The 55,331-nt window shown below is 70.2% G+C and carries 51 protein-coding genes and 1 pseudogene (1 of these 52 cut by a window edge); 22 read left to right on the top strand and 30 right to left on the bottom strand.

Translation table 11 applies throughout. From position 1 onward, the window contains the following. The 6 genes and pseudogenes from ACZ7L9_RS13450 to ACZ7L9_RS13425 form a co-directional block, all read left to right on the top strand. A protein-coding gene (locus ACZ7L9_RS13450; RefSeq protein WP_471415053.1) for a hypothetical protein crosses the window boundary here: on the top strand, nt 1-423 show its 3' portion. 120 nt of this gene lie to the left of the window's left edge; 423 of the gene's 543 nt are visible here — the last part of the coding sequence; the start codon falls outside the window, past its left edge; the stop codon is at nt 421-423. Between the two features lie 200 nt (nt 424-623). Beyond that, nucleotides 624-821, top strand: coding sequence for a hypothetical protein (locus tag ACZ7L9_RS13445; RefSeq protein ID WP_471415214.1), 198 nt, complete (start codon nt 624-626; stop codon nt 819-821). Further along, a pseudogene (locus ACZ7L9_RS13440) lies at nt 769-955 on the top strand (SDR family oxidoreductase); the annotation flags it as partial. The gene ACZ7L9_RS13445 and the pseudogene ACZ7L9_RS13440, both read left to right, overlap by 53 nt. A 328-nt stretch (nt 956-1,283) precedes the next feature. Beyond that, complete coding sequence (locus ACZ7L9_RS13435; protein WP_471415213.1) at nt 1,284-1,772, top strand: hypothetical protein; 489 nt, start codon at nt 1,284-1,286, stop codon at nt 1,770-1,772. After that, entirely contained in the window at nt 1,769-2,068 is a 300-nt protein-coding gene (locus ACZ7L9_RS13430; RefSeq protein WP_471415204.1) for an MrpF/PhaF family protein, read from the top strand. The genes ACZ7L9_RS13435 and ACZ7L9_RS13430 overlap by 4 nt, the downstream gene beginning before the upstream one ends. Then, the gene (locus ACZ7L9_RS13425; protein ID WP_471415051.1) at nt 2,068-2,376 is read left to right on the top strand and encodes a monovalent cation/H(+) antiporter subunit G; all 309 of its coding nucleotides are present in this window, start codon (nt 2,068-2,070) and stop codon (nt 2,374-2,376) included. The genes ACZ7L9_RS13430 and ACZ7L9_RS13425 overlap by 1 nt, the downstream gene beginning before the upstream one ends. Nucleotides 2,377-2,679: 303 nt before the next feature. Here the strand turns inward: ACZ7L9_RS13425 and ACZ7L9_RS13420 are convergent, their stop codons facing one another. Together ACZ7L9_RS13420 and ACZ7L9_RS13415 are read right to left on the bottom strand one after the other, a co-directional pair. Then, nucleotides 2,680-4,647 (bottom strand): ATP-binding cassette domain-containing protein, encoded by a 1,968-nt coding sequence (locus ACZ7L9_RS13420; RefSeq protein WP_471415049.1) that lies wholly within the window; start codon nt 4,645-4,647, stop codon nt 2,680-2,682. Between the two features lie 324 nt (nt 4,648-4,971). Then, complete coding sequence (locus ACZ7L9_RS13415) at nt 4,972-5,304, bottom strand: hypothetical protein (protein ID WP_471415048.1); 333 nt, start codon at nt 5,302-5,304, stop codon at nt 4,972-4,974. 192 nt (nt 5,305-5,496) lie between these two features. Between ACZ7L9_RS13415 and ACZ7L9_RS13410 the strand changes: the two genes are divergently transcribed. Continuing rightward, a complete protein-coding gene (locus ACZ7L9_RS13410; protein ID WP_471415047.1) occupies nt 5,497-6,105 on the top strand; it encodes a GOLPH3/VPS74 family protein in 609 nt (202 codons plus the stop codon). Nucleotides 6,106-6,241: 136 nt separating this feature from the next. On the opposite strand, the gene ACZ7L9_RS13405 is transcribed toward ACZ7L9_RS13410, so the two are convergent. The 10 genes from ACZ7L9_RS13405 to ACZ7L9_RS13360 form a co-directional block, all read right to left on the bottom strand. Beyond that, on the bottom strand, nt 6,242-7,135 hold the full coding sequence (locus ACZ7L9_RS13405; protein WP_471415046.1) for a sulfurtransferase: 894 nt from the start codon (nt 7,133-7,135) through the stop codon (nt 6,242-6,244). Nucleotides 7,136-7,308: 173 nt separating this feature from the next. Continuing rightward, nucleotides 7,309-8,898, bottom strand: coding sequence for a N,N-dimethylformamidase beta subunit family domain-containing protein (locus ACZ7L9_RS13400; RefSeq protein WP_471415044.1), 1,590 nt, complete (start codon nt 8,896-8,898; stop codon nt 7,309-7,311). Nucleotides 8,899-9,708: 810 nt separating this feature from the next. Continuing rightward, a complete protein-coding gene (locus tag ACZ7L9_RS13395; RefSeq protein WP_471415042.1) occupies nt 9,709-10,881 on the bottom strand; it encodes a 4-hydroxybenzoate 3-monooxygenase in 1,173 nt (390 codons plus the stop codon). 2 nt (nt 10,882-10,883) lie between these two features. Next, entirely contained in the window at nt 10,884-12,068 is a 1,185-nt protein-coding gene (pcaDC, locus tag ACZ7L9_RS13390) for a bifunctional 3-oxoadipate enol-lactonase/4-carboxymuconolactone decarboxylase PcaDC (protein ID WP_471415041.1), read from the bottom strand. 55 nt (nt 12,069-12,123) lie between these two features. Then, on the bottom strand, nt 12,124-13,575 hold the full coding sequence (gene pcaB, locus ACZ7L9_RS13385; protein ID WP_471415040.1) for a 3-carboxy-cis,cis-muconate cycloisomerase: 1,452 nt from the start codon (nt 13,573-13,575) through the stop codon (nt 12,124-12,126). Next, entirely contained in the window at nt 13,562-14,164 is a 603-nt protein-coding gene (pcaG, locus tag ACZ7L9_RS13380; RefSeq protein WP_471415038.1) for a protocatechuate 3,4-dioxygenase subunit alpha, read from the bottom strand. The genes pcaB and pcaG overlap by 14 nt, the downstream gene beginning before the upstream one ends. Further along, nucleotides 14,164-14,934 (bottom strand): protocatechuate 3,4-dioxygenase subunit beta, encoded by a 771-nt coding sequence (pcaH, locus tag ACZ7L9_RS13375; protein WP_471415036.1) that lies wholly within the window; start codon nt 14,932-14,934, stop codon nt 14,164-14,166. Before pcaH ends, pcaG begins: the two co-directional genes overlap by 1 nt. 8 nt (nt 14,935-14,942) lie before the next feature. After that, nucleotides 14,943-16,157: a thiolase family protein gene (locus ACZ7L9_RS13370; RefSeq protein WP_471415034.1), complete on the bottom strand. Its 1,215-nt coding sequence runs from the start codon at nt 16,155-16,157 to the stop codon at nt 14,943-14,945. Next, nucleotides 16,154-16,801 carry a CoA transferase subunit B gene (locus ACZ7L9_RS13365; RefSeq protein WP_471415032.1) on the bottom strand — a complete coding sequence of 216 codons (648 nt, stop codon included), beginning with the start codon at nt 16,799-16,801 and terminating at the stop codon, nt 16,154-16,156. Before ACZ7L9_RS13365 ends, ACZ7L9_RS13370 begins: the two co-directional genes overlap by 4 nt. Continuing rightward, entirely contained in the window at nt 16,801-17,571 is a 771-nt protein-coding gene (locus tag ACZ7L9_RS13360; RefSeq protein WP_471415030.1) for a CoA transferase subunit A, read from the bottom strand. The genes ACZ7L9_RS13365 and ACZ7L9_RS13360 overlap by 1 nt, the downstream gene beginning before the upstream one ends. A 265-nt stretch (nt 17,572-17,836) precedes the next feature. Here ACZ7L9_RS13360 and ACZ7L9_RS13355 point away from each other — a divergent pair, with 265 nt between their 5' ends. The 3 genes from ACZ7L9_RS13355 to ACZ7L9_RS13345 all read left to right on the top strand — a co-directional run bounded on the left by ACZ7L9_RS13355 (nt 17,837) and on the right by ACZ7L9_RS13345 (nt 21,485). Then, entirely contained in the window at nt 17,837-19,501 is a 1,665-nt protein-coding gene (locus ACZ7L9_RS13355) for an IclR family transcriptional regulator domain-containing protein (protein WP_471415028.1), read from the top strand. 558 nt (nt 19,502-20,059) lie between these two features. Continuing rightward, entirely contained in the window at nt 20,060-21,265 is a 1,206-nt protein-coding gene (locus tag ACZ7L9_RS13350) for a cytochrome P450 (RefSeq protein WP_471415026.1), read from the top strand. A 31-nt stretch (nt 21,266-21,296) separates the two neighbouring features. Continuing rightward, nucleotides 21,297-21,485, top strand: coding sequence for a ferredoxin (locus ACZ7L9_RS13345; RefSeq protein WP_471415025.1), 189 nt, complete (start codon nt 21,297-21,299; stop codon nt 21,483-21,485). 141 nt (nt 21,486-21,626) lie between these two features. On the opposite strand, the gene ACZ7L9_RS13340 is transcribed toward ACZ7L9_RS13345, so the two are convergent. From ACZ7L9_RS13340 to ACZ7L9_RS13320, 5 genes are all read right to left on the bottom strand, one after another. After that, nucleotides 21,627-22,247, bottom strand: a complete 621-nt coding sequence (locus tag ACZ7L9_RS13340; protein ID WP_471415023.1) for an L-threonylcarbamoyladenylate synthase — start codon at nt 22,245-22,247, stop codon at nt 21,627-21,629. A gap of 61 nt (nt 22,248-22,308) precedes the next feature. Beyond that, entirely contained in the window at nt 22,309-23,232 is a 924-nt protein-coding gene (locus ACZ7L9_RS13335; RefSeq protein WP_471415021.1) for a carbohydrate ABC transporter permease, read from the bottom strand. Continuing rightward, entirely contained in the window at nt 23,229-24,377 is a 1,149-nt protein-coding gene (locus ACZ7L9_RS13330) for a carbohydrate ABC transporter permease (protein ID WP_471415020.1), read from the bottom strand. The genes ACZ7L9_RS13335 and ACZ7L9_RS13330 overlap by 4 nt, the downstream gene beginning before the upstream one ends. A 5-nt stretch (nt 24,378-24,382) precedes the next feature. Continuing rightward, complete coding sequence (locus tag ACZ7L9_RS13325; protein WP_471415018.1) at nt 24,383-25,627, bottom strand: sugar ABC transporter substrate-binding protein; 1,245 nt, start codon at nt 25,625-25,627, stop codon at nt 24,383-24,385. 102 nt (nt 25,628-25,729) lie between these two features. Then, the gene (locus ACZ7L9_RS13320; RefSeq protein WP_471415016.1) at nt 25,730-26,779 is read right to left on the bottom strand and encodes a LacI family DNA-binding transcriptional regulator; all 1,050 of its coding nucleotides are present in this window, start codon (nt 26,777-26,779) and stop codon (nt 25,730-25,732) included. A gap of 125 nt (nt 26,780-26,904) precedes the next feature. Here ACZ7L9_RS13320 and ACZ7L9_RS13315 point away from each other — a divergent pair, with 125 nt between their 5' ends. Then, a complete protein-coding gene (locus ACZ7L9_RS13315) occupies nt 26,905-29,028 on the top strand; it encodes an amylo-alpha-1,6-glucosidase (RefSeq protein ID WP_471415014.1) in 2,124 nt (707 codons plus the stop codon). 148 nt (nt 29,029-29,176) lie between these two features. On the opposite strand, the gene ACZ7L9_RS13310 is transcribed toward ACZ7L9_RS13315, so the two are convergent. The 7 genes from ACZ7L9_RS13310 to ACZ7L9_RS13280 form a co-directional block, all read right to left on the bottom strand. Further along, nucleotides 29,177-30,292, bottom strand: coding sequence for an AI-2E family transporter (locus tag ACZ7L9_RS13310; RefSeq protein ID WP_471415203.1), 1,116 nt, complete (start codon nt 30,290-30,292; stop codon nt 29,177-29,179). A gap of 301 nt (nt 30,293-30,593) precedes the next feature. After that, on the bottom strand, nt 30,594-31,970 hold the full coding sequence (locus ACZ7L9_RS13305) for an ATP-binding protein (RefSeq protein ID WP_471415013.1): 1,377 nt from the start codon (nt 31,968-31,970) through the stop codon (nt 30,594-30,596). Between the two features lie 12 nt (nt 31,971-31,982). Continuing rightward, complete coding sequence (locus tag ACZ7L9_RS13300; protein ID WP_471415011.1) at nt 31,983-32,651, bottom strand: response regulator transcription factor; 669 nt, start codon at nt 32,649-32,651, stop codon at nt 31,983-31,985. Between the two features lie 359 nt (nt 32,652-33,010). Then, on the bottom strand, nt 33,011-33,718 hold the full coding sequence (locus ACZ7L9_RS13295; protein ID WP_471415010.1) for a BPL-N domain-containing protein: 708 nt from the start codon (nt 33,716-33,718) through the stop codon (nt 33,011-33,013). Continuing rightward, a complete protein-coding gene (locus tag ACZ7L9_RS13290) occupies nt 33,715-37,848 on the bottom strand; it encodes a Pls/PosA family non-ribosomal peptide synthetase (protein ID WP_471415009.1) in 4,134 nt (1,377 codons plus the stop codon). The genes ACZ7L9_RS13295 and ACZ7L9_RS13290 overlap by 4 nt, the downstream gene beginning before the upstream one ends. 388 nt (nt 37,849-38,236) lie before the next feature. Continuing rightward, a complete protein-coding gene (locus tag ACZ7L9_RS13285; protein ID WP_471415008.1) occupies nt 38,237-39,289 on the bottom strand; it encodes a polyprenyl synthetase family protein in 1,053 nt (350 codons plus the stop codon). Then, nucleotides 39,286-40,350, bottom strand: a complete 1,065-nt coding sequence (locus tag ACZ7L9_RS13280) for a tetratricopeptide repeat protein (RefSeq protein WP_471415007.1) — start codon at nt 40,348-40,350, stop codon at nt 39,286-39,288. The genes ACZ7L9_RS13285 and ACZ7L9_RS13280 overlap by 4 nt, the downstream gene beginning before the upstream one ends. Before the next feature lie 557 nt (nt 40,351-40,907). On the opposite strand from ACZ7L9_RS13280, the gene ACZ7L9_RS13275 reads away from it, so the two are divergent. The 3 genes from ACZ7L9_RS13275 to ACZ7L9_RS13265 all read left to right on the top strand — a co-directional run bounded on the left by ACZ7L9_RS13275 (nt 40,908) and on the right by ACZ7L9_RS13265 (nt 42,710). Beyond that, nucleotides 40,908-41,366, top strand: coding sequence for a hypothetical protein (locus tag ACZ7L9_RS13275; protein WP_471415005.1), 459 nt, complete (start codon nt 40,908-40,910; stop codon nt 41,364-41,366). Between the two features lie 319 nt (nt 41,367-41,685). Continuing rightward, nucleotides 41,686-41,877, top strand: a complete 192-nt coding sequence (locus tag ACZ7L9_RS13270; RefSeq protein ID WP_471415004.1) for a DUF6381 family protein — start codon at nt 41,686-41,688, stop codon at nt 41,875-41,877. Nucleotides 41,878-42,200: 323 nt separating this feature from the next. Next, the gene (locus tag ACZ7L9_RS13265) at nt 42,201-42,710 is read left to right on the top strand and encodes a mycothiol transferase (RefSeq protein ID WP_471415003.1); all 510 of its coding nucleotides are present in this window, start codon (nt 42,201-42,203) and stop codon (nt 42,708-42,710) included. A 132-nt stretch (nt 42,711-42,842) separates the two neighbouring features. Here the strand turns inward: ACZ7L9_RS13265 and ACZ7L9_RS13260 are convergent, their stop codons facing one another. Next, nucleotides 42,843-43,649: an SAM-dependent methyltransferase gene (locus ACZ7L9_RS13260; protein WP_471415001.1), complete on the bottom strand. Its 807-nt coding sequence runs from the start codon at nt 43,647-43,649 to the stop codon at nt 42,843-42,845. A 375-nt stretch (nt 43,650-44,024) separates the two neighbouring features. Between ACZ7L9_RS13260 and ACZ7L9_RS13255 the strand changes: the two genes are divergently transcribed. Further along, the gene (locus ACZ7L9_RS13255) at nt 44,025-44,402 is read left to right on the top strand and encodes a helix-turn-helix domain-containing protein (protein WP_471414999.1); all 378 of its coding nucleotides are present in this window, start codon (nt 44,025-44,027) and stop codon (nt 44,400-44,402) included. A 146-nt stretch (nt 44,403-44,548) separates the two neighbouring features. Then, nucleotides 44,549-44,995 carry a nitroreductase family deazaflavin-dependent oxidoreductase gene (locus ACZ7L9_RS13250; protein WP_471414997.1) on the top strand — a complete coding sequence of 149 codons (447 nt, stop codon included), beginning with the start codon at nt 44,549-44,551 and terminating at the stop codon, nt 44,993-44,995. A 75-nt stretch (nt 44,996-45,070) separates the two neighbouring features. Here the strand turns inward: ACZ7L9_RS13250 and ACZ7L9_RS13245 are convergent, their stop codons facing one another. Beyond that, nucleotides 45,071-45,802: a flavodoxin family protein gene (locus tag ACZ7L9_RS13245; protein ID WP_471414996.1), complete on the bottom strand. Its 732-nt coding sequence runs from the start codon at nt 45,800-45,802 to the stop codon at nt 45,071-45,073. Nucleotides 45,803-45,923: 121 nt separating this feature from the next. Beyond that, on the bottom strand, nt 45,924-47,162 hold the full coding sequence (locus tag ACZ7L9_RS13240) for an MFS transporter (RefSeq protein ID WP_471415201.1): 1,239 nt from the start codon (nt 47,160-47,162) through the stop codon (nt 45,924-45,926). A 118-nt stretch (nt 47,163-47,280) separates the two neighbouring features. Here ACZ7L9_RS13240 and ACZ7L9_RS13235 point away from each other — a divergent pair, with 118 nt between their 5' ends. The 4 genes from ACZ7L9_RS13235 to ACZ7L9_RS13220 all read left to right on the top strand — a co-directional run bounded on the left by ACZ7L9_RS13235 (nt 47,281) and on the right by ACZ7L9_RS13220 (nt 50,198). Then, the gene (locus ACZ7L9_RS13235) at nt 47,281-47,757 is read left to right on the top strand and encodes a winged helix-turn-helix transcriptional regulator (protein ID WP_471414994.1); all 477 of its coding nucleotides are present in this window, start codon (nt 47,281-47,283) and stop codon (nt 47,755-47,757) included. A 139-nt stretch (nt 47,758-47,896) separates the two neighbouring features. Beyond that, nucleotides 47,897-48,574: an ABC transporter permease gene (locus tag ACZ7L9_RS13230; protein ID WP_471414993.1), complete on the top strand. Its 678-nt coding sequence runs from the start codon at nt 47,897-47,899 to the stop codon at nt 48,572-48,574. Next, nucleotides 48,571-49,248, top strand: coding sequence for an ABC transporter permease (locus ACZ7L9_RS13225; RefSeq protein WP_471414991.1), 678 nt, complete (start codon nt 48,571-48,573; stop codon nt 49,246-49,248). The genes ACZ7L9_RS13230 and ACZ7L9_RS13225 overlap by 4 nt, the downstream gene beginning before the upstream one ends. Continuing rightward, nucleotides 49,245-50,198 (top strand): ABC transporter substrate-binding protein, encoded by a 954-nt coding sequence (locus ACZ7L9_RS13220; RefSeq protein WP_471414990.1) that lies wholly within the window; start codon nt 49,245-49,247, stop codon nt 50,196-50,198. The genes ACZ7L9_RS13225 and ACZ7L9_RS13220 overlap by 4 nt, the downstream gene beginning before the upstream one ends. Before the next feature lie 15 nt (nt 50,199-50,213). Here the strand turns inward: ACZ7L9_RS13220 and ACZ7L9_RS13215 are convergent, their stop codons facing one another. Together ACZ7L9_RS13215 and ACZ7L9_RS13210 are read right to left on the bottom strand one after the other, a co-directional pair. After that, nucleotides 50,214-51,188, bottom strand: coding sequence for an acetylxylan esterase (locus ACZ7L9_RS13215; RefSeq protein WP_471414988.1), 975 nt, complete (start codon nt 51,186-51,188; stop codon nt 50,214-50,216). A gap of 166 nt (nt 51,189-51,354) precedes the next feature. After that, on the bottom strand, nt 51,355-52,518 hold the full coding sequence (locus ACZ7L9_RS13210; RefSeq protein WP_471414986.1) for an ABC transporter ATP-binding protein: 1,164 nt from the start codon (nt 52,516-52,518) through the stop codon (nt 51,355-51,357). A gap of 106 nt (nt 52,519-52,624) precedes the next feature. On the opposite strand from ACZ7L9_RS13210, the gene ACZ7L9_RS13205 reads away from it, so the two are divergent. After that, entirely contained in the window at nt 52,625-53,920 is a 1,296-nt protein-coding gene (locus tag ACZ7L9_RS13205) for an alpha/beta fold hydrolase (RefSeq protein WP_471414984.1), read from the top strand. Between the two features lie 68 nt (nt 53,921-53,988). On the opposite strand, the gene ACZ7L9_RS13200 is transcribed toward ACZ7L9_RS13205, so the two are convergent. Next, nucleotides 53,989-54,561 (bottom strand): rhodanese-like domain-containing protein, encoded by a 573-nt coding sequence (locus ACZ7L9_RS13200; protein ID WP_471414983.1) that lies wholly within the window; start codon nt 54,559-54,561, stop codon nt 53,989-53,991. Nucleotides 54,562-54,661: 100 nt separating this feature from the next. Between ACZ7L9_RS13200 and ACZ7L9_RS13195 the strand changes: the two genes are divergently transcribed. After that, nucleotides 54,662-54,940 carry a metal-sensitive transcriptional regulator gene (locus tag ACZ7L9_RS13195; protein ID WP_093896672.1) on the top strand — a complete coding sequence of 93 codons (279 nt, stop codon included), beginning with the start codon at nt 54,662-54,664 and terminating at the stop codon, nt 54,938-54,940. Nucleotides 54,941-55,331: the final 391 nt, after the last annotated feature.

The following is a 55,331-nucleotide window of genomic DNA, read 5'->3' as shown; positions in this document are numbered from 1 at the left end:
TACGAGCGGGCCGTGGAGGACAAAGAGAGCCGCCGGGCGGGCGAACGGGAGCTGCGTGAGCGCGAACAACGCCACGATGCACTGGAGATCAAGCCACTGTCGGCGATGGAGCGGGACAAGTACGCCGAGGGATGGAGCCGAACGCAAGGGCGGTTTGTCGACCAGCCGGACGACGCGGTCCACGAAGCCGACCGGCTCGTGACCGCGCTCATGAGCGACCGCGGCTACCCGACCCAGGGATTCGAACAACAGGTCAGCGACTTGTCGGTTGAACACGGCCGCACTCTGGAGCACTACCGTGTCGCCCACGACGTCAATGTCCGCAGCAGTCGGCATCAGGCCTCCACGGAAGAACTGCGGGGCGCGATGGTCCACTACCGCGCCTTGTTCGACGAGCTCCTGCACGATGGTCAGCAGCGGTGAGAGCAGGGACGCGGAAACGCTTCTCGCTGTGGTCGCGTCTCTGGCCTCTGGTTTGAGGATCTGTCAGCCGGGACCGGGTCGCCCTGCTCGTTTGCCCGACACGATGAGGATGGTGGACCGAGGGCCGCCCAAACGGTGGGCAGCCAGTTGACTGGCACCGAAAGGCGTCAGCGCAATCGGCAACGTTCTTGCTGGACCGTATGGTGCGTAACGTGCGGCACGGCCGGTTCGAACGCTCGTTGTCCCTGCTGACCGCGGCCGGGTCGTTGGTCACCGCGGCAGAGATCTACCTCGAGCACGACAAGGCGGCATTCGGTAACAAGATGATGTGGTGGCCGGTCGTCCGTGAACGGCTTCACTTCGTCGGTGCGCGCCGAACTGATGCACAGTGGCAGTAACCGTGCGCATCACCGTGGCGCAGATGCCCGCGGTGAATACCCCGCAGTTCTCCTGGGTACTGTCCCGGCTGCCGCGCCGCCCGCAGCCGGTCCCGCCGATCTACCAACCGGAAGTGGCAGCCCGGAGCGTGCTGGCAGGCTCCGCCGTCCGGGAACGCGGCGAGGTCCTCGGCCGACTCACCGGTCTTGGTGAACGCCGACCCGGAAAGCGGCACATGCCTGCGGCGCACGGTGCACGCCGGATCCAAGACCACCGCGGACCACGGCGGCTGCCGGGGTGCTCGTACCCAAGCTGCGGGGAAGGCATGGCTGTCCAGGCGCCCTGGTGTCTGAAGGCAGCCGTACCACCAACAGGCGCCGTGCATTGGAGCGCCGCGCCGTGGCGTGTCCCGCCCGGAACGACCCGGCGGCAGGGCACCACAGGTATACCGGGGGATCGGCGAGCGCATCAGGAGGCTGCATATGGCACGCGGCACGACCGGCCACACCCTGCTGATCTGGTGGGTGCTGCTGTTTCTGCTCTACATCGTCCTGATCTCGCCGGTATCGCCCGTGGAACTCGAAGTGGGCGCGGGCGCGGCCCTGTTCGGGGCGGCCGGAGCAGAAGCCGTTCGCCGTGCCGAAAACCCGCACTGCGGAGGTTCCGTCCGGCTGGCCTCGGCGCTGGCGGCGTTTCCTCTGACCCTGTTGCGGGAGACGTGGCAGCTCGCTGCGGCGACCGCGGCCGTGCTGCGCGGGCAGCGGTGCAGCGGCCGGGTCATCACCGTGCGGCTACGACCGGATGTGGATCCTGGACGGGCTGCAGCCCTGCTGTCGGCCACCTCGGGATCCTGCGTCCTCGACGTCACCGCACCCGGCGACCCCGGCGAGGGACACCTGCTGACGGTCCATGTGCTGACCGATGTGGCCTCCGGCCTGGAACAGGCCCTCGGTGGAACGAGGGTTTCGTGAACGTCTGGTTACTTGCCGCGTGCGTGGTGCTGTCCGGCGGCCTGTCGCCCTGTGTGTGGGCCTCCTGGCGGGGTACCGCTTCCCAGCGGCTCGTCGCGATCAGCCTGGCCGGAACGATCGCCTGCGCGGTGTTCCTTCTGACCGCTCAGGGCTTCCGGCGCACCAGCTACAACGACTTGGCTTTCGTCCTGGCGGTGCTGGCCCCGGCGGGCACCCTCGTGCTTGCCCGGTTCATGGTCGGCGGGGAACAGTTGCCGGGACCCGACGGCGAGGAGTCCGGGAGCCGGGAGGGTTGATGGACATGTGGCATCTGTGCGCCCTGGTCCTGCTCGGCTGTGGGGTGGCCGTGCTGCTGATGTCTGCGCTGGCCCTCGTGGTGCTGCCGGGCCCGTACGCGCGGCTGCACGTACTCGCTCCGGCCACCTCCCTGGGTCTTCCGTTGATCGCGTTGGCACTGGCTCTCGAAACGGGAGCGGGCCGCACCGCGGTCAAGCTCCTGTTCATCGCCTTGCTCTCGGCGGTTGCCGGACCCGTCACATCCATGGCCGTCGGCCGTAGCGCCGCCCAGGAAGAAGGGCTCGTGGAGAAGGGACCCCCGACGTGAACATCGGCAACTGGCCTGGGCAAAGCGGTGGCCGAGCACGCCGCTGGGGAGAAGGCAGTGTGGCTGCCGGCCGTCTACGTCCTGGTTTCCGCTCTGACCGGAGGTGCTGTGCTCCGCGCGGGCCTGCGGATCGTCGCCGGTGCCGGGCCGGTACCCCGCCGCAGCCGGCGACCGTGGAAGTCGCGGTGCTCCTGGTGGCGGTGGCCGCCCAGGGCTGACGGCTCGGGTAGGACGAGGACGTCAATGCCTGGGGTGATGGGGCGGTGTTCATGGGTGGCACGGTGATCCTCGCGCCACGCAGGGTCATGAGCGTTCCGGGACGGGCGGCGTACTGGGGCGCGGTACGGAGCCATGGGGCTCCGCTGCGTACTGGGCGGCCTGTGTGGCGAACATTGCGGCGTAGCGGCCCTGGGCGGCCATGAGTTCGTCGTGGCTGCCGTGTTCGGTGAGGCGGCCTCGGTTGAGGACGTAGATGGCGTCGGCGTGGCGGACGCCGGACATACGGTGGGTGACCAGTACGACGGCCCGGTGCGGGCCGGCGAGTTGGCGAACGGCATCGAAGGCGGCGATCTCGGCTTCGGGGTCGAGGGCCGAGGTGGGCTCGTCGACGATCAGCACGCTGTCCGCCGGGGAGGTTTCCGTGCGCCAGTGGGCGCGGGCCAGGCCGATCTTCTGCCACTCGCCGCCGGAGAGCTCAGAGGCTCCGCGGAACATGCGGGCCAGCAGGCTGCGCAGGCCGTGGGGGAGTTTCGCGATGACTGCGGCGGCGCCGGCGTAGTCGACGGAGGGTTGGAGTTCCTCGTGCTCGGCGTGCTGGTCGGGGCGGCCGATGCGGATGTTCAGGGCGGCGGTCACCGGCCAGCGCTGAAAGTCCTGGGTCAGCAGCGCCACGCGGTCGAACACCTGTGAGCGGTCGAGGCCGGACAGCTCGTCGTCACCCCAGTGCACCGTGCCGGCCTGTGGCAGCAGCAGCCCGGCGAGGACCTTCATCAGGGTGCTCTTGCCCGAGCCGTTTTCACCCACGACAGCGGTCACCGAACCCATGGGAAACGCTACCGAGACCCCGTCCAGCGCGGGAGCGTCACGGTCCGGATAGCAGTAGGTGACCTTGTCGAGGACGACTTCGCCCACCCGCTCCGGCAGGTGCTGCCCGCCGTCGGGGATGCGTCGTCGCGCGGCCTCTGCCAAGAACCGGTCGTGGTCCTGCACGTAGAGGCTCTCCTCGTGCAGTTGGTTGACGTTCATGACCAGCGCACCCAGACTTGCCGAGCCCGACCGCACGGCGATCACCGCAGTACCGGCCACGGCCAGACTCATGTGGCCGGCCACGATCAACCAGAGCATCACCCCATAGGTACCGGCCATCGCCAGACCGGACAGCGCGGCGGCCACCAACTCGGTCAGCGCCTTGCCGTTCGCGAGCCGCTTCTGCTCGGCCTCGGCGCTCTCGGCCATGCCGCGGTACTTATCCAAGAGAAACGCACCGACCGCGTGGATCCGCACCTCCTGGGCCGCACTGCGTTCGGTCAGCAGGTTTCCGATCAGACGGCTGGCGCGCACGTGCTCGACCCAGGTCATCACCGACACATACCGTTCCTGTGCCACCCGCATCGCCCCCCAGCCACGAGGAGCGGCGATCAACAGCAACATCGGGAGCAGTGCCGGGTCCAGGACGGTCAGGATGCCCGCCGTGGCGATCAGGGAGATCGTTCCGTTGAGTGCGGCCACGCACGCGCTGATCATGCGCCGGGCGGAGGCGGCCCCGAACTGAGCCACATCGATCAAGCGGCGAAACTCCGGATCTTCGATCGCCTCCAACTCGACGACCGTGGCCGCAGCCAGGTACTCCGTCGTCGCGATCCGCTCGACCAGCGGCTCCAGACGGCCTGCCCGGGACGTGGACAGCCCGGCGAGGCCGGCATTTACCACCGCGACCACCGCGCCGGCCACGAGCGCGGGCAGAGCAGCGTGCAACCGGTCGACGGCATCCCCGTCCCCGAGCAGTGCATGCATCACGGAGTTGACCGCCAGAAGACCCACGGCTGCCGCGATGCCCTGCCCGACCTCGCTCAGACCGACGACCAGCAGCGCCGGCCGGTCCGCCGCCCACGCCCGGCGCAGCGTACTGCCTACCAGCCGGGGCATGGCCCGGATCGCCGAGAGCATCGTCAGGTCCAGCCGGGCATGTTCGTGCTCCGCAAAGCCCATGTCGTAGCGCAACGGCCCGCCGAACAACTCCTGCTCGGCCGCGGAGACAGCCGGCTCGACCATCCGAACACGGCGTAAGAACTTCCTCACTTGCTGCCTCCTCGAGCGGGTCCGTCCAGTTCAGCGCCAGGTACGAAGGGCCTTCGATGAGTATGCGGAAGATCGCCGAGGTGTAGGGGGACAGTCCCTCCGGGGCTGCTCCGTCGGAACCCTGCCTCGTGCCGGGCGGCCTGGTCGAGAGACTCACCCTCCTCCAGATGTCCACCGACCACGGTCAGTTCACCGGCGCCGTGCACAGCACCGGCCCCATTCGTACGCACAGTGCCTACCCATCCGGGCGGAGCAGCACTTGCACCGCATCGGCGATCGAACGGTATCGCTCCTCCGTCACGCGTACGTCCCCTTCATCAGCCGCTCCACGGTGTGCCGGACCCGCTGGATCACCAGGCGACCCCCGTACCTCGGCCCGTGGGCCGGACAGCCGGCGGCATCCGCTGCCGCGAAGCAGACCAGGGCATGCCGCTCGACCTCGGACCGCTGTCGCCCGTACCCACGCACTCCATGGCTTGGCAGCACTCCCGGCGGGACCGAACGGGCGCGCGCGTCCAGGGGCAGGAAGGTCCGATCGGCGGCGCCGCCCGGTGACCGGGGCTTGGCGAACAGGGGGCCGCCCACGCCCTGCGGCGGGCCGGGTCGATCGGCGCGGGATGCAGCTGCCATCCGTGCTCCATATGCTGGTATGAGGGGTCGGTCGGCCGACCTTCACTCCCGTCGGCTGCACACAGCCGGTCACGGCACCGGTGGGGGCCGCCGATACGGACAGCCGGCCATGCCACTCGGTGTCACACCGGGCGCCGGGCCAACCGCTCAGTGACGCATCGCCGCTGATGCCCTTGACGCGTGGAGTCATTCATGACCACACCGAGGGACCTGTTGATCGCCGCCATGGACATGTCGACCAGTCGTCCTGTGGGCCGAGGCGATCTGTCGCTCGCGCTCGCCGGCGGTGAACTGATCGACCTCCTGGGCGCGGAGGCCATCAGGCTGGAGGGCGATCAGATCGTGCCGAGCCACCCGCCGGCCATGGCGGATCGCTTGTTGGACGAGGCCGTGTCGTCGCTTGTCCGGGAAGCGCCGTACGAGTCGCTCGACGAGTGGCTGTGGCGCAGGGGTCGCGGTCTGGCCACGGCCTATCTGGATGCCCTGGAGGCGGAAGGGCAACTCACTCGGCCACGGCACACGCACTGGACGCCTTCCCGGTCCAGCCAGATGGTGTTGGTCGACTCGCCCGCTCGCCGCGAGGCGGCCGAGCGCTGGATGTCCGATGAGCCCGTTCTCGCCGCGCTTGCCGCGGCCGTCGGAATCCGCGACCAGCCGACCGGTGACCACCCGGGCGTGGCCGACGACGCGGTGGCGACGGTGCTTGCCGCCGTCGATGACGCGTTGCGGGACCTGGAGTTCCAACGGCAACGGCGAGCCATCCACGATGCGGCCTTCGACAACATTTGGCGAGGCGGGTGATGTGGACGCGGCTCGTCGGCCGTGCGGAGGGTGCCGTCGGGACGCCGCGCACGACGTCGAGCAGGGCGTACGGGGCCTGGCCGCGGCGAGAGGGTTGTCGGGAGCGGCGCCGCGGACCGCTGCGCTGCCGGCAGCGTCAGCGCAGCGGCCCGCCGCTCTCCGCCCCGGTCACGACGGGCAGCTCCGAGGGCAGCCCCCATTCGCTCCAGGACCCGTCGTACACGGCCAGTTCGCGGTACCCCGCCAGTTCGGCCCCCAGCGTCAGAACGCAGGCGGTGACGCCCGATCCGCAGCTGAAGAACAGCCGCTCCTGTTCCCCTGCGAGGGCGCCGAACGCGGCGCGCAGCTCGTCCGCCGGGAGCATCCGGCCGTCGCGCTGGAGTTCACCGAAGGGCAGATTGACCGCCCCCGGCATATGGCCGGCGCGCAGCCCCGGACGCGTCTCGGCGACCGCGCCGGAGAACCGCTCCGCGGAGCGGGCGTCGAAGACGGCCGCTGCCGGGTCGGCCAGGGCCGCGACCACCTCGCCGCTGCCGACGATCAGCCCGGGGCGCGGCCGAGCGATGAAGTCGCCACGTGCCACGGCGGGCGCGGGCAGGTCGTTCTCCAGCGGGCGCCCGGCCCCGGCCCAGGCAGGCAGGCCACCGTCGAGCACCGCTGCCCGGTCGAAGCCCATCGCGCGCAGCATCCACCAGGCACGCGCGCTGGAGTAGATGCCCACGCAGTCGTAGACGACGACGGTGTCGGAGTCGTGGACGCCGAGGGCGCGCAGCTCGTCGGCGAACCGGTCGGCGTCGGGCATCGTGTGGGGCAACGGCCCCGTGTGGTCGGAGAGCGCCCCGTCGATGTCGAAGGGCCGCGCTCCCGGAATCCGCTGCCCGGAGCCGCGGTGCGTGCCCACGGAGGCGTCGAGGACCACCAGCCCAGGCGAGCCGAGCCGCGCCGCCAGCCAGCCGACCCCGACCAGAGGGCCCGGAAGCGGGCCGGGAAGGTCTTCCCGGATTGCGTATGCCGGTTCGTCGTCGCCCACGTCTGCTCCAGGTCCAGGTCCGGAAATGAGGGCCACCCGGCCCGGAACCGCGCGGCGATCACAAGATCGCAGCGGCTTTCGACCCGTGTCAACAGCGGTTCGACGCTTCCGGGACGCCCGCCCGATGTGCCTGTGGCAAACCGCGTTCACCGACAGGTGCGATATCCATGGCGTCAGCGTGGTGCGGACGCGTACACCTCTCTCGCATTGTCCTTGGGCTTCGGCCTGCTCCGGCCGCATGGGCCCGCCGCGAACGCGTGGAGCAGATTCTCCGTGGTGCGGGTGACGAAAGCCCCCGTCCGGGCGTCCATGCCGTGATTGCGTCCGTTCTCGCGGGTGCCCGCCATCAGGGCCTCGACCCACCGCATCGTCCCGGAGGCGAAGACGCCCGCTCCGCTCGGCACGGTGTAGTAGGCGGAGTCGGCATGACTGTATTTGCCCGCGCAGACGAGAGGCGAGTGGGCGATGATTTCGAGCGGGGCCGGGGTGGGCATGCCCGGAGTGACCCGGTCGTACTCCACCCCGACCAGGTGGTCGAAGGAGTCGCCTCGCTTCGCGCCCGTCCCCTCGAAGAGCCAGTGGTCGCTCCGGTCGACGACATACGGGGCGTCCACGGGATAGCCCTCGTAGAGGACACCGGTCAGGGAGGACTCGGGGGAGGCGCTCGGCGGCTGGCGGAAGTCGTTGGTCGGCATGTCCGGGTGTTCGGCGAGGTACGGGTCGCTCCGGTAATCCGTCTTGTAACAGACGACAGTGCGGTCGGCGCCGGTGGCGTCCGGCTCCAGCCTGATCCTGCGGAAGCAGGCGTTGGCGCCGAGGAAGGCCACGTTGGTGCCCGCGTCGCGCGCCCGGGTGACGTACGCCCGTTGCTGCGGGGTCCAGTACTCGTCGTGTCCCAGGGAGAGAACTCCGGCGGCGTTGTGGAGAATGCCGGGGTCGCGATGGATGTCCGTGCCCGTGGTGTAGGCGAGCGGGATGCCAAGCTTCTCCGCCAGGACCACCGCCGCCCGTTCGTAGACCATGAACTTCTCGGCGCCGTTGTGGTCATAAGGACGGTCGAAGCTGACGGCGAGCGACCGCGTGCTGTATGCGCCGTTCTCGCCCTGGTAAAGGCTGTAGCCGCCCCATTCGTTGTACGCCTGCCAAGTCGCTACGGCGTGCATCAGCACGATCCTGCCCGCCGCGTCTGCCGAGCGGACGATCAGTGGGACGTAACGCTGGTGGCCGCTTTCCGAGTCCAGCCGCAGCAGATACGCCCCCTCCGGCCACCCGCTCGTGCGGACGTGGAGTGTGCGTCGCCAGTCCGCCCGTACGGTACGCGTGACCTGGATCAGCCGGGGGCGTGCCTGGACCGACCCGGCAACACGGTGCGAACGCCAGACCAGTCGCGCCTGCGCCCCGCCGTACCAGCCGACGCGGTAGGCCGAGACTCGGAATGCCGGGGCAGTGGTGGAGACGTACAAGCCGAACTCCTCACCCGGCAACACGCTCACCTTGTCGGTGTAGCCCTCGATGGCCTCGGGCGGTCCCACCGAACGGATCCGCCAGTCGGCGTCTCCCGCCCGAGTGCTGTCCCCCTGGCCGGTGGGGCGGCCGGTGTCGGGCGGGGTGGACCCGGTGCCGGTTGTCCCCCCGGTCGCGGACGACTGGCAGCCGGTCAACACCGCGCCGCCGGCCAGTGCCCCGCCCGCTGCCGCAGCGAGGAAGAGCCTGCGGTCCAGCCGGCCGGGAATCCCGGCGTTCTGCCCCTCACCATGCTTCATGTCGCCCGCCGTACCCGTCCCTCAGTTCTGTCACCGGCCATCGTCACCCGCCACCCGCTCGGGTACGACCCGGGGAGAGCCGAATCGGGGACGGGCCGCCTGGTGCGCGGCCGTCCCGGGGTCGGTCTCCTCGCGCCCGCCACCCTGCCGTCGCCCCCCCCACCGGGTTCCTCCAGCGTCCGCGACGTCAGGCCGGCGACACACCGATGTGCCCGAGCCCCATCAGGCCCACGTGTACCGGTAGGCACCCGGAACCGGGGATCATCGGACTATTGACCGCGGATTCAGACCCCCGTTAGCGTCCGCTGCAAGCGCTTTCTGGCCCGGCTGACCAACCGCACAACCAGCCCCTGCGGCGGTGTCCGATCGGTGCGCCGACAGCGCACCGGACACACCGCCGGACGCCGACCACAAGGCGCGATGCCCCATGACCCCGAGCGCTGACACCCCCGCGACGTACCCGTCCGTCCCTGCCGCGGCTACGGCTCCTGCGGTGAGCCGGACACGATGGTCCCGGCCCCGGTCCACCACCTCACTCACGGATCGCCTACTGCGGCCGGCGGATCGCGAGGGCCTCTGGACCGGGGTCTTCGACCTGCTGAACGAGCGGGGCGCCCGGCTCGACGCGCTTTTGGAGTTGGCTTGCCGCGGTCGACGCCATCACCCGGAACCCGCCCAGGTGATCGCGGCGCCGGCCCGACTGCCGGCGGCTTCGGCGGGCACCTCCGTGGCCGCGCCCGCCCTCTCGTCGCAGACACATTGGGCCGCGCGCTCGGCGGGGCGTCGGCCGGATCGGCAAGGGGGAGGTCGTTACGGCAGCGGCAACCCCGCGTAGTTCATGGCGAGTTCCGCAGCCGCGTGCGGCGACGCCGCGATGCGGTCCAGTTGGGAGATCTGCAGACGGGTGTCGAACTCGCTCTGGTCCGGATCGGTGTGCAGCGTCGTCGTCATGAAGTACGAGAAGTGCTCGGCGCGCCAGACACGGCGCAGGCACGTGTCGGAGTAGGCGTCGAGCAGGTCCGACGAGCCCGTCGCTTGGCGCCGGATCAGCGCCCGGGCCAGGACGACGACGTCGGCGGCGGCCAGGTTCAGCCCCTTGGCCCCGGTGGGCGGCACGATGTGCGCGGCGTCCCCGGCGAGGAACACCCGGCCGTACCGCATCGGCTCGGTGACCGAACTCCGCATCGGCAGAACACTCTTGGAGGTGATCGCGCCCCGCTCCAGCTTCCAGCCGTCCAGGGCGAACCGGGTGTCCAGCTCGTCCCAGATCCGCTCGTCGGACCAGTCGGCCGGGTCCGTGCCGTTGGGCACCTGGAGGTACAGCCGGCTCACCTCGGGCGAGCGCATGCTGTGCAGGGCGAAGCCGCGCGGTGAGTGCGCGTAGATCAACTCGTCGCAGGACGGGGCGACATCGGCCAGGATGCCGAACCAGGAGTAGGGATAGACCCGTTCGTACGTGCGCCGCACGCCCTCGGGGACGGCGTTCCGGGTCACCCCGTGGAAGCCGTCGCAGCCGACGACGTAGTCGCACGTGAGCGTCTTCTCCTGGCCCTCGTGGGTGTAGTGGACCGTCGGGCGGTCGGTGTCGGCGCCCTCGACCGACCGGACCTGCGCACCGAAGTGCAGCGCGGCCCCGGCGGCCGTTTGCAGGGCGATGAGATCCTTGACGACCTCGGTCTGCGCGTACACCCACACCCGGCGGCCACCGGTGAGCGACGGGAAGTCGATGCGGTGCGCCCGGCCCTCCCAGCGGAGCTCCACGCCGTCGTGGACCAGCCCCTCGGCGTCCAGCCGTTCGGCGGCGGCCGCCTCGCGCAGCGCGTCCACGGTCGACTGCTCCAGGATGCCGGCGCGCTGGCGCTGTTCGACGTACGCGCGGTCGCGGCTCTCCAGGACGACGCAGTCGACGCCCGCCCGGTGGAGGAGCCGGGACAGCAGCAGCCCGGCCGGGCCGCCCCCGATGATTCCGACAGTGGTGTGCATGGTTACTTCTCCTTCGGGGCGGCGGTCTCGGCGATGATCCGGTCTGCGAGCGCGAAAGCGGAGTTGGCGGCCGGCACCCCGCAGTACACGGCGGACTGCAGCAGCACCTCCTGGACCTCCTCGGGCGTCAGGTCGCCGCTGCCGAGCGCGGCGCGCAGATGCATTTCCAGTTCGCCGTGATGCCCCAGCGCGATCAGCGCGGTGAGAGTGAGACAGCGACGGGTCCGGTGGTCGAGACCGGGCCGCGTCCAGACCTCGCCCCACGCGTAGCGGGTGATGAAGTCCTGGAAGACGGCGGTGAACGGGGTGGTACTGGCGATAGCGCGGTCCACATAGGTGTCGCCGAGCACGGCGCGGCGCACGGAGAGTCCGGCGGCGTGGCGGCTGCCGTCGTCCGGCCCGGCCGCGGTCCTCGCAGCGAAGTGCCCGAGCAGTGCCGACAGTACGGCGTCGGGCCGCTCGACGTTGGCGAGGTGGGCGGCGCCGGGGATCTCGACCAGACCGGCGCCGGGAATGCCGTCCGCGAGTTCCCGGGCGTGGGCGACCGGGGTCGCCGGATCGTCGCGCCCGGCGACCACCAGGGTGGGCGCCGTGATCCGGCCCAGGTCGGCCCGTAGGTCGTACACCGCGAGCGCTTCGCACAGCGCGGCGTAAGCCCCGGGGTCGGTCGCGCGCATGGTGTCGACGAGGGCCCGGGCGGCAGGGTCACCGGCGAACGCGGGGGTGAACCAGCGGCCCGCCGAGCCGTCGGCGACCTGTCCGATACCGGACGTCCGCACGTCACGGGCCCGGTCCTGCCAGCCCTGCGGCTCACCGAAACGCGCCGAGGAACAGAGGATCGCCAGCGAAGTGACCCGTTCCGGGTGGTTGACGGCGAGCCAGGTCCCGACGGCGCCGCCGAGCGAGATGCCCGCGTACGCGAATCGGTCGATCCCGAGCGCGTCGGCGACTCCGAGGACCTCGCGCCCCAGGTCGGGGACGACGCCGCCCGCGGGCAGCAGATCTGCCGGGGTGCCGCCGTGTCCGGGCAGGTCCCAGCGGACCACCCGGTGGCTGCGGGTCAGCCCGGCGACCTGCGGGTCCCATACGGCGAGCGAGGTGCCGAGCGAGGGCCCGAGGACGAGGGGCGGTGCGGAAGGCGGGCCGTCCACCTGGTGGTGCAGGCCCGCTGTGGTGCGGGATGTCATGAGGCTCCTTGTACGAGCTGGTGCCGGTCGGGGGTGCGGGAGTGCGTGTCCGGGCTTACGGCGCCGGCCGCCCGTGGCCGCTGCGGCCCAGCGCGCGGTCGACGAGCGCGCCGGCCGAACCCGGGTAGGCGGTGGGATCGGTGAGAGCGCGCAGCCGCTCCTCGGGGACCAGCCCCGCGAGGTCCGGCTCGCCGCGCAGCGCTTCGAGCAGCCCGGTCCCTTCGAGGACGGCCCGCTCGCCCGCGCGGGTCACCGCCGCACGGGCCTCGGCCCGTCCGGCCAGCGGCGCGAGGACGGCGACCAGACGTTCGGTGACGATCAGTCCGTGTGTGGCGTCGAGGTTGCCGCGCATGCGGTCCGGATGGACCCGGAGCCCCTCCGCGAGCGACACCGCGGTCTGTGCCATTCCGCCGACCGTGCGCAGCGCGTCGCGCAGCGTCTGCCACTCGGCGTGCCAGGCACCGGGCGGGCGTTCGTCCTCGGCGACGAGCGAGCCGTACAGCACGCCGGCCAGCGCCGGCACCCGTCGTGCCGCGCCCGCGATCAGTGTCGCACGGGCCGGGTTGGCCTTGTGCGGCATGGCGGAGGAACCGCCGCCGGTGCCCTCGGACACCTCGCCGATCTCGGTCCGTGACAGCACCAGCACATCGGCCGCGACCTTGCCGAGGGCACCGGCCGCGAGGGCCAGTGCCCCGCCGAGTTCGGCGACCGGCGTGCGCAGCACGTGCCATGGCAGTACGGGCTCCGCCAGCCCGGTCTCGGCGGTGTAGGCCGCGAGCAGCCGCACCCCGAGGTCCCGTGCGTCGGCGCTCCGGGACCGCTCCGCCGGGACGGCACCGTCCGGAGTCTCGGCAAATGCCGAGAACGCGGCCAAGGTGCCTGCGGCGCCGCCCAGTTGGGCAGGGAGAGCGGACCGGACGGCGGTGAGGCGGTCGTAGGCGTCGAGGACCAGCGCGTGCCAGCCCGCCGCCTTGAGACCGAAGGTCGTCGGAACCGCGTGCTGGGTCAGCGTCCGGCCCGCCATCGGAGTGTCCCGGTGGGTGGTGGCCAGCCGTCCGAGGGCCGCGGCGACCCGGGCGAGATCCGCGAGCACCGCCGCCAGCGCCCTCGACGCCACCAGCATCGTGGCGGTGTCGAGGATGTCCTGACTGGTCGCGCCCCGGTGCACATGGGCCGCGGCCGCCGCGTCCACCTCCCGTACGGCCGCCGTGAGATCGGCGACCAGCGGAATGACCGGGTTGCCGCCGGAGCGGGCCCGGAGCGCCAGGTCGCGGGGGTCGAACCGGCCGGGTGCCGCGGCCGCTGCCTCGACTGCCCGCGCGGCCGGTTCCGGGGCGAGGCCGATCGACGCCTGGGCTCGGGTGAGGGCCACCTCGGCGTCCAGCATGGCCCGGACGTAGGCCGTGTCGCCCGTCAGTCCCGCCACTGCGCAACCCGCCCCGACCGGGGTGAGCAGACCGACGTCCGCGGCGCAATCAGCCGAGGCAGCGGAATCAGCCGAAGTCAAGGAAGACCGTCTCCTCGTGCTGCGCGTCGCCCTGGAGACGGATGTCGAAGCGGTGCACGCCCGCCCCGTCCGGCGCGGTGACCAGCGTGGCCCGGCGCTCGGGCGGCAACTGCGCGAGCACGGCGTCGGCCGTGCGGCCGTTCGCGTCGTGCAGATAGGCCCGGGTGTACAGATGGTGCAGCAGCCCGCGGGCGAAGACGGCCAGTGACAGGTACGGCACCCCTCCCGGCGGCAGCGTCCGCACGGTGAAGTGGCCGTCGGCGTCCGTGTTCACCCGGCCGAAGCCGGTGAACACCAGACCGTCACGGCCGATGACCGCACCGGTCACCGGGTCGCGGCGCAGCGATCCGGGCGCCCCGGCGCGCGAGCCGTCCGGGGCGGGCTGCCACACCTCGACGATCGCGTCGGGCACCGGCTCCCCGGCCCCGTCGAGGACGTGACCGTGCAGGGTGATCATGTCCGGGTGGCCGGTCGGCGCTATGTCACCGCCCTTCGCGAACGGCAGCGCGTAGCCGTAGAAGGGGCCCACCGTCTGGGACGGGGTGGGGGCCAGATCGGCGCGGGGTGCGGGAAACGTCGGACGGGACATCAGCGGCCCTCCTCGATCCAGGTGGCGGACGGTCCGTCGAGGACGATGTCCCAGCGGTAGCCGAGCGACCACTCGGGGACGGACAGGTCGTGGTCGTACGTGGCGACCAGACGGTTGCGGGCGGTGTCGTCGGTGACCGACTGGAGGATCGGGTCGTAGGCGAACAGCGGATCGCCGGGGAAGTACATCTGCGTGACCAGGCGTTGCGCGAACGCGGAGCCGAACAGCGAGAAGTGGATGTGCGCGGGACGCCAGGCGTTGGTGTGGTTCCGCCAGGGATAGGCGCCCGGCTTGATGGTGACGAAGGAGTACGCTCCCTGATCGTCCGTCAGGCACCGCCCCACACCGGTGAAGTTGGGGTCGAGAGGTGCGGGGTGCTGGTCGCACTGGTGGGCGTACCGGCCCGACGCGTTGGCCTGCCACATCTCGACCAGCTGTCCGCGCACCGGCCGCCCGGCGCGGTCCAGGACCCGGCCGGTGATGGTGATCCGCTCGCCGAGCGGCTCGCCGGAGTGCTGACGCGTCAGGTCGTGGTCCAGATCGGTGATGTCGGTGACGCCGAAGGCCGGCCCGGTGAGTTCGACGGCCTCCGGGTCGCCGGCGGGCAGCAGCGGCCGCTTCGGGTGGCGCAGCACACTGCTGCGGTACGGGGCGTAGGCCCGGTCCGGGTGCGGGCGGACCGGGCCGCCCGTGGCGAGGTGCCCGGCGTACTGCTCGCGCGCTTCGCGGATCTCGGCGCTGATGTCGCCCTGGGTGAGCGAGGTGGTCATGCGGGGTTCTACCTTTCCAGTACGAGGGCTGAGCCCTGGCCCACGCCGATGCACAGCGTGGCCACGCCGACGCCGGACCCGGCTGCTTTGAGCTGGTGGGCGACCGCGCCCGCCAGCCGGGCGCCCGAGGCGCCGAGCGGGTGGCCGATCGCGATCGCGCCGCCGCGCGGGTTGAGGATCGCGGGGTCGAGGTCGGGCCACTCGGCGACGCAGCCCAGCACCTGGGCGGCGAACGCCTCGTTGAGTTCGAGCGTGGTGAGGTCGGCGAAGGTCCTGCCCGCCCGGTCCAGTGCCCGGTTCACGGCCTCGACGGGCGCGAGACCGAAGTACTGCGGCTCGTTGGCGGACACCGCCGTGGCCGAGATCCGGGCCAGCGGCTCGCGGCCGGTGGCCCGCAGCCCCTCCTCGTCTGCCAGCAGAAGCGCGGCCGCCCCGTCGTTGAGCGGCGAGGAATTGCCCGCGGTGACGGTGCCGTGCTCCGTACGGAACGACGGACGGAGCTTGGCCATCGCCTCCAGTGAAGCTTCGTCCCTGATGCACTCGTCGCGGTCCACGACGAGCGGATCGCCCTTGCGGCGCGGGATCGTGAGCGGCACGATCTCCCCGTCGAACAGCCCGGCGGCCCGTGCCCCGGACGCCTTGCGGTGGGAGGCGAGAGCGAACTCGTCCTGCTGCTCACGGCTGAGGGCGTGTTTCTCCGCTATCAGTTCGGCGCTCTCGCCGAGCGGCACCGTCCACTGCGGGTCCATCTTCGGGTTGACCATGCGCCAGCCGAGCGTGGTCGAGAACATCTCGGTGTGCCCGGCCGGGAAGGCGCGGTCGCTCTTCGGCAGCACGTAGGGGGCGCGGGTCATCGACTCGACGCCACCCGCCACGACCAGCGAGTGGTCGCCGAGGGCGATGGCGCGGGCCGCCTGCACCACGGCCTCCAGGCCGGAGGCGCACAGCCGGTTGACGGTGACGCCCGGGACGGTGACCGGCAGTCCCGCCAGGAGCGCGGCCATCCGGCCGACGTTGCGGTTCTCCTCGCCGGCGCCGTTGGCGTTGCCGAGCACCACGTCGCCGATGCGCGCCGGATCGAGCTCCGGGGTGCGGGCCAGCAGCGCGCGGATGGCGTGGGCGGCCAGGTCGTCGGGGCGCACCTGAGCCAGCGCCCCGTTGTACCGGCCGATCGGCGTGCGGACGGCATCGACGACGTAGACGTCTCGTGGTCGGAGACTCATGAGCCGGTCCTCTCGTTGACACGTACAGGGGCGGCGGTTGCGGTCAGCACGTCGTCGACGCTCACCCCGGGGGCGGTCTCCACCAGAACGAGCCCGTCCTCCGTCACGTCGAGCACGGCCAGATCGGTGATCACGCGGTGGACGCACGCCCTGCCGGTCAGCGGCAGCGTGCACTCCTCGACGATCTTCGGGCTGCCGTCCTTGGCGGCGTGCGTCATGGTGACGATGACGCGGCGCGCGCCGTGCACCAGGTCCATGGCCCCACCGATGCCGGTCACCATTTTCCCCGGCACTGCCCAGTTGGCGAGGTCACCGCGGGCCGACACCTCCATGGCCCCGAGAACGGCGGTGTCGATGTGGCCGCCGCGGATCATGCCGAAGGAGAGCGCCGAGTCGAAGAACGAGGCGCCGGGCCGGACGGTCACCGTCTCCTTGCCCGCGTTGATCAGATCGGGGTCGACGTCCTCGTCGTACGGGAACGGACCGGTGCCCAGGATGCCGTTCTCGGACTCCAGGACGACGTGGACGCCCTCGGGCAGATGGTTGGGGATCAGCGTCGGCAGCCCGATGCCGAGGTTGACGTACTCGCCGTCGCGCAGCTCGGCCGCGGCTCTGGCGGCCATCTCGTTCCGGTTCCAGGCCATCAGCCCCGTGCCTCCCGCTCGGTCACCGTGCGCTGTTCGATCTTCTTGTCCTCGGCCTGCTCCCGGGTCAGCCCGACCACCCGCTGCACGAAGATGCCGGGGACGTGGACGTGGTCCGGGTCGATCTCGCCCGGCTCGACCAGCTCCTCGACCTCCGCAACGGTGACCCGGCCGGCCATGGCCGCGAGCGGGTTGAAGTTGCGCGCGGACTTGTTGAAGACCAGATTGCCGTGCCGGTCGCCCTTCGCGGCCCGTACGAGCGCGAAATCGGTGTGGATGCCGCGTTCCAGTACGTACTCGGTCCCGTCGAACGCGCGCACCTCCTTCGCCGGCGACGCCAGGGCCACCTGGCCCTCGCCGTCGTAGCGCCAGGGCAGTCCGCCCTCCGCGACCTGGGTGCCGACGCCGGCGGGGGTGTAGAACGCGGGGATGCCCGCTCCGCCGGCTCGCAGCCGCTCGGCCAGCGTGCCCTGGGGGATGAGTTCGAGCTCCAGCTCGCCCCCGAGATACTGCCGGGCGAACTCCTTGTTCCCGCCGATGTACGAGCCGGTGACCCGGCTGATCCGGCCCGCGGCGAGCAGCACCGCGAGTCCGGAATCCATCGCCCCGCAGTTGTTGGAGACGACTTCGAGTCCGCTCACACCTCGTGCGTGCAGGGCATCGATCAACACGTTCGGCACGCCGCTGAGACCGAAGCCTCCCACCGCTATCGACGCGCCGTCCGGCACGTCGGCCACGGCCAGTGCTGCTGACCCGACCACCTTGTCCATGGGACCGTCCATCCAGTAGTGTTCGCATAGTGAAGTTTCCTTCACTCGCTTGCGTGGAGTCTGCCGCCGCAGCGAAGGCCTGTCAATGGTGCTGAGATATTTCGAACACCGCCTGTAATCGCGCCCGGCCATGCGCCTGGCTGCTGGGACGGGGGGCCGGAGCGGAGCCTGCCCCGGCTCTCGGACCCGGTCGGCGTACGGTCACGTCCGCCCCACGACATCGCCCCGCGTTTCCCGCGGTGCGGCCACACCCGACGGAGAACCGATGCCACCGACCCGGACCATCCCGAGCGAACCGCCAGTACCGGCTGAGGCCGTCGCCCCGCTCATGCGCGGCATCACCGTTCTGCGCCGGCTGACCGACGCCGACGGGACACTCAGCTCCAGTGATCTGGAACGCGCCACCGGACTGGCCCGCTCCACCGTCGACCGGATCACGACGACCCTCGCCCGCATGGGATACGTCCGCCTCGACGGCCGGGACGTCACTCTCGCCCCGGGCCTGATGGAACTCGGCAACGCCTACCTGGACTCCATCCGCCTCCCGGCCCTGTTCCGGGAACGGGCGGACGCCCTCGCCGACGAACTCGACGAGTCGGTCTCCCTCGCGGTCCCCGACGGCGACGGCATCCGCTTCATCCACCAGGCCACCCGACGCCGCGCGATGTCCCTGAGCTTCCGCATGGGCGACCTGCTGCCCGCCGAGCGCACCGCACCCGGGGCGCTGTTCGCCGCCGGCTGGGGCCCGGCACGGTGGGCGGCCTGGCGGGAGCGGCGGGCGGCCGACCCGGACGGCCACCGCTTCCCGTCCCTGCCGCCGCGCCCGTCCCCGACGGAGGACGACTTCACCGCGAGGGTGGCAGCGGCGCGTGCGGATGACCGGGCACTGGATGACCAACTGATCGAAGCGGGCCTCGTCGCACTCGCGGTGCCGGTCCGCGCCCCCGGGGGCGACGTAGTCTGCGCACTCAGCGTCGTCAGCCACACCAGCCGTCACACCGCCGAGGGACTGGGCGACACGCTGCTGCCCCGGCTGCGCGCCGCCGCCGAGTCCATGGAGGACCGGCTGCGCACCGCGCCGCCCACCCGGCCCGCACCCGCCACCGGCGTACTCGCCGCCTGGACCGCCGCGTCCAAGCAGGAACTGGGCCGTGAGTTCATCGAGTCCCTCGCCCGCGGCCTGACCGTGTTCACCGCCTTCGGCGACGGCGGCGAGACCCTGACGCTCAGCGCCGTCGCGCAGGCCACCGGCCTCTCCCGGGCCTCCGCCCGCCGTGCCCTGATCACCCTCGAACACCTCGGGTATGTGGCGGTCGACGGCCGGGAACACCGGCTGACCCCGTGCGTCCTCGGCCTCGGTTACCCGCCGCTCTCGCGCACGACACTGTCCCGGATCGCCCAGCCCCACCTCGCGGCCCTGGCCGACCGCATCAAGGAATCGGCGTCGCTCGCCATCCTCGTGGACGACTCGGTGCAGTACGTGGCACGCTCCGCCTCCCGCCGCATCATGAGCGTCAACATCACCGTGGGCACCCGATTCCCCGCCTACGCGACGTCGTTGGGCCGTGTCCTGCTGGCCGACCTGACCCCCGTCGAACTCGACGCCGGTCTCGCCCGCACCGAACTCCGCCCCCTGGCGCCGCGCACCCTGACCCACCGCACCGAACTCGAAGCCGTCCTGGACCGGGTACGCACCCAGGGTTATGCCCTCGTGGACAAGGAACTGGAAGCGGGCCTCCGCTCGATCGCCGTGCCCGTCCGTGACCGCACGGGCGCGGCGGTCGCCTCCATCAACGTCGCGATGCACAGCAGCAGCCGCACGATCGAGGAGTGCGAGGAACAGATACTGCCCCGACTCCGCGACACGGCCCGGAAGATCGAGGCCGAACTCCACACGGCGGAACGCTTCACCAGGGTCGCCGTCGCCTGAGTCCCGGCTGTCCGCCCGGGCGGTGGGCCGGACGCGGCCAAGCACCCCCCAGGAAGTTCTGGCCTCCTACCTGTATCACTTCAGCGCGTGGGCCCACTCATGCACCTACGCGGGACCGCGCTCGACCGACGCGCGTGCCGTCGTCGGCCCGCCCGACTCGTGGGCCGAGCTGCCACGGCGTGACTACTGGAACTCCTGACGCCGAGGGCGGGGCGCGGACGGCGAGGCGCGGGGGAGGGTCATCCCAGGCCGTGACGGGGGTTGGCTGTACGGGAGCGCGTTGCCCCGTGGGCGTACATCGGTGGCGCGCGGATCACTCGCGTGTCAAAGTCGTACCAGATGCCGCCTCCGGACGACGGGAACAACTGGAGCGGAATCGACGAGATTTCCCTGGTCAGCCACACGGACGGAGTGCGCCGGCGTTCCCGGGCCGGGGCGTGCCGACGTCGTGGGATGCGTCCACGACGAGTTGGCCGAACATCGCGTAGATAAATTAGGTGACTGAGGCATCTAGTGGGCGAGAACCGGACTCCCCCCATCCTGTTTGCGAGGCCCGCCATGGCAGAGACCGAGACCGTCTCCTTCCCGCAGAACCGCACCTGCCCCTATCAGCCGCCGACGGCGTACCGGCCACAGCAGGACGGCCGACAGCCGCTGTCTCCTGTGTCTTCCGCCAGGCTCTTCGACGGCCGTCGCGTCTGGCTGGTGACCGGGCACGCCGAGGCGCGTGCGCTGCTGGTCGACGGGCGGTTGTCGGCCGACCGGGAGAACCCCGCGTTCCCGGTGCTCGCCGAGCGGATAGCCGGGAGCGCCAAGCGGCGCGTCGAACTGATCGGCGTCGACGATCCCGAGCACAACGCGCAGCGCCGGATGCTGATCCCCAGCTTCTCCGTGAAGCGGACCGCCGCACTGCGGCCCCGGATCCAGGAGACCGTGGACCGGCTTCTGGACGCCATGATCGAGCAGGGGCCGCCCACCGACCTGGTGAGCGCCTTCGCGCTGCCCGTTCCCTCCATGGTGATCTGCGCGCTTCTCGGTGTTCCGTACGCCGACCACGATTTCTTCGAGTCCCAGTCGCGCACGTTGCTGCGCGGGCCCGGGGCCGCCGATGTCGAGAAGGCGCGGGACGCGCTCGACGAGTACTTCCGGGCGCTGATCGAGCGCAAGCGGTCCGACCGGGGTGAGGGGCTGCTCGACGAGCTCATCACCCAGCAGCTCGACACCGGGGCCGTGAGCCGTGACGAACTGGTCCGGCTGGCCGAGATCCTGCTCGTCGCCGGTCATGAGACGACCGCGAACATGATCTCGCTGGGTACGTTCACCCTCCTTCAACACCCGGACCAGCTGGACCGGTTGCGCACGTCCGAGGAGCTGATGCCCACCGCTGTCGAGGAGTTGCTGCGCTTCCTGTCCATTGCCGACGGCATCTCACGGCTGGCGACGGAGGACATCGAGGTGGGTGGGGTGACCATACGGGCGGGTGAGGGCGTAGTGCTGTCGACTTCGGTGATCAACCGGGACGAAGCCGTGTACCCGGCGCCGGACGAACTCGACCTCGGCCGGCCGTCGCGTCACCACGTCGCCTTCGGCTTCGGGATCCATCAGTGCCTCGGCCAGAACCTTGCGCGGGCCGAGATGGAGATCGCGCTGCGCACCCTCTTCGACCGGTTGCCGGGGCTGCGGCTGGCGGCACCCGCCGACGAGATCCCGTTCAAGCCCGGCGACACGGTCCAGGGCATGCTCGAACTGCCCGTGGCGTGGTGACCGGAACCCTCCCGGAAAGGATGCAGTGGTGATGCGGATCAGTATCGACAGGGATGTGTGCATCGGTGCAGGCCAGTGTGCGCTGACCGCGCCCAAGGTCTTCACCCAGGACGACGACGGATTCAGTGAACTGCTGCCGGGGCACGAGGAGAGCGCCGCCGACCCGATGGTGAAGCAAGCTGTTCGCGTCTGCCCGGTGCAGGCGATCACGGTGGCGTAGCTTCCCTCGCTCGTCGCGTACGCACAGTACACATCGGCCGACGTGCCCGGCGTGCGCTGCTTCGCCGCAGCTCTCTCCCGCGCCGGACCTTTCGCGCAGGCCGGTGTGGCGCGAGAGGCACCGGGAGACCGCACGCGCGGGCTACTCGAACCGTGCGGTGTCCCCCGCCCCTCGGCGTACGATCTCCGGTTCGCCGCCGGAGAAGTCGATGACGGTGGTCGGCTCGGTGCCGCAGTCGCCCGAGTCGACCACGGCGTCCACCACATGGTCGAGCCGTTCCTTGATCTCCCAGCCCTGGGTCAGCGGCTCGTCCTCGTCGGGCAGGAGCAGGGTGCTGGAGAGCAGCGGCTCACCGAGGTCGGCGAGCAGGGCCTGAACGACGACATGGTCGGGAATCCGCACTCCTACCGTCTTCTTCTTCGGGTGCAGCAGCTGACGCGGCACCTCCTTCGTCGCCGGGAGGATGAAGGTGTAGCTGCCGGGCGTCGCGGCCTTGATCGCGCGGAACACATCGTTGTCGATGTGCACGAACTGACCCAGCTGCGCGAAGTTCTGGCACACGAGGGTGAAGTGGTGGCGGTCGTCCAGATTCCGGATCGACCGGATCCGGCTGATGCCGTCACGGCTGCCCAGCTGGCACCCCAGTGCGTAACAGGAGTCCGTCGGATACGCGACGAGCGCGCCGGATCGGATGCTGTCGGCCACGGTGCGGATGGTGCGCTGCTGTGGATTTTCGGGGTGCACGTCGAAATACTTCGCCATCCGCCGAGTCTAGGTGATCAGGACATCGCGCTCGGAACGACGAGGCCCGTCCGGCCCGAGCTCACTCCTTGACCGCGCCCGCGTTGGCGCCGCTGACGAAGTAGCGCTGGAAGCAGAAGAACAGCGCGGCCACCGGAATGGTGGACAGCAGGGCCGCAGCGAGCTTCAGCGGATACTGCGTTCCGCCGCCGAGCCCGCCCGAGACAAAGCGGGCCAGGCCCGTGGTGAGCGTCTCGTACTGGCCGGACTGCGTACTGACGAGGAAGTGCGTGAACTCGTTCCACGACCCCTGGAACGACAGGATCGTCAGGGTGATCAACGCCGGTCTGGCCATCGGCAGGACGACGGACCAGAAGATGCGGAACACACCCGCCCCGTCGACCCGTGCCGCCTCCTCGACCTCGCGCGGCACCGATTCGAAGAATTGTTTCATGATGAAGATGCCCGCCGCGTCCACCAGCAACGGCAGGATCATGCCGGTGTACGTGTCGAAGAGGCCGAAGGTGTTCAACACCAGGAACTTCGGGATGAGCAGGGCCACACCGGGCACCGCCATCACCGCGAGCACAAAGCCGAACAGCACCGAGCGGCCCCGGAAACGCAGCCGCGCCAGCGCGTATCCCGCCATGGAGTCGAACAGCACCCGGCCGGCCGTCACCAGCACCGCGATCAGAGCCGAGTTGCCCAGCCAGCGCAGGAAGGGAACCCCGTCCGCGGCCTGGCTCAGCCCGAACAGCCGCTGGTAGGCCGCCGTGGTCGGAGTGGTGGGCAGCAGGGTCAGCGGGTGCGCGGCTGCGTCCGGGTCCGTCTTGAAGCCCGTCACCAACTGGAGGACGAACGGGAGCAGATAGAGCAGACCCAGCCCGAGCACCGCGGTATACCCCACCAGCCGCCACGGCAGGCGGAATCGGCTCAGGACGGGACGTCCCAGGTCGTGCGGGGCGCGACGAGTCCGGTCGTGTACGGCCGTAGTGGCGACGGTCATCGGTTCCTCCCGGTACGTACGCCCCGCTCCCGCAGCGCCCAGCGCTGAAACGCGGTCAGGACGAGGATCAGGGCGAGCAGGATGAAGGCGATCGCCGAGCCCTGCCCGAAGTCCCCGTTTTCGAAGCCCGACGAGTACGACAGGAAGGCGGGCGTGAGCGTCGTATTGCCCGGAGCGCCCTGGCCCATCACATACACCTGGTCGAACACCTGCCAGGTGGAGATCAGCCCGAGCGTCAGAACCAGGAACAGCACGGGACGCAGGGCGGGCAGCGTCACATGCCACAGCATCTGACGGCGGTTGACCCCTTCCATCGCGGCGGACTCCTCCAGTTCCCGCGGGATGTTCTGGAGCGCCGCGAGGAAGATCAGCATGAAGGTGCCGGAGGTCGTCCATACGGCTAGCAGGATGAGCGTGCACATGGCGACCGAGGGGCCCGAGAGCCACTCGAACCACGACAGCCCCAGCGCGGAGTGATCTGCCAGCATGCCGGTGGGGTGTTCGGGATCGACGATTCCCAGACCTCCAAGGATCAGGGAGAGCACCCCGCGCGGGTCCGCGAACCAGTTCGGTCCCTCGACCCCGATCCAGGACAGCATGGAGTTGACGGCTCCGCTGCCCTGGAAGAGGAAGAGGAAGACCGTGGAGACGGCGATGGAGCTGGTGACCGACGGGAAGAAGAACGTCGTACGGAGTGCGCCGCGTCCCCGCAGGAGTTTCTGATTGACGATCAGGGCCAGACCCAGTGCCAGCATGGTCTGCAGGGGGACGGTCAGCAGGACGTAGTAGAGGTTGTTGCGCAGGGACGTCGCGAAGAGGGTGCGGTCGAGCCCGTCCTGCGTGAGCAGCGACCGATAGTTGTCCAGGCCGACGAAATCGGCCTGACCGGAGAACGGGTTGGACTGTCCGTCCCAGTGCAGCAGGCTCACCCACAGCGCCATCAGGATGGGAAGAGCCATGAACAGGCCGAGGACGAGCACCATGGGGCTGACGAACAGCCAGCCCCAGGCGCCCTCCCCGCGAAGACCCGCGCGCCGGGCGCGGGCCTTCGCGGTCGTGCCGGTTTCGCCGGGTGCGCTGTCAGGTGCGCCGGGCGAGCCGGTCGTGCGGGGGAAACCGCTCACGCGCATCGTGCGGATGGGCATGGGGCTCAGTTGCCCTTCGCGATCGCCTGTTCGCCGTTGCGCTGAAGGTCGGCGAGGATCTTCTTCGGGTCGGCGGTGCGCAGCGACTGCAGATCGGTGTTGAACTGGCTCAGGACCTTGTCGAAGCCGGCGATCGTCACCGGGCCCTGTGCGTAGGCGCTGCCATCCACCCAGGCCTTGGCGGCCGGCTGCTTCTCGGCGTACGTCTTGAGCGCGCTCGTCCGCGACGGCATGACACCGAACGCGTCCGCGAATGCGAGCTGCTGCTGCGCGGAGGCCAGGTACTTCACGAGGTCGACTCCCGCGTCGCGGTGCGCGCTGTCGGCGGCGACGCCCCAGCAGTTGCTGAAGGCGAGGGTGCCCTGGCCGGCCGGCCCCGCGGGCAGCGGCGCGACGGCGTACTTCACATCGGGGTAGTCGAGCTTCATGCCGCCTTCGAGCCAGTTGCCCTCGATGGTCATCGCGGCCTTGCCCTTGCCGAGCGCCTCGCCGCCCCAGCTGGTGTCCACCTGCTTGGCGAACTTCATCGAGCCCGACTTGAGCAGGGACTGGACGAATTCGAGCCCCTTGGCGTTCTCCGGGGTGTCGGCGGTCATCTTCTTCTGGTCCGGGTCGGTGAGCCAGCCGCCCGCCTGCTTCATGAAGACGCCGAGCCGCTGGTACTCGTCGCTGGTGACCAGACCGGTGACGCCGTTGCCGGTGAGCTTGTCCGCGACGGTCTTCAGCTCCGCCCAGCTCTTCGGATAGTCCTTCTCCGTCAGTCCGGCCTTCTTCCAGAGGTCGGTGTTGATGGCGAGGCCGAGGGTGGAGGTGTCCTTCGGCAGACAGACCAGTTTCCCGTCGTACGAGAACGAGGTACGCAGTTGCTGGGAGAAGTCGTCGGCGTCGGATATCCGGTCCCCGTACGGGTACAGCGAGCCGCCCTTCGCGTAGTTCGCGAACTGGTCGGAGTTGACGTAGAAGACGTCCGGCGGCTTGTGCCCGGCGAAGGACTGGGCAAGCTGCTGGTTCATGTCCTTGGCGACCTCGACGGAGACCGAGTTCCCCGACTTCTTCGTGTACGCGGCGGCGGCAGCCTTGACCGCCTGGGTCTCGGCGTCCCCCGAGGTGGCGATCAGTACCGTCATTTTCTGGTTGGCCGACTTGTCCTGCTCCGGCTTCTTGTCGCTGCCGAAGTTGGACGAGCAGCCGGTGGCGGCCAGGAGCGCCGCGCAGGTGGCGAGGGCGGCGACGGCCGTACGGGTTCCCATGAGTTCCTCCAGGGGATAAGGCTTGCGGCTCAGCTGCCCGGAAAGGGCGCGCTGTGAATCGGTGGCCCGTGGAACGGGCGCGGGGGTGGTTCGGAGAAGCTCTCAGTCGTCCGACTCGGACGTGCTGTCACGCACGACGAGAGACGGTTCGAGCAGGACGCGTTCGGGCGGAGCGCCGACCTCCGACATCCGGGCCAGCAGAAGCCGGACGCATTCGCGGCCGACGGCCTCCAGCGGCTGGGCGACGGTGGAGAGTCCGGGGGACAGGAGCGCGGCCGTGGGGGAGTCGTCGAAGCCGATGACCGCGACATCCTTGCCCGGCACGGCTCGGCGCTCGCGCAGGGCGTGATAGCAGCCCAGCGCGAGCATGTCGCTGGCGGCGATCACGGCCGTCGCACCCGCGTCGAGCAGCGGTCCGACAGCGGCCTGTGCGGAGGCGATGTCATCGACGCTCCGTGCCCGTCTGTTGCGTAGCGACAGGTGGTGGCGCCGCATGGCGCGCTGCCAGCCCATGGCTCGGTCGTCGCCGACCCCGGAGCCGCGCGGCCAGCCGAGGAACGCGATCCTGCGATGTCCCAGGCCGATCAGGTGCTCGACTGCGGCGTCCGTGCCCGAGGCACCGTCGACATCGACCCAGTCGCCGATCTGCCGGCCGGACCACATCCGGCCGAAGGCCACGAACGGCACACCGCGCTTCTCCAGCCAGGCCTGGCGCCGGTCGCCCCGGTCGGTGCCGCTCAGCACGAAACCGTCCACGCTGTGCAGGTCGAGGAGTTCCTCGTACCCATCGAGGCCGGCACTGCCGGGGGGTGAGGCGAAGAGCAGGATCCGGTAGCCGGCCTCGTCGGCGGTCTGGGACAGGGCATGCAGGAACCGGTCCATGACCGGCGCCGAGGTGCCGGGGGCGGTGGGACGGATGCCGTACCCGATGAGCTTGCTGGAGCGGGTGCGCAGGGTCTGCGCCGCTCGATGCGGGCGGTAGCCCAGCTCGTCGATGGTGCGCAGGACTCGGTCCAGGGTCTCCGGACGCAGCAGTTCGGGCGAGTTGAGCGCGTTCGACACCGTCTGCGGAGACACTCCGGCCCGCCGAGCGACCGTGGCCAGGGTTACCGAAGCGGCCTTGGTCGCGGGGGTGTTGGGGGAGCGTGGCATGAGGGTCTCCGGAACCGGTTGTGCGAATGGACGAGTTCATTGGAGCGTTCCAAAACCGTTGTCAACGCCCTGAGGTCGTCGTTAGGGTTCTTGGAACGCTCCAATGCCTGAGAGGTTCTGCTCTGTTGGACACCACTGTCAAGACCCACGACATAACAAACTCCGAGACGGGGGCAGGCCCGTCGGCCGAAGGCCTCCAGCCGTTCCTGCACGACGCCTGTGTGACGCTGTGCGCCCCGAGCTTCGCGATCTCGCGCGCGGACGGACAGATCGACGGTGCCGCCGACGGCTTCTACCACGGCGACAGCAGAGCACTTGCCCGGCTGACCGTCGCGGCGGACGGAGTCGCGATAGCACCCGTGCGCGGGGCCCTCGAAGGGGCGGATCGGGCGGCCTTCCGCGGTGTGCTGCGCGGCCTCGGCGAGGACACGCCGGACCCGGCGGTCACCTTGCACCGGCGCCGCCGCGTCACCCCCGGGCACCTGGCAGAGACCCTGGAAGTCGGCAACGCCGGGCGGCAGCACGTCCGTGTCCGGCTCGTCGTCACTGCCGGGACGGACCTTGCCCCGATCGAGAGCGTCAAGTCCGGGCATGCGCAGAGCCCGGTCGCCGCCGGCGCCACCGGGGGCGGACTCGCCTGGTCCCGGGACGCCTTCGCCGTACACCTCACCAGTTCCCCGGAGCCCGCGGCCGTCGACCCGGCCGCCGGACGGCTGGAGTACGAGATCGAACTGGCCCCCGGAGCCTCATGGACCGCGGTACTGCACTGCGACGCGGCACATGAGGACGGCGACCAGTTCCCAGCGCCCGCTGCCGGCAGCCTGCCCTGGCGCACGCCGCGACTGCGCAGCGCCGACCGGCGCTTCGACCACTGGCTGAGCCAGTCGGTCGCCGACCTCGACCGACTGCGCCTGACCGACCCGGAGAAGCCCGCCGACCAGTTCCTGGCCGCCGGGGCCCCGTGGTTCCTCACCCTCTTCGGCCGCGACTCCTTGTGGGCGGCCCGCATGTTGCTGCCGCTGGGCACCGATCTCGCCGCCGGTACCCTGCGCACCCTGGCCCGCAGACAAGGCACGAAGTCCGACCAGGACACCGAGGAGCAACCGGGCAAGATCCTGCACGAAATGCGCCGCGCCACCCAGAACTTCAACGACACGTTCTCCCTGCCGCCCTGCTACTACGGCACGGTCGACGCCACCCCGCTCTGGATCACCCTGCTGCACGACTCCTGGCGTTGGGGACTCGCGTCCGAGCAGGTCGAACAGCTCCTGCCGCACGCGGAGTCCGCCCTCGCCTGGATGCGCGACCAGGGCGACGCGGACGGGGACGGGTTTCTGAAGTACATCGACCACACCGGCCGGGGCCTGGCCAACCAGGGCTGGAAGGATTCGGGCGACTCCATCCGCTATCGCGACGGAGGCATCGCCGCTTCCCCGATCGCGCTCTGCGAGGTCCAGGCGTACGCGTACGAGGCGGCCCGCGGCGGCGCGGACCTGCTGCGCGCCTTCGGCCGCCCCGGCGCGGACCGGTGGGAGGAGTGGGCCGAGCGGCTCCGTGGCCGTTTCCGCAGCCACTTCTGGGTGGAGGACGAGCGGGGACCGTACCCGGCCGTGGCGCTCGACGGGCACAGGAAGCCGGTGGACTCGGTCACCTCGGGCTTCGGTCATCTGCTGGGCACGGGCCTGCTCGATCACGAGGAGAGCGCCCTGCTGGCCGCCAGGCTCAGCGCGCCCGACCTCGACTCGGGTCATGGTCTGCGGACCCTGAGCAGCGACTCCGTGGCCTACAACCCGTACGGCTACCACATCGGTTCCATCTGGCCGCACGACACGGCCATCGCCGTGCACGGCCTGGTCAGGGCCGGGTTCCCGGAAGCGGCCGCGTCCCTGTCGGAGGGACTGCTGAGCGCATCGGCGGCCTTCGACGGCAGACTTCCCGAACTGTTCGCCGGTCATGGAGCGGCGACCGATGCCCGGCCCTCGCCCTATCCCGCGTCGTGCCGCCCGCAGGCCTGGGCGGCGGCCTCGTCCGTCATGATCCTCCAGTCGGTGCTGGGACTCTCCGCCGATGTCCCCGGCGGAACGCTCACGGTCGCGCCCGGGTTCGCGGAGGCATACCGACCGCTGAAGGCCGAGGGGCTCGACATCGCGGGCGGGCGACTGGACATCTCCGTCGACGCCGACGGTACGGCGCACGTCGAGGCACCGAAGGGCCTGGTGGTGAGGAGGCAGCACCTGACACCCCGCTGACGCGGGCCTACGGGGGAGGGCGGTGGCAACGGCCGTACGAAAGGATCGGCACAAGCGGTTCGGCTTCCGGCCCGCGCGCGGGGGCGGGCCGGCCGAGGACGCCGGTGCCTCGCTTCCACGTCGGCGCACCCGTCCCGGTGCACACGGCTCACCCCTTGGCGCGCGTGGACTCGCTTGCCCGGCGCAGCGCCTGACGGACCGACCAGAGGACTGATACGAGCGGTACTGCCACCACCGCTCCGAGCACCCCCGCCGCGATGGCGCCGCCGATCACCGCGAGTGCGACCACCACCGGGTGCAGACGGACGGCCCAGCCCATCACGAGCGGGTGCAGAAGATGGCCCTCGATCTGGCCGATGACCACGATCAGAGCGATGACGACGGCCGCCACGATCGGGCCTTTCGCTGCCAGAGCCACCACGGCGGCGACTGCGAGGGCGATCGGTGAGCCGATCAACGGAATGAAGGCGGCGAAGAACTCCAGCAGCGCCAGGGGAAGGGCCAGCGGCACGCCGAGTGCGAACAGGGCCAGTCCGACGAGTACCGCGTTGGTCGCGGCCACCAGGACGATGCCGTGTGTGTACCCGGTGAACGTCCGCCACGCAGCGCGGCCCACGATCGTCACCCGGGCCCGGACCGTCTCCGGAAGCTGGTCGCAGAACCAGTCCCACTGCCGGTCGCCCGAGTGAATGAAGAAGACCGAGCAGAACAATGCGAGAACGAACACCGTCACCACCTCCACCAGCCGGCCCACGCCAATGAGGGCCGTGCTGATAAGGGTGGAGCGATGGCTGGACAGGTATTGCCCGATCCGGGACTGGATGTCGTCGAGCGTCTTGGGGTTCAGCCGGAACGGTGGCCCCTCCAGCCAGTGCTCGATCCTGACCAGGCCGTCGCCGAACTCTCGCTCCAGCCCGGCGAGTTCTCCGGCGACCACCTCGCCGACGAGGGTCAGAACGCCGAGGACGAGGGCGATACTGCCGAGAAGGGCCACAGCGACAGCGAGTGGCCGCGGCACCAGACGGGAGAGGAGATCCGCCACCGGGCGCAACAACGCGGTGCCGACCAGGCCGAGGAAGACGGCTACCGCCAACTCGTGGAACCGCCCCAGCGCCGAGAAGACCGCGTACACGACGGCTCCCACGACGAGGATCCGCCAGGCGTAGGCAGCGGTCGTCTGCAGCGTGGGGTTCACGCGTGGCCCCTGCCGGGGACCGGGTGGCGCCTGTCGCGCGCCCGGGTTCCGGCCCGCGGGGCCGGTCATGCCGCGCAGCGCCCGGCGAGACGCGGCGCGGATCCGGTGCCGCCGTCCTGCGGACGGCACGCCGGGGTCCGTGTTGTCGGGCTGCGGATGCGAGGGCCTGGGCATTCCCTGCTGGTACCAGCAGGGGCCGCGTCCTCCCGGGCTCCCGCGGCGACATGCGCGGGAAGTCACCCTACGGGCGGAGCCACCGGCCATCCACCCGGCACTCTCGTTTCTGACGGACTTGTCGATCCAGCTGCCGCCGGAGTTCCGGATGTCGGCCTCTGCACACGCATGCGAGGAGAGCGTATGGACTCGGCCGCTACCGATCGCCGACGGGAATCCGCACGACGACCCGAGCGCCTGGGTGGCCGTTCTCGATGTGGGCGCTGCCATGGTGGGCGGTGACGATGTCGCGGACGATGGCCAGCCCCAGGCCGCTGCCGCCCGTGTCCCGTGCGCGGGCGTGGTCGAGTCGAGTGAAGCGCTCGAAGACGCGTTGCCGGTCGGCGGCAGGGATGCCGGGCCCGTCGTCGGTTACGACCAGGTTTGCGGTGCCGTCCAGGACGTGAAGGCGGATGTCGATGCGGGTGGCGGCATATCGAAGGGCGTTGTCCAGCAGGTTCCGTACCACGCGGGCGAGAGCATCCCTGTCGCCGTGGACGCGTGCGGCGCTGACGGCGTGCTGGTCGATGATGAGAGAAGTGCGCTGGCGGGCCTCGCCCACCTCGGTGAATACGATCTCGTCCAGGTCGACCGGGCGTTTGCGCAGCCGCGGACGGGCATCGAGGCGGGCCAGCTGTACAAGATCGTCGACGAGCCGGGAAAGCCGTTCGGTCTCCTCGAGCAGGGTGGGGGCGAGCGATCGCCAGTCAGCGGCGTCGGGATGGCTGACTGCGACCTCCAGGCGTGTGTGCAACGTGCTCAGAGGGCTGCGCAGTTCGTGGGCGGCGTCGGCGACGAAACCGCGCTGCCGCCGGGTCGTGGCCTCCAGGCGGGCGAGCAAGTCGTTGAAGGTCTTCGCGAGCCGGCCCAGAGCGTCCTCGGCGGGGGGCACGTCGAGTCGGCGCCCCAGATCCGAGGCGGTGATCTCGGCGGTCTGGGTTCGCAGGGAGTCCACGGGGCGCAGCGCGCGCCCGGTGAGCAGCCATACGACGCCGGTGAGCAGGGCCACGGTCGATGGCACGGTGGTGGCGAGGCCGAACGTCAGCTTGGCCAGGCCATGGTCGATGTCTTCCGTGGACATGGCGACGTACACGGTCATCGGGTCGTGACGGGTACCGGCCGGGACGGCCACAGCACGCCAGGTACTGCTGTCGCCCACTGTGATGTCGTGGACAGCGCGGGCGTGCGGGGTACCGGATCCGTTCGGTGGGAAGTCGAACAGCCGGGGTCTGCTGCGCAGATTCGCCGAGCTGGCCCGCACTGCTCCTTTGGCGTCGACCACTTGGACAGCGGCGTCGCCGTGAAAAGTGTTGCGCAGTACGGTGTCGCGAGGTTCGGCCTGGAGGGTTGCTGCGACGACCTGGGCGTCCTGCAGGGCAGTCTGGTCGAGCTCGCTGATGAGACTCGAATGCAGCCACACAACGAGCAGCACAGCGGCACCGGCCAGTCCGAACGCGATCATGAGGGCAGCCGCAACGGTCAACCGCAGCCGCAGCGACCGGCGGGACCACCAAGCCCGGATGTCGACGCGCATCCGCTGCCCTCCTCAGCTCCGTAGCCGGTACCCCGCTCCGCGGACGGTCTCGATGGTCTGGCGGTCGAATGGGGCGTCGATCTTGCGCCGCAGGTAACCAATGTAGACCTCGACGATGTTCGTATCGCCGTCGAAGTTCTCGTCCCACACGTGCGTGAGGATCTCTGTCTTGCTGACCACTTGGCCGGCACGCCGGAGCAGGAATTCCAGGAGGGTGAACTCCCGTGCGGTCAGGTCGATCTCATGGCTCCCGCGACGGCACCGCCGACGGGCGGGGTCCAGGCTCAGGTCGTTGGCCGTGAGCACCGCGGGCCGGGGTGGTGCTCCTCGGCGCAGCAGCGCCCGCAAATGGGCCACGAGCACCACGTACGAGAACGGCTTGCTCAGGAAGTCGTCGGCGCCGAGGTCCAGGGCGTCCGCCTCGTCGTACTCCCCGTCCTTCGCCGTGAGCATCAGCACAGGGGTCCACACGTTCGCTGCCCGCATCCGCTTGAGGACCTCGTACCCGGACAGGCCGGGCAGCATGATGTCCAGCACGATGACGTCGTGAGGCTCGTGGAGGGCCCGCCAGAGCCCGTCCACACCGTCATATGCGGTTTCGGCGACGAAGCCCTCCGAGGCGAGTCCGTCGGCGATCGCGGCGGCAAGTCCGCGTTCGTCCTCGATGATCAGCATTCGCATGGCAGCCTCTCCAACCACCCTAGTGCCGCACCGCACGGACTGAGCCCTTTGAGGTATGCCTCCTTGCGTACCCACGACCGGGCGGCCGTGCGGGCCGCCGCACATCGGGCACCGTTCGCGGGTGAGGAGCACATCCCGGCGCGCGACGCCCGAGCAAGCCCCGAGGACTCGGCGTAGGAGCGTGTGCGCGCCCATGCACCTGCTGCGGTCGCACGCTCGGTGAAACGCAAGAGCCCGCCGCCTCTCGTCGGCGTCCAGGACGGACGGTGGCTCCTGGAATGCGTCCCGTCCGCCCGCCGTGACGAGCCACAGCCGCAGCGCCATCGTCGAATCGAGACCTGTCGGTGCGGGCACCGTGGTCATCTCTCCATCACCGCATTCACGAGATCCAGCGCCAGGTCCCGGGTGTGGTGGACCGGGAGGCGGTTGTCGGTGTACCAGTCGTCGCCGGCCTCCGGGTGCGGTCCGGTGACCCCCACGCGGCCGGCGCCGAACCGGGTGACGACCGCGGCGATCGCGCCGTTGGCGTAGGTGGCCAGGACAGTCGCGTCCGCGTCTGCATCGAGCGCGAAGTGCGGTCCGTCCTGGAAAAAGACGGTGCGGGGCTGCCCGCGCCACACCACCTCGACCAGCGTGTTGCCGGTGTCGTGGACTGTGCACCCCGATGAGCGGATGTACTGGTCGGTGTCGCCGGGCAGCAGAGCGAATCCCGGGGTGGCACCTGCCAGATAGGCGCCCAGGCAGAAGCCCAGGTAGCGTCCGCCGCCATGGACGAAGCCACGGATCGCGTCACGTTGCCGCCTCAGTTTCCGGTAGGCGGGCCTGAGCGACGGGCCACCCGGCTGGGCATACACAACGGCCCTGGACAGCGATCCGGCCGACAACTTCAGGGCCTCGCGCGGACCGGCGAAGCGGACGTCCAGTTCCCACGGGCCGGCGGCGAGCAGGTCCGCGACGGCCTCCGGGCAACCGGGCAGCGATGCCGGTCCCCGGTAGACGAGCGCGAGCGGGCGGGGTCCGGGCTTCTCGGCCGGAATCATGTCTTCCTCCTCACCGCCAGTGGTCATGCGTCGGGCACCGCAGTCGACGGCGATCCGTTCCCCCGAACCGGTCGGGGACGGCTCGTCACTCCTTCGGCGGGGAGCCCTCGCCAGCTCGTCCCCGGCGGCAGGTGTTCCCCCTTCATGACCAGGGACAACGCCCCGAGCCCGACACGCTCGCCCACCACCGCGTCGTACAGCACGATGGCCCGGGTGCCGATATCCGCACCGGACCGAACAGTCACCTTCGACATCTTCATTACACGGTCTTCGAACAAATGTGTCTGCAGTGAGACGTTCATGCCGACCGCGGCGTCGTCGCCCACCTCCACCAGGTCGAATTCGGTGAGAAAGGTGGTGCCGATCCAGGTACGCCGGCCGATATGGGCACCGAACATTCGGAGTACCGCCGGCAGGAACGGTGTCCCGATCAGCGCACCCACCCCCGCCGGGACCGCGGCCGCCTCGAAAAGGCCGGTGATGAACTCCGTACGCCGTACGAACAAACTCCACAGCGGCTCGACACGCGGCCGGTACCTTCCGATGACGGCAAGCTTGGCCACCACGCAGTATGCGATGACCGCGAACGCCGCGCCGATGGCCAGGAAGGGCGACACCAGCACCAGGGCCAGCGGTCCAGCGCCACGGGCAAGGTCGGACAGTGCCAGCAGGTACAGGTAGGCACTCGTCGCCAGTACCGACGCGGGCATGGTGACACGGAAGAACTCGATGCTCAGACGAGCGAGCACCGCCCTGCGGGTAGGTCGGTACGTCAGCTCCTCAGGGTACGAACCGCTGCTCTGGCGCACCGGCAGCCGCAACGCGGGGGAGCCGAGCCACGTAGTCCCCTCGGGCACACCGTCGGGCGGCGGGATCGTACCCACGCCGACCAGGGAGCTCGCGCCCAGCTCCGTGCCGGCCGCCACCAGCGCCGCATTACCGACGAACGCGCGGCTGCCCACCGTGGTGGGTCCCATGGCCACCTGGCCGGCCGCGAAGATGGCGGAGCCGACGCTCGCCAGGTCCGCGACGAAGCTTCTCTCTTCGAGGGTCAGCAGGCCCGGCTCGACGTGCGAGGTGGTGGAAACCTCGGCACCCCGGCCCACGCGCGCGCCGAGCAGCCGCAGCCACGGCACGGTATAGAGGGTGGCGTAGAGGGTGTTGGTGAAAGTGAGGCTGTACTCCAGCAGCTTGTCCACGAGCCACTTGCGCACGCCGAACGAGGAGAGCGCCGAGTGGATGCCCACGGGTGCCCCAGGCCGGACCATGCGCCTGCCGACGGCCACCACCAAACACACCGTACCCACGAAGACCGGGCCGGACAGTGCGGTGGCAATCAGCCCCGAGCCCGCACCCCACCGCAGCCATGCGAACCAGAACAACGCGACGCTGGGCAGGACCGTCAGCAGCGGAGCCAGTTCCAAGAACACCAGGCCGAGCAGCGCCGCGGACAGATGTCGCGGCCGCCAGTGATCCGCAACGCCGCGTGTACGCAGCATCGTCTCGACGACCGGAGCGAGAGCCTCGACCCGGCGCGCCGGTGATCCGGCCCAGCGCGTTCCAGCAGCCATCGACTCGTCCTGTCCGATCACGGACTGCTCACCGAGCCCGGACCCCGGCCCCATGCACGCGCCGGGTTCAAGCACCGCGTTGGCACCGACGAAGGCCCGCTCGCCAACCGTGATCGGCGCGACGGTGACCCATCCGTCCGCGACCCTCCAGGGTCGAAGTGAAACGTTATAGCCGACCGCCGCGTCGCTGCCGATCCTCAGCAGAGCCGGCAGACCGATCACGCCGGTAGCGATCGTGGTGCGGGCTCCGACGCGTGCACCGAGCAGCCGCAGGTAGGGAGCCATCATGGGAGAGCCGCTGAGTACCCGCAACGGGCTGATCTCCAGCAGCAGGTTCAGCGCCCACAGGCGCAGATAGGTCAGCCCCCACACAGGGTAGCGGCCGGGTGCGATGCGCTTCTTCAGCAGGCGCGCCAGGGCGAGAGGAAGGATCCAGCGCACCGCCAGGTAACCGGCCCCGGCGGCGATCGTCGGCTGCACGACCTCCCCGCCGGAGATCTGGCCGTGGTGTGCGGCGTATGAGACGGCCATGGGCAGCGTGAAGAGAAGGAGCACAACGTAGATGGCCCCTGCCTGGGCCAGTCCGGCGAGCGCGATCCGGCCGCGGCTGTGACGGATGAACGAGCGCGGCGGGCTGCTGCCCATGGTGGCCGCCGAGGCGCGCATCCGCTCTGCGAACCCTTGCACTGTCGGGTGCTCGTACAGGTCACGCAGAGTCGGCCCGGTTCCGCCGTCGCGGCCGCGCAACAGCGATACGACCTGGGCAGCGAGCAACGAGTGGCCGCCGAGGTCGGTGAAGAAGTCCGCCTCGGCCGACAACTCGTCGGGAGCGAGGCCGAGCACCTGTGCCCAGGTGTCCCGCACCCGCGTCTCCGACTCACCACGGGCGGGCACCACGCGGCCGATCCCCATGAGTCGGCGGCCGGTCGGAACGGGTAGCAGCCGACGGTCGACCTTGCCGCTCGGCATGGCAGGAAGGCGGTCGAGGATGTCCAGGAACGACGGCACCATGTAGGCGGGCAGAGTGCGTCGCAGGTGCTCGTGCAGGCGGCCGGCGAGGTCGCTGTCGGACGGTGCGTCCGGCCCGGGAGAGTCTGTGGCGCGTACGACGTAGGCGGCGAGCACCTTGCCGCTCCCGGTCCCGCTGTGCCCGGCCGGATCCAGGTCGTCCACGGTCTGCGGAGTCGTGCCCGTGTCCGGCGCCGCGACGAGCGCGGTGACCGCTTGAACTACGCCGGGGTCCTCCAGCAGCACGTTGTCGATCTCATCGAGCGCCACCCTGTATCCCCGGATCTTCACCTCGGCGTCGGCCCGGCCCAGGTACTCGATCTCCCCGTCGTCGGTCATCCGGCCCAGGTCCCCGGTGCGGTAGAGCCGACCGCTCCGGGGATCCAGCGGGTGCTCGATGAAACGGTCGGCGGTCAGATCCGGCCGGCCCACGTATCCGCGGGCCAGGCCGGGACCGCCCAGGCATATCTCGCCGGCCGAACCGTGGGGCACGGGCCGCCGCTGTTCGTCGAGAAGCACCACCGAGTACGTCGGCAGAGGCCGTCCGATCGTGACGGGCCGGTTCGCACGCATTTCCTGCCAGGTCGCCGTGACGGTGGCCTCTGTCGGTCCGTACGTGTTGAGGATGCGGCGTCCCGGCCTGCTCCACCGGTCGACGAGCCTCTGCGGGCACGCCTCGCCGCCCACGACGACACAGCGGACCCGCGGCAGCTCGCGCGGGATCGTCGCCAGCAGCGTCGGCACGCAGTACAGCACCGTGACGCGATGCGTCTCCAGGAAGTCGGCGAGCTCGTCGCCGAGCCGCGCGGGGCCGCTCGGCCCGGCGACGAGCGTCGCGCCTGCCGTCCAGGTCGGCCAGATCTCCTCCAGGGAGAAGTCGAACGAGATGGTCATGCCCTGGAATACCCGGTCATCGGAGCCTACGGCGTAGACGGGAGTCACGACACCGAGGAAGTTGCAAATGCTTGATTGGGCGATCTCCACGCCCTTGGGCCTGCCGCTGGAGCCCGAGGTGTACATGATGTACGCGGTGGGATCGCTCTCGTACCGGCCCGCGGCGGACGTGTCGGCAGGAGGCCGCGTCGTGGGAAGACAAGCGAGTTCACTCGCCCAGGCGTCGGTCCGGATCACCCGGCACGCCCCCGGCTCCTCCGTCTCCGCATTCCCGGTGCACGGCATCAAATCGTCCGTGGTCAGCAGGGCATCGGCGCCTGCGTCGCCCAGGATGTACGCGATGCGTTCGGGTGGGGACGCGGGGTCGAGCGGCACGAACGCCGCCCCGGCCTTGCACACGCCCAGGAGCGACACGTACATCCCGACAGACCGCGGGAGCAGGACAGCCACGCGAGTACCCGTACCGACGCCCACACGGCGCAGGTAGTGAGCCACCTGGTTGGCGCGTGCGTCGAGATCGGCGTACGTCAGATGCTGCTCATCGCATTCCAGGGCGACGGCCGACGGTGTGCGGTCACAGGCGCGTTGAAAGAAGTGGTGCAGCCGACGGGCCGTGTTTGTCGCGCTCGGGTCGGTGAAGCCTGCAGCCGGAACGACAGGCGGGTCCACGGTGTGCGAGGCCATGAGGAAACCTCCTCCTCAGCTCGGACCCGGCGGTCCGGGAACGTTTCCAGCGTGTACGGCGGCGGCTGAGAGGAGGCTGAGACAGACCCTCACCTGATCGGTCCGTGCGACGCGTGAACAGGCCCGCAGGATCAGGGCGGGCGAGACACTGCGCGAGCAGGCGTCCTTCGACGGCTGTCTGGCACAGCGATCGGCCGAACCGTCGTACACCTTCCGGCAGCATCTCCGGCGTACCGGTGGGGCCATCGAGGAGTAGGCCCGGTTCAGGGGACCTCGCGGACCGGTCCGTGGGCGCGCCGGCGGCCGCACCCGGGTGACGGGGTTCCGGCCACCGGCGCTTACGGGCAGAGCTGGGGAAATGGTGTCCCGGCAGGGGCCCCGCGGCGGGTCACATCGTGCGGTCGACGAGGAACGGGAGAAGCGTGACGATTTCACCGAGTGCGGCCGGGGCCAGCGGGACGTCTTCCAGGCTGCGCCGAGCGCTGTCGAGGTGCTGATGCGCCTCGGCCAGTGTCGCCGAACGCCCACCGGCTTCCTCGACGAGATCGGCCGCCCGCCGCGCGGTGGTGCCGTCGAGCGGACCGCCGGTGCCGAGCAGTGCTGCGAGGCGACGGGCAGCGGGGTGGTCCGTGGCCAGGGCCGCGAGGACGGGGTACGTCTTCTTCAGCCGGCGCAGATCACTGTGGACGGGCTTGCCCGTGACCTGCGGATCTCCCCAGATGCCCAGGAGGTCGTCCACGGACTGGAATGCCACCCCGAGGTGCCGGCCGGCCGTGGCGAGGGCGTCGACGGTCGTGGCAGGGGCTCCGGCGAGCACCCCGCCCAGGCCCGCCGCGCAGCCGAGGAGCGCCCCGGTCTTGTGCTCGGCCATCCACCGGTACTCGTGCGGCCGCACCGCTTCGGGCCCGGTCCAGGGCCGGGACTCGAAGAGCAGGTCCTCGGCCTGACCGCGGACCAGGTCGGTCAGCGTGCCGACGAGATGTCGAACCGCTGCCGCACTGTGCACGCCGGGAGCGTCGGCCAGCGTCTCTACGGCCAGGGCGAAGAGCGCGTCGCCCGCGAGGATCGTGGGGCCGGTCCCGTACACCTTCCATGCAGTCGCGCGCTGTCTGCGGGTCTCGTCGCCGTCCATGATGTCGTCGTGCAGGAGGGAGAAGACATGGATCAGCTCGACGGCGACGGCGCCGACGACGGCATCCTCCGCAGGGGCGCCTGCGGCCTCGGCGCCGAGGAGCGTGAGGGCCTGACGCACCCCTTTGCCCTGTGAGCCCGTGACGGGGCCGCCGTTCGCCGTGCCCCACCCGAGGGAGAACGCGGCCATCTCCGCGTGCCACGGGTGCAGACGCTGCACGGCCTGTGCGAGCGCCGGGCGTACGAGGTCGCGGCAGCGGGCGAGAATCTGCGGTGCCGTGGCCCGCTGAGTTACGGGCGGTGGTGTCATCGTCGTCCGCTTTCCTTGTCAGCCGCGCCACCGACCGGTGCCACGCCGAGTTCGGCGTACGCCTTGTCCACCATGTCCCGGGCGTTGAGCAGGCCGATCCGGCTGAGAGTGCGGTGCAGCTCGTCCAGATCGGCGGCGGTCTCGTTCAGGTCGCGGCCGAGCCGGGCGAGCGACTTGACGAGACCGAGCCGGGCCAGCGCCTCACCCCGGGGTTCGGCCATGGCGCGGAACTCGGCGAGCGCTTCCTCGTAGACCTGGCGCGCCTCCTCGTAACGGCCGGCGCGGAAGAGCACGTTGGCGCGCATCTTGTGGTTGTAGGCGAGCGCACTGGACAACTTCATCTCACGGCAGGTGAGTTCGGCTTCCGTGAGCAGGGCCAGGGCACGCTCCGGATTGTCGTCCCGCAGGGAAATGATGTCGGCCATGCCGCGCAGGGCCCACGCCCGGCCCCGCCGGTCGTCCGCGTTGCCGGCCAGCTCGGCGGCCTCCTCGAACATGGCCAGGGCACTGTCGAGCGATCCGGTGTTGCGGTGAATCTGCGCGATTCCCTCCAGCGCCCACACGGTGTGGCGCGCCTCGCCACGGGCGCGCGCCTCGGCGAGCAGTTGTTCGTGCAGGACCGCGACCTTCCGGTAGTCGCCCTGTATGCGCCCGGTCTCCGCGAGGCCGGCGAGGGAGTAGCCGCGGGCGACGATGTCCCCGCCGCGCTTCCCCATGTCGGCTGCCAGCCCCAACAGTCGGAAGGCTAGCCGGAGTTCACCGCGCTGCCGGGCAAGCGTCCCCCCGCTCCACAGTGCCCACGCCATCGCCCCCGGGTCACCGGCCGAGCGGGCGGCTCGGTAACTGGCCTTCCACGCCTGGTCGGCTTCCTTCACGTTGCCGAGTCTGCGATGTGCCTCGGCCACCGCGAGCCCGCAGCGCGCCACTTCGCGCTGCGAGCCGGAGAGCTCGGCCTCCCTCAAATGACGTACGCCTTCTGCCAGTACGTCAGTGAGAGAGGAGTTCACCGACATCTTGGTGAGGGCGCCTTGGTACTCGGGCGCCAGTGCCTTGCTGTGCATGGGAGCCTTTCGCGCGCGGCCGGGCGGCACCCGAGCGACTATACACTTGGCGTATACATGGAGTGCATAGTTGCCTGGTGATCTGACCCGGGCGCTCGTGGGGGGTCGGACGTGGCTTGTCACTTGCGGCGAACCGCCTTGCTGTGGATCAAGACGACAGTCGCGTGTCCGAGGTTGCTCCGCGATCCACGGAAGTCGGCATCGGAGGACTGCGGGGGCATCGGTTCCGGCCGGCGCTTCGCCGCTTGCTCGTTCCGGTATTACGTCGCCGTCCGGCCGAAGTTGCCCGAAAGCCGTTCACCACTGCGGCTCATCCCGCCCTCTCGTCCCCTGCGGGCGAAGACGCCGACGGGCCGGTTCAAGGGCGCCGATCAGGGATTCGTCGAGCCCTACCTCACAGGTGCGGCCGGCGCCTCACCGTGACCTCTGGTGAGCCGGTCGGTACAGAGGCCGGCGTCGACTGCACGGGCGCGCGGTGCGGGATTCCTCGTGAAGCGGCTCCGGCACCTTCTGGCTAAGCTCGACAAGGGGCCGAATGCCAGATTGATGGAGGCTCCATGACGACTGTCGAACCCCGCGATGTGGCCCCTCGCCTCGCCACCGGTGCGTTCATCCTGAATTCCGGCCTGGGCAAGCTGAAGGCGGACGAAGAGACGGCCCACGGCGTGCACGGCATGGCCTGTATCGCCTACCCGTTCCTCAAGAAGATGGAAGCCAAGCGATTCACCCGGCTGCTCGCGCTGACGGAGATCACGGTCGGCGGAGCCCTGCTCGCACCCTTCGTACCGACCCGTCTGGCCGGACTGGCGCTGACCGGGTTCTCCGGCGGCCTGCTCGGCCTCTACTTCCGGGTGCCGGGGATGCGGGAGCCCGGCAGCCTGCGGCCCACTCAGAACGGCATTCCGTTGGCCAAGGACGCCTGGATGCTGGGCATGGGACTCGGCTTCCTGGCTGCGGATGTCCGTTGGGCGGGCGTGGGCGCGTCCCGGTGTCCCTGGCGGCGATGCCGGGGCTGAGGGCAGCGTCCGACTCCGCGCGAGCGGGATGCACCGGTGCTGCCGGCCGAGGGAGCCATCGACCTGGAGACGGCCGACGTCCTCCGCTCGAGGACGGGCTCCGCATGGGCGAGAGCCCGGTGAGGCTCACCTCGGTCGCATTCTGACTACTCTGGGGGTGGGAAACCGCGCGACCGACGCCGGCCGCCCGGGACGCCGGGCCGATGAATGGCCCCCCGTCGCGGGAATTGTCACGGTAGGTAACCACCTTGAGTGCGGTGTCCCGGAAAGCCTGGTTCCGTGGCGGGGCCCGCTCCGCCCACAGATCCAAGGAGTGATCATGAGCGAGTCAGAGGAATACCGCGGTCGCATAAGGGAGATGCGGGCCAAGGCGAAGGACCTCAAGGACGCAGCCGAACGCACCTCCGACCCCAAGGAACGCCAGCGCCTGAAGGAGAAGGCCCGCAGGCTCGAAGCCGAGAGCGATCAGGTCAGCGGCATGGCGAGCGGGGACATCTACCCCATGGAGTAGTCGGCCCGTGGAGTGGTCGGCGCCGGACGGTGCCCGAAGGCCCTGGTCGCACCACCCTTACGCCATGGGCGCACGGCCGTATTGGGCCCCTGAGCGGGCCGCGCTACCGCTCAGGGGCCCCGGCCCGACGGCCGTTCCTCCTCCGTCACCCGTGATCGGCCCGCACCGATGCGTGAACGGCCTGTGGAGCGGGCGTACTTACTCATTCCGAAACGATCAGTTGGGTCCGATTGGCAAGCTTGTCCTGGTCCGGAAACGGACAGAGCTGAGCGCGGCGCGTGTCGATCGCAGGGGAGGGGCGGGGGAGCGGCCATGGTGAGGTCATGAACAGCGTTGACCTTTTGACGGACGCGTTCACCCGCGTCCAGGAGACGGTGCACTCGGCGGTCGAGGGACTGTCACCCACCGACCTCCATGCTCGCCTCGATGACGGAGCGAACACGATCGCCTGGCTCGTGTGGCACCTCACCCGGATCCAGGACGACCATGTCTCGGATGCGGCCGGTATCGAGCAGGTCTGGTTCACCCGGGACTGGGCCTCCCGTTTCGATCTGCCCTTCGAGAAGAACGCCACCGGGTACGGGCACAGCGATGCGGACGTCGCGGCGGTGCAGGTGGGATCGCCCGAACTGCTGCTCGGCTACTACGACGACGTCCATGAACAGACTCTCGATTTCATCGGCGGGCTCGACGGCAGGGCTCTGAACCGCGTCGTCGACGAGGCGTGGTCGCCGCCGGTCACCCTCGGGGTCCGTCTGATCAGCGTCATCTCGGACGACCTGCAGCACGCCGGCCAGGCGGCCTTCGTACGGGGCGCGCTCGAGCGCCGGTAGAACTCGACGCGAGTGAGGGCCTGTTGTGCCGTCGGGCGGCGCCGGCGCACTCCCGTTCCCGTTCCGTCACCTGGTCCGCCGGAGCCGAGGTCGCAGGCCGCGCGGCCTCGCCTCCGACGGGTTTCCGGTGTCTCAGGCCTTGAGCCCGACGCCGCTCACCGCATGCCCCTGCAGGGTGTCCGCCGGGCTCTGGTCGGGGTCGGGGCGCCAGACCGACGTCCGCACGACGCCCGGCTCCACCAGTTCCAAGCCGTGGAAGAAGTCGGCGATCCGCTCAGGGCTGCGCAGATGATAAGAACTTGCCGAGTTCGCGTTGTAGGAGGCGACGGCCTGGTTCAGCGAGTCACTCGTGTTCGTGCCGTCGCTGAGGGCCAGATAGCTTCCTGAGGGGAGCGCGGCCACCAGCCGGTCGACCAGCGCCCACGGGTCGTCCTCATCGGGGAGCTGCCCCATGATCCCCAGCATGGTCAGCCCGACCGGCCGGCTGAAGTCCAGCGTCTTGGCGGCCTCGGCGAGAATCGCGTCGGTGTTCCTGACGTCGGCGTCGATGTATGCGCACGCGCCCTCGGGAGTGCTGGTGAGCAGGGCGCGGGCATGGGTCAGGACGAGCGGGTCGTTGTCGACGTACACAATCCGGGAATCCGGGGCCACCCGCTGGGCCACCTCGTGCGTGTTGTCGGCCGTCGGCAGGCCCGTGCCTATGTCGAGGAATTGACGGATGCCCGCCTCTGCGGTCAGGAAGCGCACGGCGCGGGCGAGGAAGGCTCGCTGGAGGCGGGCGATGGCGGCGAAGTCCGGGAAGACATTGAGGATCATGTCTCCCATTTGGTGGTCGACGGAGTAGTTGTCCTTGCCACCCAGGAGGTAGTTCCACACGCGTGCCGAATGAGGCCGGTCCGTCTGAAGCCTGTCGGCCGGCGACTGCGAAGATGTACTCATGGCGAGATCCTCACATATGCCAGTCGCGCATGCCTGACCTATTGATCATCGGCGACGATCCGGACGGGGACGCACCTCCTGTCGGAGGTGCGTCCGGCAGAGCGCGGTGACGGACCGTCGGTCAACAGGAAACCGCTGTGGTGCATTCGGCGGTCCCGGGCCCGCCACGCTGCCTGTGTCCACCGTTTTCCGCGCCGAAGACACCGAGGCTGCTCTTGCGGTCGACGGAACGGACGGTCCATGGAGGTCCGCGAAGGCACTCGTCGTCGTGGCGGCATACTGCCGAGATGTACTCCGATGCCGATGCCGCCGTGCTCTACGACCTGCTCAACTCATCGGGACCGAGCGACGATTTCTATCTGTCATGTGTCATGGATGCCCCTTCCGTCCTGGACGTGGTGTGCGGAACCGGCAACCCGCCTGCGTACTGGGGGACGTCCACACCGCCTCGCTGCTGGAGGAGCTGACGGACCGGATCGCCGCCGAGGACGATCTCCCGACGGCCCGGTCGTCCGGCTGCGCGCCTACGGCGCCCAGCACAGCACCGCCCTCACGGACACTCTGGAGGCCTGGCTGAGCGCCTTCGGCGATGTGGCCGCCGCAGCTGCCGCCGTACACATCCACCACATCCACCCCGATACCTTCCGCTACCGGCTCAAGCGGCTGGCCGTGGTGGCAGGCATCGATCTCAACGACCCGGAGGCGAGATTCGAGGCGATGCTGCAACTGCGGCTGAACCCGCCGCACCCCTGACGCCGGCCCGACTGCCGCCATGACACGCGGATCCGCCCGGCCCACGGTGGGCGGAATGATGAAAGAGTTCTCGGAGCAGCGGGACGCACCTGTGCCCGCATGTCCGTGTGTCTGCGTAACCGAATGTCGACGATGGGACAGATGCCATGCCTCTCAAGGGTGAGTACGAGCCGAGCCCCGCGCAGTGGGTCCGCGATCAGGTCGAGCTGTTCGAGAGCTCCGGTGGGACCGAGGGGACCACGATGCGGGGCCTGCCGGTGATCATCCTGACCACCCGCGGTGCCAAGAGCGGCAAGATCCGCAAGACCCCGCTCATGCGGGTCGAGCACAACGGCACGTACGCCGTGGTCGCCTCGCTGGGCGGCGCCCCCAAGCACCCCGTCTGGTACCACAACATCGTGGCCGACCCCCGCGTGGAACTGCAGGACGGCCCCGTCCGCCAGGACATGAACGCCCGTGAGGTCACCGACGAGGAGAAGGCGGTGTGGTGGCAGCGCGCGGTCGAGGCGTTCCCCGACTACGCCGACTACCAGCTCAAGACCGACCGGCAGATTCCGGTCTTCGTCCTGGAGCCGACTGCCGAACAGCACTGACGACCGCCCGGGGGAGGCGTGGGCCGCACGCCCGCCGTGCCTCCCCCGGACGCGGCTTCGCCGGCCGGGGCGCGGTCAGCGGTGCTCCGGGTTGGGATAGTCCGAGCGGCAGCCCGCATCCCACTCGGAGCGCTGGTTGCCGTGGGCCGGGATGCCGTTCGAACGCCGCAGCATCGTGGCGAGATGCATCAGGTTCCAGGCCATGAAAGAGGTGTTGCGGTTGGTGAAGTCGTTGTCCGGACCGCCCGACCCCGGGTCCAGGTACGACGGGCCGGGCCCCGCCTCCCCGATCCAGCCCGCATCGGCCTGCGGAGGGATCGTGTAGCCGAGGTGCTGGAGGCTGTAGAGCAGATTCATCGCGCAGTGCTTGACCCCGTCCTCGTTCCCGGTGATGAGACAGCCGCCCACCCGGCCGTAATACGCGTACTGGCCCCTGTCGTTGAGGACGCTGGAACAGGCGTAGAGGCGCTCGACGACCCGTTTCATCACCGAGCTGTTGTCACCCAGCCAGATCGGCCCGCAGAGCACCAGGATGTCGGCGGCCATCACCTTCTCGTACAGTTCCGGCCAGGCGTCCGTCTGCCAGCCGTGCTCTCTCATGTCCGGCCAGACGCCGGTCGCAATGTCCTGGTCGACGGCCCGGACCACCTCGGTGGTGACGCCGTGCTCCTCCATGATCGCGCGGCTGTGGTCGATCAGCCCCTGCGTATTGCTGGTCTCCGGGGAGCGCTTGAGTGTGCAGTTGAGATAGAGCGCGCGCAGATCGTCGAAGCGGTAGGTGTCATCGGTGCGGCCGGGCGACGACATGCGCAGGCTCCTCGGGATGTATACGGGGAAGTGATGTGAACCTCGGTCTACCGTCATGTGCGGCCGTACCGGGCGGTAGGCGCGCGGGTAGCCCCCCATACGCAGCAAGTCCGGTCCGTGGTCATCCGGCGGATGCGCTCGGCGCTCCGGCCGTGCCTGCCGCAGGCGTTTCCTTGCGGGTTACCGCCCACACGAGGAGCGCGAGTGCGCTGATCGCGGCGCCGAGAACGCACACCGCACCCCATCCGGCCATCGCGTATACGGTCGTCGAGGCGAGCGCGCCCGCAGCGCTGCCGACCGAGTAGAAGACCATGTAACCGCCGATCAGACGGCTGCCCGCGTCGGGACGGGCCGCGTAGATCAGGCTCTGGCTGGTGACGTGGGCGGCCTGCACGGCGAGGTCGAGGACGACCGCGCCGATCGCCAGTGACCACAGCGACTGCCGGGTGAGGGAGAGGGGCAACCACGACATGGTGAGCAGGGCCAGTGCGACGCCGGTTGTCCACCCGGCGAGGCCGCGGTCGTGCAGGCGCCCGGCCGGGGCGGCCGCGAGTGCGCCCGCCGCCCCCGCGAGCCCGAACGCTCCGATCGCTGTGTGCGACAGCGACAGCGGGGGTTCGCTCAACGGCAGCGCGACGCAGCTCCACAGGGTGCTGAACGCGGCGAAGATCAGCAGAGCGAGCAGAGCTCGGACGCGGAGCACGCGTTCCTCGGCGAACAGGACGAGTGTCGAACGCAGCAGCTGCACGTATCGCATGGATGTGGGCGGTGCGGCGCGTCGTGGCAGCGCGCGATGCAGGGACAGGGGGAGCGCGAGGGTCAGGGCCGCCGATGTGAGGTAGACCGTTCGCCAGCCCGCCAGGTCGGCCAGTGCACCGGAGACCGTGCGGGCGAGCAGGATTCCGATGACGATTCCGCTGGTGACCAGGCCGACCGCGCTGCCGCGTCGGTCCGGGGTGGACAGCGACGCGGCGAACGCCACGAGAGTCTGCGTCACCACGGCGAGAAAGCCCACCGCCGCCAGGGCGGTCAGCAGGATCGGTGCGGTGGCCGCGGTCCCGGTTGCGATGAGTGCCGTCGCCAGCAGTACCAGCTGGATCACGACAAGGCGCCGCCGGTCGACCAGATCGCCCAGGGGCACGAGCAGGAACAGCCCGACGCCGTACCCGATCTGGGTGAGGGTGACGACGATGCCGACGGTCGCCGCACTGATCCGGAAGTCCCGGCTCAGGGTGACGAGCAGGGGCTGCGCGAAGTAGACATTGGCCACCGCCGAACCGGACGCGACCGCGAACAGCAGTGTCGTGCGTCCGGACAGGGTGCGAGCCGGTGTGCCCCCGTCTGCCTTCTCGGATCGCATCGTTCTCTTGCTGTCGGCCACGTGACATCCTTCGATCGAGTTGGTTGCATGTTGCTACCAGGTTGACCGTAGTCGCACCTGGTAGCATGTTGCAACCGGTGGTGTGAGGGAGGGCGGCATGGTCAAGCGGACACGCTTCAACGAGAGCGACTGCCCGGTGGCTCGTTCGGTCGACGCGATCGGCGACTGGTGGTCGCTCCTGATCGTCCGCGACGCGTTCGACGGCAGTCGCCGCTTCGGGGAGTTCCAGCGCAGCCTGGGCGTGGCGAAGAACATCCTCGCGTCGCGCCTGCGCGATCTGGTCGCGGGCGGCATCCTCGACATGGCTCCGGCGGCCGACGGCGGCGCGTACCACGAATACGTGCTGACGCCCAAAGGCACGGATCTCTTCCCGGTCATCGTGGCGCTGCGGCAGTGGGGCGAGGGCCACTTCTTCGATCCCGGCGAACCGCACTCGGAGATGGTCGACCTGCGGCACGGCCGTCCGCCCCGGGCGCTGGAGGTCCACTCGGCCGACGGACGGCAGCTCGGACCCGACGACATCACGGTGAAGAAGGTTGAACGCCCCGCGGACGCGGCAGCAGCATCCGAATAGGCCGCAGTGCGGCACGGCTCGGCGGCGCCGCCACCTGCCCGACCGTCCGCGTCACACGCGCACGACCGGCACCCGGTCCCCCCCCCGGACAGTCGATCAGGGCGCGCGTCCGCCCGCCCTCCCGCGCTCCAATGGACGGGTGACCGCGCCTCCCGACGACTGCCTCGCGCGCAATGAGTGGCTCTGCGGCGCCTACCTGACCAGCCGTCGCGAACTTCTCTGGGACGCCGTCGTCCAGCACCTGCAGCTCACCGCGGTCTCCGTACTCCTCGGACTGGTCCTCGCCGTTCCGCTCGCCCTCGCGGCGCGCCGCCTGCGCTGGGCGGCCGGCCCGGTCCTCGGCGTGACGACCATCCTCTACACCGTGCCGTCGCTCGCCATGTTCTCGCTGCTGCTGCCGGTGTACGGACTCTCCCCCTCGCTCGTCGTCGCCGGGCTCGTCCTGTACTCGCTCACCCTCCTCGTAAGGAACATCCTCGCCGGACTGCGCGCCGTGCCCGCGGAGACCAGGCAGGCCGCACGCGGCATGGGGTACGGCCCCGTGCGCCTGCTCGTCGCCGTGGAGCTTCCGCTGGCCCTGCCCGCCGCCATGGCCGGACTGCGTATCGCGACCGTCTCCGCGGTCTCCCTGGTCACGGTCGGTGCGATCGTCGGCTACGGCGGACTCGGCAACCTCATCTACTCCGGGATGAACACGTACTTCAAGGCCCAGGTGCTCACCGCCTCCGTCCTCTGCGTCGTGATCGCCGTCGCCGCCGACGTGCTGCTTCTTCTCATGCAACGAATCCTGACCCCGTGGACCCGGAGGCGGTCGTGAACACCCTCGTCGCCGCCTGGTCCTGGCTCACGACCCCGGCGCACTGGTCCGGCGACGGCGGCATCTGGAACCGTCTCGGCCAGCATCTGTTCCTCACCGTCGTCTGCCTGCTCATCAGCTGTCTGATCGCGCTGCCCATCGCCCTGGTCCTCGGCCATCTCGGCAAGGGCGGCGCGCTCGCCGTGAACATCTCCAACATCGGCCGGGCCGTCCCCACCTTCGCCGTGCTGGTGCTGCTGCTCCTCACTCCGATCGGCGGGCACGGCGAGTGGCCGACCATCATCGCCCTCGTCCTCTTTGCCGTACCGCCGCTGCTCACCAACGCCTACGTCGGCATGCGCGAGGTCGACCGCGACGTCGTACGGGCGGCCACCGGAATGGGCATGACGGGCAGACAGCTGATGCTGGGAGTGGAGGTGCCGCTCGCCCTGCCCCTGATTCTCACCGGCGTACGGATCGCCGCCGTCCAGCTCGTCGCCACCGCCACCCTCGCGGCGCTGGTGGGCGGCGGGGGACTCGGGCGCATCATCACCGCGGGCTTCAACCTCGCCTCCACCGCGCAGGTGGTCGCGGGGGCCGTGCTCGTAGCCGTCTTCGCCCTGATCGTCGAAGGGCTCTTCGAAGTGGCACAACGGCTCGCCCCCGACCGGTTCCGCGGCGAGGAGTCAGGATGAGGCCGCGAAGTGCCCTCCCCGTGCTCCTCGCGCTCCTGCTGTCGGCGAGCGCCTGCACCACCGGGCCCTCCCTGGAGAACCAGGGCGAGGTCACCGCACCGCCGGGCGACAGCAAGCACCTCACCATCGGCTCCGCGGGCTTCACCGAGAGCGATCTGCTCGCCCAGATGTACGCGCTGCTGCTGGACCGGGCCGGCTACGCCACGAAGATCATTTCCGTCACCAACCGTGAGATCTACGAACCGGCGCTGGAGCGTGGTCAGATCGACGTCGTACCGGAGTACGCGGCCACCTTCGCGGACTGGCTGAACGCCAAGAAGAACGGTGCCGACGCAGCCCCCGTCGGCTCGCCCGGCCTCGCCGCCACGATGAAGGCCCTGCGCGCCCTCGCCGCACCCCGTGGCCTCACCGTCCTCGGCCCCGGGCGCGCGGTCGACCAGAACGCCTTCGCGGTCGCCGCCCCGTACGCGGCGAAACACCACCTGAAGACCCTCAGCGACCTCGGTGGATCCGGACTGCCCGTGCGCCTGGCCGCCGGCGACGAATGCGTACAACGCCCCTACTGCGCACCTGGTCTGAAGAAGACGTACGGCATCCGCATCACGGCCGTGGACCCCAAGGGCGTCGGCACCACCCAGGCCAAACAGGCCGTCCGGAACGGTCAGGACCAGCTGGTCCTGACCACCACCACCGACGCCACCCTCGACGACTTCGGCCTCGTCCTGCTCGCCGACGACAAGCACCTGCAGAACGCCGACTACCTCGTCCCCGTCGTCAACCGGTCCCGGGCGGGCAGCGAAGGCGTACGCAAGGCGCTGGGCAGGCTCAACGCCGTACTGACGACCGCCGACCTGGCCCGGCTCAACGAGCAGGTCGACAGCTGGCGACGGCTGCCCGAGGACGTGGCACGCAGCTACCTGGAGTCCAAGTACCTCATCCCGCGCGGCTAGGGTTCTGCGTTCGGATCAGGCCGTCAGCTTCCCGGGCAGCCAGCCCAGCTGCGCGGCCTCCTGGAAGGGCCCACCGCCCTCGTGATCGTTGAAGTCGTACACCTCGATGGCCTTGTCATGGTGGGCGTACGCGTTGAAGGCGGCGAAGACGGTCGAGGGCGGGCAGGTCATGTCCTCCAGAGCCGTCGAGAACAGCGCCGGTGCACGCCCGCGTGCGGCGAAGTGCACCCCGTCGAAGTAGGACAGAGTGGCCCTCGCCCGCTCGGCCCGGCCCCGGTGCGTCTTGAGGTAGCTGCCCACCTCGCGGTACGGGTTGCGGTCGGTGACGGTGAGCGCGCGGGGGAAGTCGCACAGGAACGGGACGTCCGGTGCGATCGCCGTGAGGTCGGGTATCAGCCCGCCGACGGCGAGCGTGATGCCGCCGCCCTGACTCTCACCGATCGCCGCGGTGCGTGCCGCATCGGTCAGCGGATGCGAGCGCGCCGCCTCCACCGCACGTACCGCGTCGGTGAACACGCGCCGGTAGTAGAACGCGTGCGGGTCCTCGATGCCCCGGGTCATGAAACCGGGGTACGAGGGTGCGCTGCCCACCGGATCGGGGGTGTCGCCGACCTGCCAGCCGCTGCCCTGGCCCCGGGTGTCCATCACGAAGTGCGCGAAACCGGCCGACGCCCAGAGCAGATGGGTGTGGGCCAGGCCCCGCCCCCCGCCGTAGCCGATGAACTCCACGACCACCGGCAGCGGTTCGGTGGTGCCCGCCGGGAGAACGAACCAGCCCTTGACCGGGTGACCGCCGAAGCCCGCGAACGTCACGTCGTACACGTCGACGGTCGTCAGCCCCGTGCCCGTACGCAGCTCGAACCGGGTGTCGAGGTCGTGGGACCTGGCCTCGTCGAGGGTTTTCGACCAGAACGCGTCGAAGTCCTCCGGCTCCACCGAACGGCTGCGGTAGTCGCGCAGCTCGTCGAGGGGCAGATCGAACAGGGACATGCAAAACCGCCTTCTTCGCAGGGGTGAGTGATCACCCGTGGGGATGGTTGATCACACCGTACGGGTGCGGGCGGCGCGCGGACGCGGGCAGGACGGCAGCAGCTGCCGGCGCGGGCGGTGGGGCGAGTCCTGACCGGCGCGTGGCGTGCGACGCACAGCGCGCGACCTACGCGTCCGCCACCGAGTCGAACTGCACCTCGTCCCGGCCCACTCCCTGCGCATCGGCGTCCACCGAGCGGCGCAGCGCCTCGTGGAGCTTGGCCGGAGTCAGCACGCCGAGGAACCGTGACCCGTCCAGCACCGCGACCCACCCGGCGTCGTGCTGGAGCATCTCGCTGAACGCCTGCTTCAGCGGTGCACCGACCGGCACCCAGGCGTTCATCCGGCGGGCCAGCTCGCCGACCGTACCGTGTTCCCCGGCGATCCGCAGCGCGTCCGCCGACACCCAGCCGTGCAGGTCGCCCTCGCCGTTCAGCACCACCGCCCAGCGGGCACCGGCACTGCTCAGCCGTGCTGCCGCCGACCTCACCGGCTCGTCCGGCCGGGCGACCGGCGGCTCCTCCAGATCGGCCGGCTCGATCGAGGTGACCGAAAGGCGTTTCAGACCCCGGTCGGCGCCCACGAACTGTGCCACATACGAGGTCGCGGGAGACCCGAGCACCGCCGCCGGGCTGTCGAACTGCTCGATGCTCCCCGCCCCGTAGACCGCGATCCGGTCACCCATCCGGACCGCTTCCTCGATGTCATGGGTGACCATCAGGACCGTCTTCCTGACCGTCGCCTGAAGACTCAGGAATTCGTCCTGCAGCCGCTCACGCACCACCGGGTCGACCGCGCCGAACGGCTCGTCCATCAGCAGCACCGGCGGGTCGGCGGCCAACGCTCTCGCCACGCCCACGCGTTGACGCTGCCCGCCGGAGAGCTGGGCGGGGTAGCGGGAGCCGTACGTCTTCGGGTCGAGGCCCACCAGATCCAGCAGCTCGGCCGCCCGCTCGCGAGCCCTCGCCCGCTTCCAGCCGACCAGCGAGGGGACCGTCGCGGTGTTGTCGAGGACCGTGCGGTGCGGGAAGAGACCGACCTGCTGGATGACATAGCCGATCCGGCGGCGCAGTTTCACCGGATCGACGCCGGAGATGTCCTCGCCGTTGACCAGGATCCGGCCCGACGACGGCTCGATCAGCCGGTTCACCATCATCATCGTGGTGGTCTTGCCACAGCCGGACGGTCCGACCAGGGTGACGAGTTCCCCGTCGGCGACCTCGAAGGAAAGGTCCTCCACCGCGCTCGTACCGTCCGGATAGACCTTGCTGACCTGCTCGAACCGGATCATGCCTGCACGGTAGGAGGCCCCCGGGCCTGCCGCACACGGGCCACGACTGTCCGTGTCACGGCCATGTGCTGAACTGTCCGTGGAACATCTGATTCAGGAGCACCTTGTGAGCAGTTACCGGCACCCCGGCATCGTCTTCACCGACCGCTATTTCACGGTCCCGCTCGACCACACCGATCCGTGCGGTGAGCAGATCGAGGTCTTCGGCAGGGAGGCCGTGGCGAGCGGCAAGGACGGCGAGGAGCTGCCCTGGCTGGTCTATCTGGAGGGTGGTCCCGGCTTCGGCGCCAGGCGCTTCGTCGGCACGGAGGCATGGCTGGGACGGGCGGTGAAGGAGTTCCGTGTGCTGCTCCTCGACCAGCGCGGCACCGGACTGTCCACCCCGGCCAACCGGCAGACCCTGCCGTTGCGTGGCGGTCCGCGCGAGCAGGCCGACTACCTCGCCCACTTCCGGGCCGACAACATCGTGCGCGACTGCGAGCTCATCCGCCCGAAGCTGACCGGCGGCCAACCATGGACGGTCCTCGGTCAGTCCTTCGGCGGCTTCTGCGCCGTCCGCTACCTGTCGGCCGCCCCCGAAGGGCTCAGGACCGTCCTGATCACCGGCGGGCTGCCCTCGCTCGACGCACACGCCGACGACGTCTACCGGGCCGCCTACCCGCGGATCGAGCGCAAGGTCGCCGCCCACTACGCGCGCTACCCGCAGGACGTCGGGCATGCCCGGGAGATCACCGCTCACCTCGCGAAGAACCGGCCGGAAAGCGCGGGCCACCGGCTGACGCCCGAGGGCTTCCAGTCCCTCGGAATCATGCTGGGCGGCGGCAACGGCAGTCACCAGCTGCACTACCTGTTGGAGAACGCCTTCGTCCGCACGCCGCTGGGCACCGAGCTCTCGGATGCGTTCCAGGAGGCGATGCGCACGGCGAGTTCGTTCGCCGGGCATCCGCTGTACGCGCTGATGCACGAGGCGATCTACGGCCAGGGGGAGCGGCCCACCGGCTGGGCCGCTGAGCGGGTCCGTGCCGAATTCCCCCAGTTCGACGCGGTCGCGGCGCTCAAGGGCGACGGCCCGGTGCTCTTCACCGGGGAGAGCATCCACCCCTGGCACTTCGAGGTCGACCCGGCGCTGCGCCCGCTGCGCGAGACCGCCGAACTGCTGGCCTCCCGTACCGACTGGGCGCGGCTCTACGACACCGAGCGGCTGGCCGCCAACGAGGTGCCGGTCGCCGCAGCCGTCTACCACGACGACATGTACGTCGACACCGGGCACGCGCTGCGCACGGCGGCGGCGATCCGCGGGCTGCGTACCTGGGTGACCAACGAGCACGAGCACGACGGGCTGCGCGCGGGCGGACCGCGCGTACTGGACCGGTTGCTCGCCCTGGTCCGGGACGAGATCTGATCCGTTCCCGTGAACGGGAGGAACCGGACACGCAGGCGCGTGACCGGCTCCTCCCGTCGCCCGGTGTGTCAGCTCTGGAGGGCGTCCAGCGTCGCGTCCAGGTTCGCGGCCGAGCGCGGGGCGCGGTTGTACGGAAGCTTCGACAGGGCCGCCGCCATCCCGCATGTGTCGGTCACGGCGGAGAAGACGAGCCCGGAGCCGATGCCCGCGGAGATCCACCGGGCGGCCGGGAAGCGCACCCCGGCCAGCAGGCCGGCCACCACCAGAGAACCCGCGGCGAGCCGGACCTGACGCTCCATCGACCAGGTCGGCCGGGCCCCGGCCGGACGGTCGAGATCGCGGCCCTCGCCCTCCCAGGCCGAGGTGCCGCCGGACAGTGTCACGGCGTCGATGTCGGCCGCAGCGAGAATGTCGCAGGCTCGGGTGGAGCGGACGCCGGAGGCGCACACCACGAGCAGCGAGCGGCGGGCAGCGGCGGACTTCAGGGCGGGCACGGCCTCGGGGAGGCGGTCCAGCGGGATGTTCAGGGCACCGGGCACGTGCCCGGAGACGTACTCGCCGGGGGCCCGCACATCGATGACGGTGAACTCCGCGAGACGCGCCGCGGCCTGGGCGGGGGAGAGGGAGACGGGGCTGGTCACGAGCAGTTGATTCCTTTCGTTCACCGGGGCCGAGGAGGAACTCGGTCTCTCCTGCCCCATTCGGTTAGAATACCCCTTGGGGTATTCTAAGGAGAATGTTGTGGAACTCGACATGGCGGCCGACGAACTGAAGTCGGTTCTCAACCGCCTTCGCCGCGCACAGGGCCAGCTCGCCGGGATCATCAGGATGATCGAGGAGGGCCGGGACTGCGAGGACGTCATCACGCAGATGGCGGCGGTTTCGCGGGCGCTCGACCGGGCCGGTTTCGCGATCATCGCGACGGGCCTGCAGCACTGCATGGCCGACGGCGGCAGTGAGCCCGCGGACCGGGACCAGATGCGGGCACGGCTGGAGAAGCTCTTTCTCTCGCTGGCCTGACCGAGGAACAGGGGACGCCCGTGCACGGGGCCATCACCGCCCCGTCCGGCGCGGTGCGCGTGGTGAGGCGGGTGCACGGGACGGCTGTGGAGCGCTCGGGCGCGGGGCGAGTCATGAGGCGTACGCGCCGCCGCCGCAGGAGGAGCGCGGAAGGCGAGCGAACGCGGATCGCCGGCGGCTAACGGCCTGACCCACGATTGGCAGCGGCGTCCCAGTGTCTGGGACCCTCGCCTCCCGCGTTGTCGTCAGTCGCGATGTTCCCCGAGCTCTCGGCTTCGCTCGAGCAGGGGAGTCCCCACCCGCCATCGCTCCCTCCTCCGCCTTGGATTCGAAGGCCCCAGACACCGCTCCTTCTCCCACTGCCAATCGTGGGTCAGGCCGTAACCTGCCG

It is taken from the genome of Streptomyces sp. NPDC111516 (genome assembly GCF_055635345.1).
Note: the sequence above shows the minus strand (reverse complement) of the source record. Positions and strands in the feature narration are given on the sequence as shown.

What these genes read in the sequence shown, in the direction of transcription:
- ACZ7L9_RS13330 (WP_471415020.1), bottom strand. Translation starts at nt 24,377, where the DNA reads ATGCCCATCCGCACGATGCGCGTGAGCGGTTTCCCCCGCACGACCGGC.
- ACZ7L9_RS13365 (WP_471415032.1), bottom strand. Translation starts at nt 16,801, where the DNA reads ATGGCCTGGAACCGGAACGAGATGGCCGCCAGAGCCGCGGCCGAGCTG.
- ACZ7L9_RS13215 (WP_471414988.1), bottom strand. Translation starts at nt 51,188, where the DNA reads ATGTCCCTGTTCGATCTGCCCCTCGACGAGCTGCGCGACTACCGCAGC.
- ACZ7L9_RS13235 (WP_471414994.1), top strand. Translation starts at nt 47,281, where the DNA reads ATGGTCAAGCGGACACGCTTCAACGAGAGCGACTGCCCGGTGGCTCGT.
- ACZ7L9_RS13270 (WP_471415004.1), top strand. Translation starts at nt 41,686, where the DNA reads ATGAGCGAGTCAGAGGAATACCGCGGTCGCATAAGGGAGATGCGGGCC.
- ACZ7L9_RS13395 (WP_471415042.1), bottom strand. Translation starts at nt 10,881, where the DNA reads ATGCACACCACTGTCGGAATCATCGGGGGCGGCCCGGCCGGGCTGCTG.
- ACZ7L9_RS13280 (WP_471415007.1), bottom strand. Translation starts at nt 40,350, where the DNA reads ATGCACAGCAAGGCACTGGCGCCCGAGTACCAAGGCGCCCTCACCAAG.
- pcaH (WP_471415036.1), bottom strand. Translation starts at nt 14,934, where the DNA reads ATGACCACCTCGCTCACCCAGGGCGACATCAGCGCCGAGATCCGCGAA.
- ACZ7L9_RS13295 (WP_471415010.1), bottom strand. Translation starts at nt 33,718, where the DNA reads ATGACCACTGGCGGTGAGGAGGAAGACATGATTCCGGCCGAGAAGCCC.
- ACZ7L9_RS13345 (WP_471415025.1), top strand. Translation starts at nt 21,297, where the DNA reads ATGCGGATCAGTATCGACAGGGATGTGTGCATCGGTGCAGGCCAGTGT.
- pcaDC (WP_471415041.1), bottom strand. Translation starts at nt 12,068, where the DNA reads ATGACATCCCGCACCACAGCGGGCCTGCACCACCAGGTGGACGGCCCG.
- ACZ7L9_RS13260 (WP_471415001.1), bottom strand. Translation starts at nt 43,649, where the DNA reads ATGAGTACATCTTCGCAGTCGCCGGCCGACAGGCTTCAGACGGACCGG.
- ACZ7L9_RS13325 (WP_471415018.1), bottom strand. Translation starts at nt 25,627, where the DNA reads ATGGGAACCCGTACGGCCGTCGCCGCCCTCGCCACCTGCGCGGCGCTC.
- ACZ7L9_RS13335 (WP_471415021.1), bottom strand. Translation starts at nt 23,232, where the DNA reads ATGACCGTCGCCACTACGGCCGTACACGACCGGACTCGTCGCGCCCCG.
- ACZ7L9_RS13250 (WP_471414997.1), top strand. Translation starts at nt 44,549, where the DNA reads ATGCCTCTCAAGGGTGAGTACGAGCCGAGCCCCGCGCAGTGGGTCCGC.
- ACZ7L9_RS13445 (WP_471415214.1), top strand. Translation starts at nt 624, where the DNA reads ATGGTGCGTAACGTGCGGCACGGCCGGTTCGAACGCTCGTTGTCCCTG.
- ACZ7L9_RS13265 (WP_471415003.1), top strand. Translation starts at nt 42,201, where the DNA reads ATGAACAGCGTTGACCTTTTGACGGACGCGTTCACCCGCGTCCAGGAG.
- ACZ7L9_RS13290 (WP_471415009.1), bottom strand. Translation starts at nt 37,848, where the DNA reads ATGGCCTCGCACACCGTGGACCCGCCTGTCGTTCCGGCTGCAGGCTTC.
- ACZ7L9_RS13210 (WP_471414986.1), bottom strand. Translation starts at nt 52,518, where the DNA reads ATGATCCGGTTCGAGCAGGTCAGCAAGGTCTATCCGGACGGTACGAGC.
- ACZ7L9_RS13350 (WP_471415026.1), top strand. Translation starts at nt 20,060, where the DNA reads ATGGCAGAGACCGAGACCGTCTCCTTCCCGCAGAACCGCACCTGCCCC.
- pcaG (WP_471415038.1), bottom strand. Translation starts at nt 14,164, where the DNA reads ATGTCCCGTCCGACGTTTCCCGCACCCCGCGCCGATCTGGCCCCCACC.
- ACZ7L9_RS13320 (WP_471415016.1), bottom strand. Translation starts at nt 26,779, where the DNA reads ATGCCACGCTCCCCCAACACCCCCGCGACCAAGGCCGCTTCGGTAACC.
- ACZ7L9_RS13435 (WP_471415213.1), top strand. Translation starts at nt 1,284, where the DNA reads ATGGCACGCGGCACGACCGGCCACACCCTGCTGATCTGGTGGGTGCTG.
- ACZ7L9_RS13420 (WP_471415049.1), bottom strand. Translation starts at nt 4,647, where the DNA reads ATGGTCGAGCCGGCTGTCTCCGCGGCCGAGCAGGAGTTGTTCGGCGGG.
- ACZ7L9_RS13275 (WP_471415005.1), top strand. Translation starts at nt 40,908, where the DNA reads ATGACGACTGTCGAACCCCGCGATGTGGCCCCTCGCCTCGCCACCGGT.
- ACZ7L9_RS13425 (WP_471415051.1), top strand. Translation starts at nt 2,068, where the DNA reads ATGGACATGTGGCATCTGTGCGCCCTGGTCCTGCTCGGCTGTGGGGTG.
- ACZ7L9_RS13410 (WP_471415047.1), top strand. Translation starts at nt 5,497, where the DNA reads ATGACCACACCGAGGGACCTGTTGATCGCCGCCATGGACATGTCGACC.
- ACZ7L9_RS13415 (WP_471415048.1), bottom strand. Translation starts at nt 5,304, where the DNA reads ATGGCAGCTGCATCCCGCGCCGATCGACCCGGCCCGCCGCAGGGCGTG.
- ACZ7L9_RS13285 (WP_471415008.1), bottom strand. Translation starts at nt 39,289, where the DNA reads ATGACACCACCGCCCGTAACTCAGCGGGCCACGGCACCGCAGATTCTC.
- ACZ7L9_RS13355 (WP_471415028.1), top strand. Translation starts at nt 17,837, where the DNA reads ATGCCACCGACCCGGACCATCCCGAGCGAACCGCCAGTACCGGCTGAG.
- ACZ7L9_RS13255 (WP_471414999.1), top strand. Translation starts at nt 44,025, where the DNA reads ATGCCCCTTCCGTCCTGGACGTGGTGTGCGGAACCGGCAACCCGCCTG.
- ACZ7L9_RS13400 (WP_471415044.1), bottom strand. Translation starts at nt 8,898, where the DNA reads ATGAAGCATGGTGAGGGGCAGAACGCCGGGATTCCCGGCCGGCTGGAC.
- ACZ7L9_RS13300 (WP_471415011.1), bottom strand. Translation starts at nt 32,651, where the DNA reads ATGCGAATGCTGATCATCGAGGACGAACGCGGACTTGCCGCCGCGATC.
- ACZ7L9_RS13240 (WP_471415201.1), bottom strand. Translation starts at nt 47,162, where the DNA reads ATGCGATCCGAGAAGGCAGACGGGGGCACACCGGCTCGCACCCTGTCC.
- ACZ7L9_RS13340 (WP_471415023.1), bottom strand. Translation starts at nt 22,247, where the DNA reads ATGGCGAAGTATTTCGACGTGCACCCCGAAAATCCACAGCAGCGCACC.
- ACZ7L9_RS13245 (WP_471414996.1), bottom strand. Translation starts at nt 45,802, where the DNA reads ATGTCGTCGCCCGGCCGCACCGATGACACCTACCGCTTCGACGATCTG.
- ACZ7L9_RS13310 (WP_471415203.1), bottom strand. Translation starts at nt 30,292, where the DNA reads ATGACCGGCCCCGCGGGCCGGAACCCGGGCGCGCGACAGGCGCCACCC.
- ACZ7L9_RS13220 (WP_471414990.1), top strand. Translation starts at nt 49,245, where the DNA reads ATGAGGCCGCGAAGTGCCCTCCCCGTGCTCCTCGCGCTCCTGCTGTCG.
- ACZ7L9_RS13360 (WP_471415030.1), bottom strand. Translation starts at nt 17,571, where the DNA reads ATGGACAAGGTGGTCGGGTCAGCAGCACTGGCCGTGGCCGACGTGCCG.
- ACZ7L9_RS13305 (WP_471415013.1), bottom strand. Translation starts at nt 31,970, where the DNA reads ATGCGCGTCGACATCCGGGCTTGGTGGTCCCGCCGGTCGCTGCGGCTG.
- ACZ7L9_RS13370 (WP_471415034.1), bottom strand. Translation starts at nt 16,157, where the DNA reads ATGAGTCTCCGACCACGAGACGTCTACGTCGTCGATGCCGTCCGCACG.